The sequence below is a fragment of the Tepidicaulis sp. genome (genome assembly GCF_965222285.1).
Taxonomy (GTDB): Bacteria; Pseudomonadota; Alphaproteobacteria; order Parvibaculales; family Parvibaculaceae; genus Tepidicaulis.
Window position 1 is genome coordinate 784,978 of record NZ_OZ244942.1, and the last position, 54,998, is coordinate 839,975.

The window sequence follows — 54,998 nt, forward strand, 5'->3', positions numbered from 1 at the left end:
GCGGCAGGCGCTCAAGGCTGCGCTGGGCAACAGTGAGACCGAGCGCTTCAAGCTGAGCGCGGATCTCATGCGCGCGGGCGGGATGACGCGGCGCGATGACGGTCAGAAGTCCCGGGAAAGCAGCTTTCAGCGCGAGATGCGTTTGTCCGGCTTGGACCTCTTCATCCTCATGGGTGCTGGAGGCGAGCCAAAGCGGACGCGCGCGGGTTGCCTCCTGCAGTTTTTCCAGCTTCTTTTCATCGAAGGGCAGGGGCTGCGCATCGAATTTCAGATTGCCGGGCTGGGTGACGTTTGCCGCGCCAAGAGCGGTGAAACGTTCTTCGCTTTTTTCGTCCTGCGCCATGATGGCGGCAAAAGCGCCAAGCAGCGTTCCGGCGCTTTGCGGCGCGCGCTGCCAACCTTCGAGCGACTTTTGCGACAGCCGCCCGTTGACGAGCGCGAGCGGAATGTCCCGCCGCGCCGCCTCACGGATGAGGTTGGGCCAGAGCTCCGATTCCACGAACGCGGCAAGATCCGGCTTCCAGTGATCCAGAAAGCGGCGCGCATAGGCCGGTGCATCGAGCGGCACGAATTGATGGATGGCGCGCTCGGACAACCGCTCGGCCAGAAGCTGCGCGGAGGTGAGCGTGCCGGAGGTCACGAGGATCGTCAGGTCCGCGCGGCTTGCCAGAAGAATGTCGATCAGCGGCAGGATGGAAAGAGATTCGCCGACGCTTGCCCCATGCAGCCAAAGCAGCGTGCCCTCGGGACGTTTTGCCGATGCGCGCCCGCGCCGCTCGCCGATGCGCGCGCTGTCTTCCTTGCCGCGTGCTGCCCGGCGGGCCAAGAGGAGCGGGGCAGCGGGACGCAGGGCGGTTGCAGCGGCGCTGTAGAGCCTGAGCGGAAAAGGTGTCGTCATAGGCGGCTATCCGGCGCTGCGCGGGGAAGAGGGGCTGCCGTGAGGCTGGTCTTCGCTCCGGCGGCCGACCAGTCTGTCCGCTTCTTCAGTGACGGCATTCAGCGCTTCTTCCACTTTCTTTCTGGCCTCTTCCAAAGCCTCGCCGCTGGCATCGCCCGGCACATAGATGGGCTCGCCCCACACAAAAGCGCCTTTGGAAAAAGGCAGGTTGATTTGATAGCGGTCCCAATTGTTGAGCACGATGCGCGCCTTGGTGGTAACGGCAATGGGCACGATGGGCCGGCCGGAAAGCCGCGCCAGCGCCACGATCCCTTCGCCGGCCCTCCGTGCAGGACCCGGTGGCAGGTCCGCCGTCATGCCGATGGAGACGTCGTTTTGCAGCGCCCGCACCATGCCGCGCAAGGCGACCGCACCGCCTTTATTCTTATCCTTGGCTTTTTTCTTTGCGCCTTTCGGCACGCCCGCACCGCGAATGGTGGAAAGGCCGAGCCGGTGCATCAGCCGGGCGATGATCTCTCCGTCGCTTGAGCGGGAAACGAGGATCGCAAGCTCGCGCCAATTGTGCCAGAAGGGCGGGGTGAGCATGTTCTGCCCGTGCCAGGTGACGCAGATGAAGCTTTCGTTGTTTTTCCAGAAACGTTCGGGCACGTCCGGGCGGCGGATGATGAAGCGGCTCGAATAGCGCACAAGCCGGATATAAAAGGCGGCGATGAAAGCTGCCGTGCTTTGAAAGGCGCTGCTTTTTACAAGACGCTTCAAGGGAGACATGCTCATTCTCCGGCGGCAGCTTGTTCTGTGTCTTTCCGCGGCGCGTCCGCAGGCATCTCCGTCTCCCCGCCGCCATCCTGCGCGAATTGCGTCTGATAAAGCTCCGCATAAAGCCCGCCCTTGGCAAGCAGCTCGCTATGGGTGCCTTGTTCGAGCACGCGCCCGCCATCGATCACGTAAATCCGGTCTGCATGCATGATGGTGGAAAGCCGGTGCGCGATGACGAGCGTCGTGCGCCCCTTCATCAGCGTGCTCAAGGCTTCCTGCACTTGCTGTTCGGAAGCGGTGTCGAGCGAAGAGGTCGCTTCATCGAGCAGTAGAATGGGCGCGTTTTTCAGCATCGCGCGGGCAATGGCAATGCGCTGGCGCTGGCCGCCAGAAAGTTTCAAGCCGCCTTCGCCGACCACCGTGTCATAACCGTCTTTAAGGGCCAGAATAAAGTCATGGGCGGCGGCGGCGCGGGCGGCGGCTTCGACCGCTTCTTGCGAAGTATCCGGCACGCCGTAAGCGATATTGGCGCGGATCGTATCGTCGAAAAGGAAGGGTTCCTGCGTAACGAGCGCGCTTGCTTCGCGCAGGCTTGAGAGCGTCACATCGCGCACATGCTGCCCGTCGATGAGAACGCGCCCGTGTGAGGCATCGTAAAAGCGCGGCACGAGATTGAGGATCGTGCTTTTGCCCGCGCCCGAGGGGCCGACAAGCGCGACGGTCTTGCCATGGGGCACGTCGATATCGACCGCGTGAAGCGCTTCCGTTCCGTCCCGGTAATGGAAGGAGACGTTCTCGAAGCGGATTTCACCGGAACTGACTTTCAGCGGCACCGCACCCGGCATATCCGCAATTTCGGCTTTTTCATCGAGCACTGGGAAGATGCGCGAAGCGGCGGCCGCGCCTTCCTGCATCACCGTGCCCTGGTTCGCGACGGCCTTGAGCGGCTGATAGGCAAGCAGAAGCGCCGAGCCGAAGCCCATGAACTCGCCGGACGTCATGGCGCCCGTGCCGCCCTGATAACCGGCATAGTAAATCACGGCGGCAAAACCGAGGCCGGAAAAGGCTTCCGTCAGCGGGCTTGCGGCGGCGCGCGCGCGCACCGCTTTCATGCGGTGCTCGAGCACTTTCAGGATCGTTGCCTGCGCCCGGTCCGTCTCATGGCTTTCCTGGCCGTATGCCTTCACCACGCGGATGCCTTTCAAGGCTTCCGAGATCAGCGAGGAAAGCGTCGCCGTTTCATTGAGGTTCTTCGTCGTTGCCTTGCGCGTGCGTTTGCCGATGCGGCGCAGGAAGACGACGATGAGCGGGCCGACGCAGGTTGCCAGAATGGTGAGCAGCCAGTCGAGATAGATCATGTAGGCGAGAAGGCCGACAAGCATGATCAGGTGGCGCGTCATGTTGACGATGGTTTGCGACATGGCGGACTCAAGCCGGGTCACATCGTTCAGAAAGATCGAGATGAAACGGCCCGAATGGGTTTGCTGCACCCAGCCGAGATCGGACCAGACGAGCTTTTGAAAAAGATTGCGCTGCAGGGCGGCAATCATGTTCTGGCTCATCGTCGCCATGAAGATGTTGGAGATGTAGGTCGCAAAGGCGCGCACCACCATGATGAGGGCGGCGGCCCCTGCAATATAAGGCAGCACATCCATCGAGGAACCGAAAGTCATGTCTTCCGTCAGCCCGTCTCCTGCGAAAGGCACGTCGATTTTGAGATCGGTGGAAGGATCGGCAACGAAAAGAAGATCGATGGTCTGCTGCAGAAGAAAAGGCAGGGCGGGGCCGACGGCGCCGACCACGATATTGGCGGCAACGGCGGTCAGAATGTGCCAGCGGTAGGGATAAAGATACTGGGCCGCGACCCGGCGGGCGGCGGCAAGAGCCGAAAGCTCCTTTGCCTCGTTCCCGCCTGTCTTCTTGCCGGCAGCCTGGCCCGCGTTCTCAACCACATTATTACCCAAGTTCGTACCTGCGTCTTTGCCCGTTTGCATCCTCTGCCAGGGCCGAAAAAGGCCCTTTCAAGGTGCGCGCGACCATATCACGGGGCTTTGGGGCCGTCACCCGGCACGGGACTTAAGATCAGGCGCCACAATCACTTTTTGGTGCCGCCGTTTTTCGGTGACGGGCGGCTCAATGGTCGTTTTCCGGATCGAGCAATTTATGCAGATGCACGATGAAATAGCGGGTGCGGGCGCTATCCACGTTTTTCTGGGAAACGTCCTTCCAGGCATTATAGGCGCTGGCATAGTCGGGATAGATGCCCACCACGTCGAGCTTGCTCACATCCTCGAACGTCACCCCTTGCAGGTCCGACAACTCGCCGCCGAAAACGAGATGGAGAAGCTGTTTGTTGTCGCTCATGAAAGAACCTCGCCGGTCATCTGAAGGAGAGCGCTGAATTTACCATGTTTGCGCGGGACTGGCATCCGGCATTCGCCTGAACTTGCGCTCTTGGAGGGATAGGCCCTTCGCCTTAAGGAAGCGTGATATTGTCGGTCCGTGCAATGATCGCCTGATAAAGGGCGGGGCCGGCGGCGATGAAGCTGCGGTGCTTCGTGTCTTCCCGGTTATAGATGAGCGGGGCGCCCTGATGATCGGTGATCTTGCCGCCTGCTTCATGGATCAAGAGATCGGCGGCGGCAATGTCCCAGTCGTTCTTGCGGTTGAGCGCCATGGCCGCATCGGCCTGGCCGCAGGCGACAAGCGCGAGGCGGTAGGCAACGGAATTGCGGTCCACGATCTCCATCTCCGGCCAGGGCTCGCGCCAGGCCGGGTGCTTGAACATCGGCCCGAAGGCGGCCATGCGGCAGCCGTCTATCACGTCGCAGGCGCTCACCTGAATGGGCGCGCCGTTGAGCCGTGCGCCGCCGCCCGACACCGCCTCGAAAAACTCGTCCATGGCCGGGTTGAAGACCGCGCCGAGAATGGGCCGGCCTTCTTCCACCAGCGCGCCGCAAATCGTGAAATGCGGTTTGCCTTTGATGAAGGCGCGGGTGCCGTCGATGGGATCGATGACCCAGACCCGCGACCGCGTCAGGCGGCGCGCATCGTCTTCGGTTTCCTCCGAAAGCCAGCCATAACCCGGCCGTGCCTCTTGCAGCCGCTCGGCAAGCAGCGCATTGACCGCCAAATCGGCCTCGCTGACGGGATCGCCCTTGCTCTTTTCCCAATGTTTGGCATCGGCCTTGTAATAGGTCAGCGCCAAGGCGCCGGCCTCGCGCACGGCTTTGCATAAAAGCGCGTGATCCTTAGCCCGATCGCTCGTTGCCGTTTGTTGATCAGTTCCCGGCAACGGTCATTCCTTCGATGCGCAGGGTCGGCGCGTTCATGCCGTAGCGGAAGGTGAGATCGCTGGCAGGGGTCAGGTTCGCGAACATCTCTTTCAGATTGCCGGCAACGGTGATCTCGCTCACCGGATAGGCAAGCTTGCCCTTCTCGATCCAGAAGCCCGATGCGCCGCGGCTATAATCGCCGGTGACGCCATTGACGCCCATGCCGATCATCTCGGTCACATAAAGCCCGCTTTCGATATCGCCGATAAGCTCTTCGGGCGAAAGCGTGCCTGCTTCCATATAAAGATTGGTCGGGCCGGGCGAGGGCGGCGCGCCCGTGCCGCGGCTTGCATGGCCCGTGCTTTTCAGCCCGAGCTGCTTGGCGGTGGAAATGTCGAGGAGCCAGGTTTTCAAAACCCCGTCTTCGACGATGGCCTGCCGCGTGGTTTGAACGCCTTCCCCGTCGAAAGGCTTGGAGCGCAACCCGCGTTTTTTCAAAGGATCGTCGATAATGCGCACGCCCCCCGCGAAGACGGCTTCGCCCATTTTCTTCTGCAAAAAGCTCGTGCCCCGCGCAACGCTTGCCCCGGAAATCGCCCCGGCGAAATGGCCGAGCAGGCCGTTGCTGACACGCGGATCGTAGACGATGGGCACGGCCTGGGATTTGACCTTGCGCGCGCCGAGCCGGCGCACGGCTTTTTCGCCCGCGCGCTTGCCGATTTCTTCCGCCGCTTCCAGGTCTTCCAGAAACCGGGCAGAGGAAAAATCATAATCCCGTTCCATCGCCGTGCCTTCTCCGGCAAGAACGGAAGCGGAAAGCGAATGTGTGCTGCCCGTATAAGAGCCGGTAAAGCCTGCGCTTGTGGCAAGATAGACGGAGCCGCGCCCGAAGCTTGCCCCGGCGCCGCTCGAATTCGTCACGCCTTTCACGGCAAGCGCGGCCTCTTCCGCGCGCAGCGCCGTCTCCATCAAGGTTTCGGCGGGCACATCGCTCCCGTCGTCGAGCTCAAGATCGGGGAAGCTCGTGGCCAGAAGCTCCTTGCCTGCAAGTCCGCAATAAGGATCGGGCGGGGCGACCTTGGCCATGGCGACGGCGCGCTCGGTCAGCGCGCTCAAGGTCTCGGGCAGAAAATCGGTGGACGAGACGACCGCCTGGCGCTCGCCCACGAAAACCCGCAGGCCGAGATCGCGCCCTTCCGAGCGTTCGATGTCTTCTGCCTTGCCAAGCCGGCAAGAGGCGGAAAGGGAGGTGCTTTCGAAGAGAACGGCCTCGGCGGCATCCGCGCCGGCTGCGCGGGCGGCTTTGACCAGATGGTGAACGATGTCGAGAGGCGGTGTGGACATGAAAGCTCCTGAGAAGGGGGCCGGACGAAATGGCCCCCGTCCTTATATAGGGCGGGGGCCGGGTTTCAAAATCGGGCGCTTGAAACGCCGTTCTGGCGCGCCAGATAGGGCGGGCACTCAGATAAAAGCGTAGTACAGGCAGGCAAGCCCGGCGACGAGCAGCGCCACCCAGGTCAAAAGCGTGCCGACAAGGCGCGGCGGTGAGCTTTCAGAGGTGCGCGAGACGCCGATCGCATGCAGAAGGCGGCCGAGCGTCAACAACACGCCGATCCCGTGAATGACCCAGATCGAGGCGCCGAGCGAGGCGACGACGAGCAGGCCGATCAGGCCGATGGGCGTATATTCCACATTGGTGATATGGGCGCGGCTCGCATTATAAAGCGCGCTGTCTTCGCCCGTACCGGTCGCGATTTTGGACCGCACCCGGTTCGATGAAACGCGGTAGGCCAGAATGAGATTGAGAAGAATGTTGAGCCCAGCATAAAGGCCGAGCATCTGCAATGCATAAGCTGTCATGATGTCCCTCCCGGAGAAATCTCCGTCCCCTTGCGCCCGGCGCTGTCACCGGGCTGATTCGTTTGTGCCACGATAAAGTTTATCATGGCGGGGCTTGGGGCGGAGGGGGCCAAGGAGGGAGTATGAAACGGATCGCGGTGCATGTGGGCGATATTACCCGCCTCGACGTCACGGCCATTGCCAATGCGGCCAACCGCTCGCTTCTGGGCGGCGGCGGGGTGGATGGGGCCATTCACCGGGCCGCGGGGCCAAAGCTTCTGGAAGAATGCCGCGGCCTTGGCGGCTGTGAGACGGGCGGCTGCAAGCTGACGGCGGGCTATGGGCTGCCCGCTTCTTATATTCTTCACTGCGTTGGGCCCGTCTGGCAGGGCGGGGACGCAGGGGAAGCGGCGCTTCTTACAAGCTGTTATGAAAAGGCGCTGGCGATTGCCGATGAGCGGCGCTTCGCTTCGCTCGCCTTTCCCGCCATCTCCACGGGAGTTTACGGCTTTCCAGTGGAAAAAGCCGCGCTCATCGCCGCCCACGCCGTCGCCGGGCATTTGGAGCGGTCGGACTTTCCGGAAAAGGTGCTGCTCGTCTGTTTCGATGAGGCATCGGCCAAGGTTTACCGCGAGGCGGTGGCCGGCCTCTAAGCCCCCGGAAAATCGGGAAAAATTTGCAAATCGGCGAAAAAGTTAACTCCTCGCAAACCTTGCCTGCCTAGGCTGGAGGCATGAGCGATTGGTGGACGAAAAACATGACACGGGCCGGGGCCCGCCGGAATTGGCGCGATGGTGAAATCGACGCCGATCCCTACCTCATGCCCGCTTACACGGCAGGGCCCGCGCAGGATCTGCCGCGCCGCGCCGCCGGCTTCATCCGCTATGCGGCGATCTACCGGGACATGGTGACGGTGAACGATTCATCGCCGCTTTTTGGTGTCTGGACCTGGCGGGAAAGCATCCGCGCCTATAAGGGTGTGTCGATCCGCGTGGCTTACCGGCGCGGGGACACGAAAGAGCCCGTCATCATCGTCGAGCTCATTCATCCAGATGCAGCCAAAAACGTGCTGCTTCATGTGTCTTTCGACGGGGCCGACGCTTCGGCGCGCTGGCGCTCCTGGTCGAAGGAGCTCGGTCTTCCCGCGCTCGTGGAAGACAGAAGCGGGGAAACCCGCCTTGCCGATCCCAAACTTGGCGGCGTCTTTCTCGGCGAACCGCAGCCGCATAAAGGGGCAAGCGCGCTTTCCGCCCGCCGCCCCCTTTCCTTCGGCTATACCGGCCGCGGGCGCTATTGGCCCGACCGTCTGGTGACCGGCGCCCGCCCGCACGCTTACTAAGCCGATTTACTCCTTACGCGACTTTCGTGAAATCCGGCGCGCGTTTTTCGGCGAAGGCGGAGGCCGCTTCGGCGAATTCGGCCGTTTGCAGCTGCGCGCCGAAGATCTTGCTTTCCGCATCCATGCGTGTGGCGATCTCGGCAAGTTCGCCCCGGGCAAGTTTCTTCGTGGCTTTGACCGCGCCCGGCGCTTTGGCGGCAAGGGCGCTGGCGGCGGCGCGGGCGGTTTTCATCAGCTCCGCGTCCGGCACCGTGGCCGCGACGAGGCCGATGCGTTCGGCTTCTGCCGCCCCGACTTTGCGCCCGAGAAGGAACATCTCATTTGCCTTTTGCGTGCCGATGGCGCGCGGCAAGAGGAGGCTGGAGGCGGCTTCCGGCACAAGGCCGAGATTGACGAAAGGCGTCTGGAATGTTGCGGCCTCACCTGCATAAACAAGATCGCAGTGCAAAAGCATGGTCACGCCGACACCGATGGCAAGCCCGTTCACCGCGGCGATGAGCGGTTTTTCACAATAAAGAATGGCTTTGAGATACCGCGCGACAGGCGGCTCGCCCTCGCGCGGCGCGCTGCCCGCGCCGGCAAAATCGGCAATGTCGTTGCCTGCGGTAAAAGCATCGCCCGCGCCGGTCAGCAGAATGACGCGCACATTCTTGTCGTCCTGCGCGGCGTTGATGGCATCGGCGGCTGCGCCATACATCGCCTGCGTCAGCGCGTTTTTCTTTTCCGGCCGGTTGAAGGTCAGGGTCAAAATGCCGTCGCTGAGCTCCTGGCTCAAATGCTCACAGACCTGCGTCATGGGCGTACTCCTTAAGCTGAGGGGGAAGAAAGAGCGGCGGGCAGCGGCGCGCTTTTGCCGCCGCTCCCGCGTTCGATAATGGAAAGAAGAAAGGTTTCGATGAGCCGGGCTTCCTCATCGCTGAGCCCTGCCAGAAGCTCGGCATTGGCTTTTTGAACTTCCGGCCCGCCTTTTTTGACGAGGCGTTTGCCTTCGCCGGTGATGAAAAGCCGCGTAGCGCGCCCGTCTTCGGCATCCGCCATACGCCGCACGAGGCCTGCTTTTTCCAGCCGCTGCGCCAGCGTCGTCACCGCCGAGCGGTTCATGCGCATGGCACCCGCCAGATAACTCATCAGACAGCCGTCGTTTGCCTTGATGATGAAAAGCGCGCTCATCTGCACCGAGCTGATGCCGAGCTTTTCCATCAGCTTGCGGTCCGCTTCCTTGAAAAGCGTGTGATGCGCCAGATGCATCAGATGAAAAAGGCGGGGCGGGCTCAAGCGGCGCTCCATTTAATTCACGTATGAAGTAAATGGTACATAGGTGAATTAAATGGAGGAGTCAATAGAGAGGGGAGCGCCTCATTTGTAAGTGCGGCCTGTCTCCGCGTTCAAATAGATGCGGTCGCGCCCGTCTCGGCAGTAGGTGAAGTAAGTCGGTGGGCTGGTTTTCTTGGTGGATTTAACCCACCCGCCCATATCCAAGAAGTCCTTTTCTGTGCAGGTGCCAGCGCTAATCAGTTTCAGAGCGGCGCCAGCGAAGATCTTTCTATGCGCTTGGAAGTCATCTGATTTGGCGACCAATTTTTCCGCACCCGAGGCCCCGAGCCCTGGATCACTGGGGCGAGTCGACGAAAGGTGCTCTTTAGCCACCCATTCAGCCAGCTTTCCTTCTGTAATGCCGTTGTCTGGCGAACACGTGTCATTTCCCTCTTCGACGAATGAGCTGCGCCCATTGTTGCATGCGCCATCGTAGAATTTTGAAATGCGAACCCATCCATCTTTTTCTTCGTGTACTTGGACTTTTTCGCGAAAAAGAAGTTTGCCCACAATGCCGCATTCTTCAGAAGGGCAGGTTCGGCGGTTCAGTTCGTTCGCGGTCACCCAAAAATCGTCTCCAGCGAACGCTGGTTTGATAGCAGCGGCCATGAGCAAAGCTAAGATCGATATTCTCATCCAATGAAGCCGCTTATGAGGTGTGCTAACAGTGATTGTGGTTCAAATAGTAGACGGGTTACTAATCGTCGAACAAGTGCCACCGCGCCCAGCGCCCGTGGAAATCGGCGCGGCCGATTTCGGTGTCGATACCCTGCGGCCAGAGGCGGAGGCGAAGGGCGGCGGAGCTTGTGTCTTTCGCATCGGCTTCCATGGAAAACCAGGCAAGAGGCGCATCATTACTCGCCTGCTTCGCTACGCCTTCCATAATCTTTTCGATCTCAGCTTTCGTTTTCTGCGGCAGGTATTGCCAGACGATAGTGTGGAAGAGAAGCCGCACGCGGCCGCTCTTACCGGGCGTTGAAAAATGCTCTGCGATCCATGCCGCCGCATCCGCTCTTTCCGCCTCAAGGCCCGCTTCAGCGGTCGCTTGCAACGCGGCTTCTATCCGCGCAAGGCGTGCCGTCTGATCCGGCCAAATGTAGGAGAGCAGGCGTTCGCGCGCCTTAACATCCGAGGCGGGCAGGGGATTGAGATCGCAGCCCCGGCGCGCGCCGATTTTAAGCGGGGCGCCGAGCGGCGGCAGCGGCCCTTCCCAGCGCGAGGTGACGGTGACGGGCAAGGCGCCGTCCCGACGGCGCATGCCTTCCGGCGTTTCAAGCTCGTAAGCATAGCGGTCGAAGGAAAGATTGAGCGCCGCGCTGGCACCGATCTCGTAAATGTCGAGGGGCAGGCGGGTTTTCTCGGCGATATGAAGCGCCCCGCCGAGCAGTGCGCTTGAGCGGGAGACTTCATTCGTCTGCGGCGCGCTTTCAAGCCAGGCCGTGAGGAAAGCGTCTTCCGCTTCTATCGCCGCCTCAAGCGCGGACTTGAGCGCAGCATCGTCTACGCTCATTGGCGGATAGACCTTTTGCAGCACAGCGCTGCCCGCACGCAGCAAGGCATGGAAAGCCCCTGCCGTACGCAGCGCCAGGGCATCGGCGGCAGGATCGCGTCCTTCTTCCGTGCTCCAGCCCAACACCTTCGCGCCAAAGGCGCTCTTGCGGCTCAAAAGCGAAGGAAGCAGGCGGCAGACCCGCCCGGTGAAGGGCGAGCCGAGCGCCTCGCAAGCCGCAGCCTGCTTGGCGAAATGCTCCGGCACGGAAAGGTGCTCTTTGTTTTTGTTGCTATCCAAAGCCGTACTCATGCGGCCTCCCCCGGTTCCCGGCCGATGTAAAGCGAGGCGGGGCGGATGAGACGGCCGATGCGCTGCTGTTCCAGTGCATGGGCCGTCCAGCCGACGATCCGGCCCATGGCAAAAAGAGGCGTGAAAGCGCTGCGCGGCATGGCAAGCCCGTCGAGCAGCATGGCCGTGTAGAATTCCACATTCGTTTCAAGCGGCCTGTCGGGTTTGCGCGCTTTGAGGGCGGCAAGGGCGGCTTTTTCGACGGCCCGGGCAAGCGCCAATTTCTCGCCCAAAGGCTTCAGCTTTTCGAGCGCGGCTTTGAGCACATCGGCGCGCGGGTCGCGCACTTTATAAATGCGGTGGCCGAAGCCCATCAGCCGTTCGCCTTTGCCAAGGGCATCCGCGATCCAGCTTTCCGCCCGCTTCGGCGTGCCGATCGCATCGAGCATATTGAGAACGGGTTCGGGCGCGCCGCCGTGAAGCGGCCCGGTGAGCGCGGCATAAGCGCCGAGCGCGGCCCAGTCGATGCCGGCCTGTGTGGAGGCGATGACGCGGGCAGTGAAGGTCGAGGCATTCATGCCGTGATCCATCACCGTGACAAGATAGGTGGTGAGCGCTTCTTCTCTCGCAGGCGCGGGTGTTTCCCCTGTCAGTATGCGGAGGAAGTCGGCGACATGGCAGGCGCTTGCATCGGGCGCAAGCGGGGCTTTGCCTTCCTGCACGCGCAGAGCGGCGGCAAGAATGACGGGCACCGCGCCGGTGACGGCAAGATGCGGCGCGCTCTTGCCGCTGCCTTTCATCGCGGCAAGGCCGAGGCGCAGCGCTTCAGAGGTGCTTAAGCCTTCAAAGGCGGGAAGGAGCGGGGTCAGGCGCGCGAAAGCCTCCTCCCGCGCGTTACCCAGTGCGGCGCGGACCGCTTCGGCGCTTTCCGCCGGGCGGGCCTGAGCCTCGCCCCAGAAAGTTGCTGCCGCGCTTTCGAATGTGTGGGCGGCGGCGAAATCCTTCAGATGCGCGCCGCAGAGAATGAGCTGGCCCGCCTGGCCGTCGACTCGGCTCAGCGCCGTTTCGGCGGCGGGAATGCCTTCAAGCCCGGTAAGCGGGGAGGCGGATGAGAGGTGCGTGTTCATGAAACCCTCCATGAGTGGCAGTGCGCCGGAACGACCGGCTGCTTGCCATCAAATCTGGGAGGGTTTATTGATATGATCAATCTTGATTAAGCTAATCAATATAAAGATTTCTACGATGAGCGCTGACAGCCCGGAAGACTCGGTCCTTTATCTCTCTGCCCGCGAGGCGGCGGCGGAGCTCGGCGTCTCGCCCGCCACGCTTTATGCCTATGTCAGTCGGGGGATGATCCGCTCCGAGCCTGTGCCCGGCGCGCGGGCGAAGCGCTACCGGGCCGAGGATGTGCGCGCCCTAGCCGAGCGGCGCGCCCCGCCTGGCAAGGCGGAAAAGCGCCCGCGCCATGTCGCCCCTTTCTCCGCCGCCCAGCCCGTGCTCGCCTCCGAAATCTCGCTCATCGCCGAAGGCGGGCTTTATTACCGGGGCGTCGATGCGGGCGAGCTTGCCCGTCATGCGAGCCTTGAAAGCGCAGCGGGTCTGCTCTGGCAGACGGCCGATTACGATGCTTTCGCCAAGGACAACCTGCCGCCGGATGTGCCGGTGCTGAAGCTGCTGGCCGATGAGGCAAAAGACGCCCATCCCATCGACCGCTCGATGGCGGTGCTGGCGCTGGCGGGCGCGGCAGATGAAGGGGCCTATAACCGCACCGACCAGGGCCTTGCCCTTGCCGCCGCCCGCATCACGCGGCTTATGGCGGCGCTCGTCTCCGGCGGGCCGCTTTCATCGCGCCCCATTCACGATCAGTTCGGCGATGCCTGGGGGCTCGATGAAAAAGGCCGCGCGCTCGTGCGCATGGCGCTGGTGCTGCTCGCCGATCATGAGCTCAATGCTTCCACCTTCACGCTGCGCTGCGCGGTTTCCACAGGCGCGAGCCTTTATGACGGCACCATTGCCGCGCTCGCCGCGCTCAAAGGCCCGCTGCATGGCGGGGCTTCGGCGCGCGCCGCGCTGCAATTGCAAAAGCTGATGAAAAGCGGCGAGGTCTTGAGCGAAATCCGCGAGCAGGCGGCGGCGGGCGAGCGCTTTGCCGGTTTCGGCCACACCATCTACCGGGGCTGGGACCCGCGCGCCAAAGTGCTGCTCGAGGCGGTAGAAGAAAAACTCGGCGAAACCTTCTTCACCCGCGAAGTGCCCGCCTATGTGCAAAAGGCCGTGGGCGTTGCGCCCAATATCGATTACGGCCTTGCCATCCTTACCCATCTTTTGAAGCTGCCCGCCCTTGCCGGCATTGGCCTTTTCGCGGTGGGCCGCTCCATCGGCTGGGCCGCCCATGCGCGCGAGCAAATGCGTGAGCGCACCCTCATCCGCCCCCGCGCCCTTTACACCGGCCCTGCGCCGAAAGGGTGAGAATTACGAAGGGCGCGCCACGAGCTGCCAGACAGCGGTGTTTTTCACATCGAGGTCTTCTAGGCGCCGGTCGGTTTTGACTGCATAGGCGATGAGCTTGTCGATGTTTTCTTTGGGAAGGTACGTGCGGCCCGGATCACCGATCAGGACCTGCTTGCCTTCGCGCATCAGCCCGCGCAGCCAGGCCTCGATGCGGCCCGCAAGCGGCTGCTCGTAGCACATGTCGCCGACCAGCACGGTGTCCCAGTCCGCGCAAGGCGTGCCGACGAGATCTGCGCGGGTGGCGGTGAGCGTAACGCCGTTCGCTTTTGCATTGAGCCGGATCGCTTCATAGGCAAAGACGTCGATATCGGCGGCGAGCACTTCCGCCGCGCCCGCCTTCAGCGCGGCGATGGCGCACAGGCCGGAGCCCGAGCCGAAATCGAGCACGCGTTTGCCGCGCACGGTTTCCGGATGATCAAGAATATAGCGCGAGACCGCTTGCCCGCCTGCCCAGGCGAAAGCCCAGAAGGGCGGCGGCAGCCCGCGCTCGGCCAGCTCTTCTTCCGTCAACTCCCACAGCGGCAGGCAGTCGCTTGCCAGATGCAGCGTGACTTCCGGGATCAGCGGCGGGGTGAGCAGTTCCGTCTCGCGCAAAATAAAAGCGGCGGGATCGCCAATCCGTCCCGCCGCTGGTTCTGTGTCTTGTTCGGCCTCAATTGGCACTTGAAAATCCTTCATCGAACGTGCCGGCCACCCGGCGGCGCGCATTATGCACGAGTTTGCCCGGCCCGTCTTCGTCATCGGGGCGCGAGGTCGCCATGCGCAGCACTTCGAGGTAGTTCTTCTTGCTTTCCATCTTATCGCCATAGCCATTGGCGATGAGATAGGCGCGTGTCTTGGGCAGGTTGTAGCAGGGCACCCACATCAAAAGGTGATGCTCGACGTGGTAATTCACCCAGTAAGGCGCAATGAAGGCGCGCGCCAGGGGGCTTGCCAGCGTCGTGCGGGCCTGACGGAAAGGATCGTCATTGTCCGGCACCATGGCGTGCTCGGCAATGTTGCGCACCCGCGTGATCGCCATATGCCAGGTGAGAAGCGGCAAGACCCAGAGCGCGAAATAAAGATACCAATGCCCGCTTGCTGCCAGAATGGCAAAGAGGATGGCCTGGGCAAGCGTGGCGCGGCCGAGCTTGTTCCAGTAATGGAGAGCGCGGTCCTTTGCGCTCATGTCCATGCCCTGTTTGCCGAGGGCGAGCGCATTCATGATCTGCGATTTGCGCTGCTGGTAGCCCGTCTGGCCCGTCAGATCACGGATCATTTTGCGCCGGAAGCTCTTCTTCGTAATGGGGAAGGGCGCGGAGAGAATGAGGTCCGGGTCGTTTTCCTGCTGCGTGTTCATATGGTGCTGCAGGTGATAGCGCCGGTAAGCCATGGTTTCCGCGCCCATGGGGTAAGCACAGAGCCATTGGCTGAGAAACATATTGAGCTTCGGGTTTTCCGTCAGGTTCCCGTGCGCCCCGTCATGCATGAGGATGGCAAGGCCGAGCTGGCGCGCGCCGATCAGCATCACCGCAAGCAGGAAGGTGAGGGGGTTGGGCATCCAGACGAAAAGCGCCATGGAGCCGAAGATCACGCCCCAGGCATGAAGGACGAGCCAGATGCCGCGCAGGTTCGAGCGCTCGCGCACTTCGGCAAGCTGGGAGGGGCTCAAAAGCTCGCTGGTATTGATGCGTGCCGTGCTCATGCTGTCACCCTTTGATCCTTGGCAAGGCCCTGGCCGGTCATCTTGCCCTGATAGCCGACCGCCTGCAGGCAGAATTGTACGATAGCGTCGATAACGTGATCGCCGTTGCCGTCAAGCTCGTGACTTTCAGGCGCGAGCGGGCCGATCAGTGCGGAGGGTACGGCGCCGGCAATGCAGGTGGCTGCAAGGCGCGCATCCGCCACTTCGAAGCTTCCCTCTTCCAGCCCGTCCTGAATGACGCGGGTGAAAATATCGGCATGGGTGCGCCGGAAGCGCCAGCGCTCTTCGGCAATGGCATTGTCCACGGGCTCGGCGAGCAGCGCATAGGCAAGCCTGCGCCCGCGAATGGCCCGGGTGGCGAACGTGCGCACCACTTGTTCAAGGCGCGTCGGGGCCGGGGCGGTTTTGGAGGCGATGGCGTTCAAAATGCTCATCTCGCGGGCCGAAACCTCGCGGAAGACCTGCAGGCAAAGCTCGTCCTTGGCCGAGAAATAGCGGTAGAGCGTGCCCGTGGCGAGGCCCGCCCGTTCGGCGACCGGTGCCATCTGAGCGCTGGCAAAGCCGCCTTCCAGCACGAGTTCGCGGGCGGCATTGATGATCCGCCGCCGGTTTTCCGCAAGCCGCTGAGCGACCGCCTCGGTTCTGCGATAAGCCAAGACTGAACCTCCATTCACCTAAAATCCGGTGAATGGTAGTTCGCTTGAATAAAAATGGCAATAAATGAAACGAGGTTCACTGTTCGGGCATGGAAAACCCCGGCTCAGATGTGAACCGGGGTTCAGGATTATATGCCCATGGGGGCGAAGGCAGCCCGGAAAGGGCGGCGATCAGTCGGCGGCAAGGGCGGGGATAAACCCGGCCCCGTCTTCGCGCTGGGTCGCTTCGGTTTTGCCTTTGGGCGCGGCGTCGCGGTCTTGGGTGTCCGCGGCGGCCTGCCAATAGGGAAGGCCGGCAAAGAACCCGGCGGCGATGGCGGCGCCATGGAGCCATTCTCTGAACATGGCACACCTCTCTTTGATGATTTCTCGGAGCCGCTGGTTAGAGCGGCATGTTGCATTGCAGCATATAGGATGCACCGCAGCATTCCGCAAGGGTGGGCGCCTGCGGCATTTTCACCGGGTGGGCGTCCAGAGGTTAGAGAAGCGGCGGGCCGAGGCTGCCCGCGATAATGGCAATGAAGACGATGATGCCGAGATCGCGGTTGGAGCGGAAAAGCGCCAGGCAGCGCGCGCCATTGTCGATATCGAGCCGGGTGATCTGGCGGAAGAGATGCCAGATGGCAAAGCCGATCACGAGATAAAAGCCCGCGCCGAGCCCGGCCAGAAGCCCCACCCCGATGAAGGACAGCGCGGTGATGCCGTAAAAGAGCCAGAGCCAGGGCTTGGTGCGCGCGCCGAATTTCAGGGCGGTGGATTTCAGCCCGAGCAGCGCATCGTCCTCCCGGTCCTGATGCGCATAGATCGTGTCATAGCCGATGGTCCAGGCAATGGCCCCGGCAAAGAGCACGGCCGGGGCAAGGGCGAGGGAGCCCGTCACCGCCGCCCAGCCCATCAGCGCCCCCCAGTTCATGGCAAGCCCCAGCACGATCTGCGGCCAATAGGTGATGCGCTTCATGAAGGGATAGACGGCAATGATGCCGAGCGAGGCGATGCCGAGGCCGATGGTGAAGGGATTGAACTGGATGAGCACCAGAAAGCCGGTCAGCGAGAGAAGCACCGCGAAAGTGACGGCGGCTTTCGGGCTCACCGCGCCGGACGGGATGGGCCGCGAGCGCGTGCGTGCCACCGAGCCGTCAATGTCCCGGTCGACAAAGTCGTTATAGGTACAGCCCGCCCCGCGCATGACGATGGCGCCGAGCGCAAAGAGAAAAAGAAACCAGGGATCGGGAAAGGTGCCGAGCGGGCGCCCGTCCTGCAAGGTGCCCGTCGCCTGCGTCGCCAGCGCCGCCGACCACCAGCAAGGCCACATCAAAAGCCAGGAGCCGATCGGCCGGTCCGCCCGCATCAGCCGCAAATAGGGCCGGGTAGCGCGCGGCGCCCAGCGGTCCACCCAGTTTGCGGGCATGGCATCGGCGACGGCCTGATCGGCGTTTCGGGAAGGCTCGGCATTCTGCGTCATGGCGTGGGCAGGTTCCTGTCGTTGCAATGCGCCCCGATCTATAGCATGCCAGAGAAAAGAAACGAGTGTTGCGGGCCCGCCTGGAGGTCCTTTGGGCGCGGAAGGATGGTGATGGAAAAAAGCGAAGGCGTCGAGCGCGCGGCGGAGCGCTGCGCCACCGGCAAGACCCGGCTTTATGTGACGGCGGATCTGGCCGCGGGCGCGCCCGTGGAGCTCAGCCGCGATCAGGCCCATTACCTTTTAAATGTGCTGCGCCTGAAAGAAGGCGCGCCCATTCTCGCTTTTAACGGGCGGGACGGGGAGTGGCTCTGCGCGCTTTCGGACGTGCGCAAGAAGGCGGCAAACCTTTTGCCCGAGCGCATGACCCGCGCCCAGGAAAGCCTGCCCGATATCTGGCTGCTTTTCGCGCCGGTAAAAAAAGCCCGGCTCGATTACATGGTCCAAAAGGCCGCCGAAATGGGCGCCGGCGTCATTCAGCCCGTCATGACCCGCTTCACGAATGTGGCCCGGGTGAAAGAAGAACGCATCGAGGCCAATTTGATCGAGGCGGCCGAGCAATGCGGTCTGCTTGCCGTGCCCGAATTCCGCGAGCCCCAATCGCTTGAAAAACTGCTGGACGGCTGGAGCGGGCAGGCCCCGGCGCGGCGCATTCTTTTTTGCGATGAAAGCGCGCCTCCCGGCAGCGCGCTTGCCCAGCTTGAAGGCGAGCGCGGCAAGGGGCCTTTCGCGCTTCTCATCGGCCCGGAAGGCGGTTTTGCGCCGGAAGAGCGCGAGCGGCTTCTGGGGCGGGAGGATACCTGCGCCCTCTCGCTCGGGCCGCGAATCATGCGGGCGGACACCGCCGCTGTCGCCGCTCTTGCCGCGGTGCAACTTGTCCTTGGCGACTGGCGCGGCGATGATGGCTAGGGGCCGGCAGCACGCAGCGCTCACCGCAGGGTTCACAATTCCCCGAGGCCGGGCGATTTAACCTTGTTTCGTGTAGGGGCTGGCCTTACATGAGCGCAACTGGCCGGAAGGGGCAGAAAGACCCCGCGGCGCTTCACGGTGGAAGGGCGTTCAGATGAGCATTTTGGTGGCAGGGCCCGAGCCCATTACAAGCCGTGATGATTTGGTGAATTACCTCGCCTCCGGCGAGAAACCGAAAAGCGATTGGCGCATCGGCACCGAACACGAGAAATTCTCCTTCCGCCTGAAAGATCATACTGCCGTCCCTTATGGCGGCCCGGACGGCATCCGCGCCATGCTGGAAGGTCTGCAGCGTTTCGGCTGGCAGCCGGTCATGGAAGGCGAGACGCTGATCGGTCTCGTTTGCGAGGAAGGCTCGGGCGCCAATATCTCGCTCGAGCCCGGCGGCCAGTTCGAGCTTTCCGGCGCGCCGATGGAAGTGCTGCATCAGACGTGCGGCGAAGTGCACGATCATCTCGCCCAGGTGAAGGAAGTGGGCGACGAGCTCGGCATCGGCTTTCTGGGGCTCGGCTTCACGCCCGACTGGTCCCGCGCCGACATTCCCCAAATGCCCAAGGGCCGCTACGGCATCATGACGCGCTATATGCAGAAGACCGGCAAGATGGGTCTCGACATGATGTACCGCTCCTGCACGGTGCAGGTGAACCTCGATTTTTCCTCCGAAGCCGACATGGTCAAAAAGCTGCGCGTCTCGCTGGCGCTGCAGCCCATCGTCACCGCGATTTTCGCCAATTCTCCGTTCACGGAAGGAAAACCCAACGGCTTCCTTTCCATGCGCTCGGAGGTCTGGAAAGACACGGACGGCGACCGAACCGGCATGCTGCCTTTCGTTTTCGAAGACGGGTTCGGCTATGAGCGCTATGTCGATTACGCGCTCGATGTGCCGATGTATTTCGTTTACCGGGACGGCACCTATCACGATGTGACGGGACTTTCCTTCCGCGATTTTCTGGACGGCAAGCTGAAAGGTTTTGAAGGAGAAGTGCCGACCATCGGCGATTGGTCGAACCATCTCACGACGCTTTTCCCCGAAGCGCGGATCAAGAAGTATATGGAAATGCGCGGCGCCGATGCCGGACCCTGGAGCCGCATCTGCGCGCTGCCCGCGATCTGGGTGGGCGTGCTTTACGATGGCGGCGTGCTCGATGCCGCCTGGGATATGGTGAAGGATTGGACCGCCGAAGAACGCCAGCGCCTGCGCGATGAGGTGCCGAAACTCGGCCTCAAAACCCCGTTCCGCGGCGGCACGGTGCAGGACCTCGCCCGCCGGATGCTCGATCTGGCCCAGGAAGGCCTGAAGCGGCGCGGGGCAGGGGACGGCACCGGCGCGGATGAGCGCATCTTCCTGTCATCGATCGAAGAGATCGTCGAGAAGGGCAAGACCCCCGCCGAAGAATTGCTCGATCTTTATCACGGCCGCTGGAACGGCACCGTCGCCCCCATCTATGATGAGTTCGCATTTTAAGTGGGCTCGTGAAGCTTCTTTTTCTTTTCGTCATACCCCGCCTTATGCAGGGCATCCACGGGTGCTTGCCACGAAGGCCACGGCTAAGTTTGCGTGGATGGCCCGGTCAAGCCGGGCCATGACGATATAGAGGCAAGTGGAAGACAGCTTGCCCCACCATCTTGCTGCCGACATCCATCCCGACAAGGAAGATTGGCAGCCGGGCTGGGTGCTGATTGGTGAAGAAACCATGTGCAGGGGGAAACTCTGCTGCTCCGTTGCGAGAATGTTGCCGGGTAGTGGCCTTAACGCCCCTGCATCTTGAGCGCTGCGACAACCATTTCATGGATCGATGGTTCGTCCGGTGACCGGTTTTCTTTCAACCTTTCCGCATTGGAAAGATCGAACCAGCCGCAAGCGTCCACCTTGCCCTCTTCGAGTTTTGGGCAGGTCAAGTCGCCTTCAACTTCGGTAATGAAAACGAGCTCGCGCACGCGGATAACGCCGCCCGGCGTTTCTTCGTCCCATTCGTGTTGATAGGCGAGCGCTCCGATACGAGTGACATGCCAGCCCGTTTCCTCAAGGACTTCACGCCGCAGGCACTCTTCGAGTGTTTCGCCAGGCTCTACATGGCCGCCCAGAATATCCCACCGGCCCGGAAAGAGTTTGCGCGTTAGAGAGCGGCGTTGGCAGAAGATTTGTCCCTTGTCGTTGAAGACGAGTGCACCCGCGCACAGGCTCAAGCCTTCAGCTTCCGCTTCGCGTTGAAGCGCGGAGAGATCGATCATCCCGCCGCTGTGCCGCCGACGGTCAGGCCATTGAGGCGCAGGGTCGGCTGGCCGACGCCGACGGGCACGCCCTGACCTGCCTTGCCGCAGGTGCCGATACCGGGATCGAGTTTCATGTCGTTGCCGATCATGGAGACTTTCGTCAGGCAGTCCGGCCCGTTGCCGATGAGCGTTGCCCCTTTTACCGGGGCGCCGATCTTGCCGTTCTCGATCATATAGGCCTCGGTGCAGGAGAAGACGAACTTGCCGCTCGTGATATCGACCTGCCCGCCACCGAAGGAAACGGCATAAAGGCCTTTCTTCACGGAGCTGATAATTTCGCCCGGGTCTTTGTCGCCGCCCAGCATGTAAGTGTTGGTCATGCGCGGCATGGGCTGGTGAGCATAAGATTCGCGCCGTCCGTTCCCCGTCGCCGCCATGCCCATGAGGCGGGCATTCATGCGGTCCTGCATATAGCCTTTCAGGATGCCGTCTTCGATGAGCACGGTCTTGGAAGTGGGGGTGCCTTCATCGTCGATGGTAAGCGAGCCGCGCCGGTCCGAGATCGTGCCGTCATCGACGACCGTGACGCCGGGGGCGGCAACGCGCTCACCCAGCAGCCCGGCAAAGGCGGAGGTCTTTTTGCGGTTGAAATCGCCCTCAAGCCCGTGGCCGATCGCTTCATGCAGGAGAATGCCCGGCCAGCCCGCGCCCAGCACCACGTCCATTTCACCGGCAGGGGCGGGCACGCTCTCAAGGTTGACGAGCGCCTGGCGCAGCGCTTCATCGACATTCGCCTGCCAGCTTTCGGGCGCAAGATAAGCGGCATAGCCGGTGCGTCCGCCCACGCCGTAGGAGCCTGATTCCTGGCGGTCCCCGTCACCCACGACGACGGAGACATTCATGCGCACGAGCGGGCGCACATCGCGGATCGAGGTGCCGTCGGCGCGGATGATTTCCACCACCTGCCATTCACCAGCCAGCGAGCAGGAAACCTGGCGCACGCGTTTGTCCTTGGCGCGGGCATAGGCATCTACTTCCTGGAGGAGTTTCACTTTCTCCTCGAAGCTCTGTTCGCCGAGCGGGTTGCCGTCGCCGTAGAGTTTGACGTTGGTGGCTTTCGGTCCCTCGGCGAGCGTGCCGGCATAGCCGCGTTTCACCGCCTGCACCGCGTCGGCGGCGCGGGCGAGCGCGTCTTCGGAAAAATCGGCGGAATGGGCATAGCCCGTCGCCTCGCCTGCCACGGCGCGCAGGCCGAAGCCCTGATTGGTGTCGAAATTGGCGGTCTTGAGCCGGCCGTCATCGAAGCCCAGCGCCTCGGAGACTTTATATTCAAGGTAAAGCTCGCCGTCGTCGCTGTCCGCCAGCGCCTTGCCGACCGTGCTTTCCACTTTCGCGCGGTCGAGGCCGGTCTTCTGGAAGAAAAATTCACTGTCGGTCATGGGGCGTCTCTTTACGTGTGAGGGGGCGTTGGGCCTTAAGGGCGCTTGAGCGAATATTGGGGGATATCAGGCTTTCAGCCATTCTTCCACCGGCACCAGACGGCCGGGCAGGCCCGAAAGGTCGCAGGGCACGATGAGCGGGGCGCAGCTGTAAAGCGGGTACTGCTTTACCTTGAGCGAACGCAGATCGACGAGATAGACCCCGTTGATCCGTCCGAACCAATCGTCCCATTCACCGAATCCCCAATTCTCCCAGCCGCGCGGCGGCGCATTGGTGATGTCGTCGACGGCGCCGGGATGGGCGCTGCAAAAGCCGACCACGCAGCGGCCGGGATGTTTGGGATCGAGATATGGGGCAGCTTCGCTGACCAAATCCGGCGCCGCCGCCCCTTCATGGGCAAGATGCACCCCTGCCGAGATGTGGCGGCCATAATGAAAATGAATCAGCGCTTCGTCCCGCATGCCTGCCGCTCCGCTTGGCTCTTATCTGTTACGGATGAGTCTAGAACGGATTGGGGATAAAAAAACCCCCGTTATTTTAGGGGTTTAGAGGGACCGGGTGGGCGCGCAGGGTGAGCGTGCCGGTTCACGCCGGGCAGAATTGTGGCAAAAGGTCGCGGCGGGCGGTGCCCGTGTCCTCTGCCTCTTTCAGCGGACTATACTCCCCTCCGACTCAAGGGGTGCTATAAGCACGGGGGAGATGAGGCGCGCGGGCAGCCTGTCCGGGCGATATTTTCTGTCTCATGGCTTGCGGCGCGCCTCGGTTTGTGATTTTTGACGCATAAATGCGCCGTATCCGGCGGCAGGTCCCTTTGGCAATGGCCGGGCGGACCCGGCCGGGGCAAACGGCGCACCCGCGCGGGAACCGGCGGCAGACCGGCAACCCGCGGCAGACGGGTGAGACGGGAATCGACTGTCCGCCCCCGTTCGCGGGGTGGGGCAAACAAGGAATGGGCATGAGGATGCGGGTACTTACTCTTCTCGGGGCACTTGTGGCAGGCGCGCTGGCACTGGTGGATATGGGGTCCATGGCGGCATTCGCGGATCAGCCGCATGAATGGCAGATGGGCTTTCAGCAGGCGGCAACGCCGATCATGGAGCAGCTGACCTGGTTCGATAACATGCTGCTTTATATCATCACCGCCATTTCGCTCTTCGTTCTGGCGCTCCTCCTGATCGTGATGGTGCGCTTCAACGCCAAGTCGAACCCGGAACCCTCCACGACGACGCATAACACGCTGATCGAAGTGGCCTGGACGATCATTCCGGTGCTGATCCTCGTGACGATCGCCATTCCGTCCTTCCGCCTCCTTTACAATCAGGTCGTGGTGCCGGAAGCCGATGTGACGATCAAAGCGACGGGCTATCAGTGGTACTGGGGGTACGAGTACCCGGACCATGGCGGCATGATCTATGACGCGCTGATGGTCGAAGACGGCGATCTGAAGGAAGGCCAGCCGCGCCTTCTGGAAACCGACACCGAAGTCGTCGTGCCGGTGAACAAGGTCATCCGCCTGCAGGTAACGGCAGCCGACGTGATCCATGCCTGGGCCATTCCCGCTTTCGGCGTGAAGATCGACGCGGTGCCCGGCCGTCTTAATGAGACCTGGTTCAAGGCAACCAAGACCGGCACCTATTACGGCCAGTGCTCGGAGCTTTGCGGCATCCGCCACGCTTTCATGCCCATAAAGGTGCGTGTGGTGACGGAAGAAGAATTCGCGTCCTGGACCGAATGGGCGCAGCAGGAATATGCAGGCGTGGACACGAACGTGTCCGTGGCGTCCGCAGAACAATCGTCGGACGCGCGGCGCTAAGCCCGGGCCCGGATAACATCAGTATTTGAGAGAGAAACGGAAGGGATCGAGAGATGGCAGGTGAAGCAGCTGCGCACGCTGGTCACGAAGATCATCCGACGGGGTGGCGGCGTTACGTCTATTCCACGAACCATAAAGACATCGGCACGATGTACCTGCTCTTCGCCATCATGGCGGGGATCGTGGGCGGCGCGCTGTCGATCGGCATTCGCCTGGAACTCCATGAGCCGGGCATGCAGATCTTCTCCAACCCGCATACCTTCAACGTCTTCACGACGGCCCATGGCCTTGTGATGATCTTCTTCATGGTCATGCCGGCCATGATCGGCGGCTTCGGCAACTGGTTCGTGCCGCTGATGATCGGCGCGCCGGACATGGCCTTCCCGCGCATGAACAACATTTCGTTCTGGTTGCTCCCGGCTTCCTTCGCGCTGTTGCTCATTTCGCTCTTCGTCGAAGGCCCTCCCGGCAATAACGGCGTGGGCGGCGGCTGGACCATCTATGCGCCGCTTTCGACGAGCGGTCAGCCTGGCCCGGCCATGGATTACGCGATCCTGTCGCTGCACATTGCAGGCGCCTCCTCGATCCTGGGTGCGATCAACTTCATCACCACGATCCTGAACATGCGCGCGCCGGGCATGACGCTGCACAAGATGCCGCTCTTTGCCTGGGCCGTGCTGGTCACTGCCTTCCTGCTGCTGCTTTCGCTGCCGGTTCTGGCAGGCGGCATCACGATGCTTCTGACCGACCGTAACTTCGGCACGACGTTCTTCGATCCGGCAGGCGGCGGGGACCCGATCCTCTTCCAGCACCTGTTCTGGTTCTTCGGCCACCCGGAAGTTTATATTCTCATCCTTCCAGGCTTCGGCATCGTCAGCCACATCGTCTCGACCTTCTCGCGCAAGCCGATCTTCGGCTATCTCGGGATGGCCTATGCGATGGTCGCCATCGGCGTGCTCGGCTTCATCGTCTGGGCGCACCACATGTACACGGTCGGCCTCGACGTGAACACGCAGGCCTATTTCGTGGCGGCGACCATGGTGATCGCGGTGCCCACGGGCATTAAGATCTTCTCCTGGATCGCAACCATGTGGGGCGGTTCCATCACGTTCCGCGCGCCGATGCTCTTTGCCATCGCCTTCATCTTCCTGTTCACCGTCGGTGGTGTGACGGGCGTGGTGCTGGCGAATGCGGGTGTCGACCGGGCCTATCACGACACCTATTACGTGGTGGCGCATTTCCACTATGTGCTGTCGCTGGGTGCCGTCTTCGCGATCTTCGGCGGCTGGTACTACTGGTTCCCGAAAATCACCGGCTACATGTACAACGAGTTCTTCGCCAAGCTGCAGTTCTGGATGATGTTCATCGGTGTGAACCTCGTGTTCTTCCCGATGCACTTCCTGGGCCGTGCCGGCATGCCGCGCCGCTATGCGGATTATCCGGATGCCTTTGCCGGCTGGAACGAAGTGGCTTCCTGGGGGTCCTACCTCTCTGCTTTCTCCGTCCTGGTCTTCCTGGTCGGTATGGCCGTTTCCTTGGCCCGTAAGCAGAAAGCCGGGGACAATCCCTGGGGCGAAGGCGCAACGACGCTGGAGTGGACACTTTCCTCTCCGCCGCCGTTCCACCAGTTCAGCGAGCTTCCGCGGGTTAAATAACCCGCGGGGCTTGCCCCGAACCGGACAAGTATTTTCAAAGTAGCGGGATATATGTCGGATCTTACTGCCACGAATGAACGTCTTGAGGCCGAAGCCCGCCATAATGGCGGCTCGGCCCGGGACTATTTCGAGCTCCTGAAACCGCGGGTGATGTCGCTCGTGATTTTCACGGGGCTCGTCGGCATCGTCGTGGCGCCGGGCTCGATCCATCCCGTCATCGCTTTCACCGCGCTGCTGTGCATTGCGGTGGGGGCGGGCGCTTCGGGCGCCTTGAATATGTGGTACGACGCCGATATCGATGCGGAAATGTCCCGCACGAGCTCGCGCCCGATCCCGGAGGGACGGATCGAGCCGGGCGAGGCGCTGGGCTTCGGGGCGACGCTTTCCGTCGGCTCCGTTCTTGCCATGGGCGTCATGGTCAATTGGACCGCCGCCGCGCTTCTGGCGCTGACCATCGGCTTTTATCTGTTCGTCTATACGATGTGGCTGAAGCGCTCGACGCCACAGAACATCGTCATCGGCGGGGCCGCGGGGGCATTCCCGCCCATGATCGGCTGGGCCGCGGTGACGGGCTCCGTCTCGCTGGAATCGATCACGCTCTTCCTCATCATTTTCATGTGGACGCCGCCCCATTTCTGGGCGCTCGCGCTTTACCGGGCAGGCGACTATGAAAAAGTTTCCGTTCCCATGCTCCCGGTCGTGGCGGGCAAGCGGGAAACGCGCAAACAGATCCTGATTTATTCGGTGCTTCTGGTCGCAACAACCCTGGCGCCTGTCGCGCTCGGCTTTGCCGGGCTCGTCTATGGCGCGGTCACGCTTGCCGCCGGCATCTTCTTCCTCGTGCTTGCTGCCCGCATCTGGGTGGAAGGGGACGGGGAGAAGGCCGACGGGCGGGCCAAGGCACTGTTCGGCTTTTCCATCCTTTATCTGTTCCTGCTTTTTGCAACCTTGCTCGTGGAACATGCGGCCGGCTTGACGTTCGCCGTTCCGGGCCTGGGGGCATAAGGGGGAAGCGATGGAAGGTGAAGAAAAGAAAAGCGAGGGTGAGACGAACCCGAGCGAGCGCCCGGATGCTTCCGGCTGGACGCCGGAGCTTTATGCCCGGCGCAAGGCGCGGGCAAAGGCAATGGCCTGGGTGCTTGTGGCGATGATCGCGCTTTTCTTCCTGGTGACGGTTGTCAAACTCGGCGGGAACATCGCCGAGCGGTCGATATGAACGGTGCGCAAGCTATGACGGCAGCGGCATATGAAAACAGAACCGGCGGCTTGAAGATCGCGCTCCTTTGCGTGGGCGTGGCGGTCGGTATGGTCGGCCTTTCTTATGCCGCCGTGCCGCTCTATCAGATCTTCTGCCAGGTGACGGGCTATGGCGGCACCACGAACCGGGCGGATGCCGCTTCTGCCTCCGTGCTCGACCGTGAGATCACGATCCGCTTCGACGGCAATACGTCGAAAGACATGCCCTGGGATTTCAAACCGGCAAGCCAGCCGGTGACGCTGAAGATCGGCGAGACGGGGCTTGCCTTTTACGAAGCGCATAACAATTCTGACAAGCCCATTGTCGGCACGGCGACCTTCAACGTGACGCCGCAGCAGGCAGGCTACTACTTCAACAAGATCGAATGCTTCTGCTTTACCGAGCAGCGGCTGGAGCCGGGTCAGCGGGTGGATATGCCTGTGACCTTCTTCATCGATCCGGAAATCGCGGACGATCCGCAGCTCGACAGCATTAAGACAATTACGCTGTCCTATACGTTTTTTCCGAAGAAAGAGGCTTCTTCGGAGTAAACTGGTTGGAACTTGAGAGAAAGAGCGGGCTAGCCCCGCGAGAACGGAGTGAGGGGAAATGGCAGACGCCCACGCCAAACATCATGACTATCACTTGGTCAATCCAAGCCCGTGGCCCTTCGTGGGCTCGCTTGCCGCTTTCGTGCTCGCGATCGGCGCCATCAATTACATGCATGGCGGCGCTCCCTGGGTGATGCTTATCGGCTTTGCCGGTGTGTTCTACACCATGATCGGCTGGTGGCGCGATGTGGTGAGGGAAGCGGAAAGCGGCGATCACACCCCCGTCGTGCAGCTTCATCACCGCTATGGCATGATCATGTTCATCGCTTCGGAAGTGATGTTCTTCGTTGCCTGGTTCTGGGCTTTCTTCGACGCCAGCCTGTTCTCCAATGAGGCCGTGCAGTTCGCGCGCGTCGAGGCAACGGGCGGGCAGTGGCCGCCGGTCGGTATCGAAACCTTCGATCCCTGGCACCTGCCGCTGATCAACACGCTGATCCTGCTGACCTCCGGCACCACCGTGACCTGGGCGCACCACGCGCTGCAGCATGGCGACCGCAAGGGCCTGAAAATGGGCCTCGTGCTGACCGTCGTGCTCGGCATGCTCTTCACTGCCCTGCAGGCATATGAATACAGCCACGCCGCTTTCGGCTTCTCCGGCTCGATCTATGGCGCCACCTTCTTCATGGCGACCGGCTTCCACGGTTTCCACGTGATCATCGGCACGATCTTCCTGGCCGTGTGCCTGGGACGCGCCGTTGCCGGCCAGTTCACGCCGCAGCAGCATTTCGGTTTCGAAGCCGCTGCATGGTACTGGCACTTCGTGGACGTTGTGTGGCTCTTCCTCTTCGCCTCCATCTATGTGTGGGCGGCAGGGACACCCGCCGCACACTAAGCGCCGGGGGATTTAAGATGCGGGGGGCGGCGCCATCTGGCAGCCGCCCTTTGCTTTTCCGGCGAGAGACCGGGGCCGGAAAAACGGAAAAGAGCTTGAAAGGATAGACCGATGGATGAGCGCTATTTTCCCCCGCAAAGCTCGCTTGGGCTGGCACTGCGGGGCAAGTGCCCGCGCTGCGGCCACGGCAAGCTCTACAAGAGCTATCTGAAGCTCGCCGATAAATGCGATTATTGCGGGCTCGATCTTGCGAAGATGGATAGCGGCGACGGCCCGGCGGTGTTCATCATCCTGATTGCCGGGTTTCTGATCGTCGGCGGGGCGCTCTTTGTCGAAGTGAGCTATCAGCCGCCTTACTGGGTGCATGGCGTGCTCTGGGGCACGCTCGGCATTCTCATTCCGCTCTTGCTGCTGCAGCCCTTCAAAACTTGGCTCATTGCCCAGCAATATAAGCACAAGGCCCAGGAAGGCCGGCTCGAGCGGTAAGGGGAAGGCATGTATTTCAGACCTCTTTTATGGCCGACCGTCGCTTCCCTCATCGCGCTGGGCATTCTCCTTGCGCTCGGGCAATGGCAGCTCGAGCGGCGCGACTGGAAGCTCGATCTCATTGCCCGCATGGAAGCGCGCCTTTCCGCGCCCACTATTTCCATCGGCGATATCGAGGCGGCCCGCGCGCTCGATCTGGCAGCCCATGAGTTCCGCCATGTCGAAGTGACTGGCACGTTCCTGCATGACAAAGAGATGCACTGGTTCACGCAGGCCCCCGATATTGGCCCCGGTTATGACGTGATCACGCCGCTGCGCCTGGCCGACGGCTCTTATGTGCTGGTCGATAGAGGCTTCGTGCCCGAACGGCTGAAAGAGCAAGACGAGCGGCGCGAGGGATTGGTTGACGGCCGGGTGACGCTTTCAGGCGTCGTGCGCGCGTCCCATCAGGCAGGCGCGCTCGATGCGGAGGATAACCCTGAAGCCAATACCTGGTTCACGCGGGATGTAGAGAAAATGGCCGCTCATGCCGAAGTCGCGCCCGTTGCCCCCTTCCTTCTCATTCAGGACCGGGGCGAGGTGCCGGGCGGCTGGCCGCGGCCCGGGGCCTCCGTCGTGAAGCTCAAGAACGATCACCTGCAATATGCCCTGACCTGGTTCGGCCTTGCAGGCTGTCTGATTGCCGTTTACTTCGCTTATCACGTCTCGCAGGGCCGCTTAAGCTTTGGGAAACGGCGCTAAGGGTGCTTTACCCCCCTTTGCCTTGGGATTAGGGTACGCCCCTTCACTTGAGCCGGGAGACAGAAGGCGTGAAATACGTCAGCACACGGGGCGCGGCCCCGGAACTTGGATTTGAAGAGGCGCTTCTGACCGGGCTTGCCCGGGACGGCGGCCTTTATGTGCCGGCTGAATGGCCCGGCTTCAGCGAGGCGGAAATCCGTGCGCTTTCCGGCGCAAGCTATGAAGAAACCGCCTTTGCGGTGATGAAGCCTTTTATCGGCGATGCGGTGCCGGATGAAGATCTGAAGGGCATGATCGAGGCGGCCTATGCCAGCTTCGGCCATAAATCCGTCGCCCCGCTGTCCCAGATCGGCCCCAATGACTGGCTGATGGAGCTTTATCACGGGCCGACCCTTGCCTTTAAAGATGTGGCGATGCAGATCCTCGCCCGGCTTTTCGATTATGCGCTGGCCCGGCGCGGCGAGCGTATCACGATCGTCGGCGCAACCTCGGGGGACACGGGCTCGGCGGCGATCGAGGCCTTCAAAGGCCGGGAGACGACGGATATTTTTATCCTCCATCCCAAGGGCCGTGTTTCGGACGTGCAGCGCCGCCAGATGACGACGGTGCTCGACGCCAATGTCCATAATATTGCCATCGAAGGCAGTTTCGACGATTGCCAGGCGCTGGTAAAAGCGCTCTTCAACGATCACGGCTTCCGCGACGAGATCCGCCTTGCCGGTGTGAACTCGATCAATTGGGGCCGGGTGATGGCGCAGATCGTTTATTATTTCACCTCCGCGGTTGCGCTCGGCGCGCCTTCGCGCACTGTCTCCTTTTCCGTGCCGACGGGTAATTTCGGGGATATTTTTGCAGGCTATGTTGCCAAGCAAATGGGCCTGCCCATCGAGCAGCTCATCATCGCGACGAACCGCAACGATATTTTGAGCCGCGTGATGACGAGCGGGCGCTATGAAGTGGGCGAGGTGATGCCCACCATGAGCCCTTCCATGGACATTCAGGTCTCGAGCAATTTCGAGCGGCTGCTTTTCGACATGTATGAGCGGGACGGGGCGAAGGTTGCCGGCCTGATGAATTCGCTTGCCCAGTCGGGCGGCTTCTCGGTCGATGAAGAACGCCTTGCCCTGACGCGCCGGCTTTTCGGCGCGGCGCGTGCAAGCGAGGAAGAGACGGCGGCGGCCATCGAGCGTATCTTTAAAGAAACGGGGCGTCTCATCGATCCGCATACCGCCGTCGGCGTGAAAGCTGCCGAAGAAAAGCGCCAGGGAAAAGACGTGCCGATGGTCACGCTCTCGACCGCGCATCCGGCGAAGTTCCCCGCGCCGGTCGAAAAAGTGACGGGTCAGCATCCCGCCTTGCCCGCGCGCATGGATGGGCTCTTCGAGCGCGAAGAGCGCTGCGCGACGCTCGCCAATGACGTAAAAGCGCTGAGCGCCTATATCCGTGAAAGGGCGCGGGTGGTTGCCGCATGAGCATGCACCCCAAGGTTACGCGGCTGGATAGTGGGCTGACCATCCTTTCCGATGAGATGAGCCATGTGGACAGCGTCTCTGTCGGTGTTTGGGTCGATGCGGGCGCGCGCCACGAAACGCCCGCCCGGCACGGCATTTCCCATATGCTCGAGCACATGGCGTTCAAAGGCACTGCCTCGCGCTCGGCTCAGCGCATTGCCGAAGAAATCGAGAATGTGGGCGGGCATATCAATGCCGCAACTTCTCATGAAACGACCGCTTATTACGCCCGCGTCCTGAAAGAAGACACGCCTCTGGCGCTCGACATTCTGGCGGACATTCTCCAGCGCTCGGCCTTCGAGGGCGAAGAGCTGGAGCGCGAGCGCGGGGTTATCCTGCAGGAGATCGGGCAGGCCGCCGACACGCCGGACGATATCGTCTTCGACCATTTGATGAGCGTGTCTTATCCCGGCCAGGCGCTGGGCCGGCCCATTCTCGGCACGCCGGAAACGGTGGGCGGTTTTTCCTCCGGCGATCTGCGCGCCTACATGGCCGACCGCTATCATGCCCCCTCCATGGTCGTCGCGGCAGCAGGTGCCGTCGATCATGAGGCGCTGGTAAGCGAGGTAGCGGAGAAGTTTTCTGCGCTGCCCGCCGCGCGGCCGAACGAACATGAGCGCGCGCGTTTTGAAGGGCGTGAGCTGCGCGATGAAAAACCGCTCGAACAGGCGCATGTGACCCTTGCCTTTGAAGGTGTGCCTTACGGGGACCCGGATTATTACACCGCGCAGGTTTTTGCGAGCGTGCTGGGCGGGGGCATGTCCTCCCGGCTTTTCCAGGAAGTGCGCGAGAAGCGCGGGCTTTGCTATTCGGTTTTTTCCTTCAACTGGTCTTTTGCCGATACCGGCCTTTTCGGCGTTTATGCGGGCACGGCGCCGGAAGATCTCGGCGAGCTGATGCCCGTCATGGCGGAAGAAATTCAGCGCCTTGGGGAAGATGCGAGCGAGGAGGAAACCGCCCGCGCCCGTGCGCAGCTCAAAGCCGGACTCCTGATGGGGCTCGAATCGTCCAGCGCCCGGGCCGAGCAAATGGCCCGCCAGATGATGGTTTTCGGCCGTTTATTGCCTACCGAACACGTGATCGGCGAAGTGGAGCGGGTGGATGCCGGGGCGCTGAAAGCCTATGCAAAACGCTTGCTTGCGGGGCCCGCGCCCGCCCTTGCCGCTGTCGGCCCCCTTGGCGGGCTTGAAAAGCAGGACCGGATCGCGGCAAGATTCGGCTAACGGCGCGCCCGGCCTTTACCGGGCCGGAACAAAAAACGGCAAGGCATGGTCTTCCTGAAATCTATGACGCGCCCGGAGGTGGCGCCGCTTGTGAGGGGCAGGGGCGTTTATCTGCGCGGGCCGATGATGAGCGATTACGGCGAATGGGCGGAGCTGCGCACCCGCTCGCGCGCCTTCCTGACGCCTTGGGAGCCGACCTGGCCGGCGGACGATCTGACCCGCGCCGCCTTCCGCCGCCGCCTGCGCCGCTATATGCGCGATGTGCGCGAGGATGCGGCCTATCCGTTTTTCATTTTCCGCGCCGAAGACGATGCGCTCGTTGGCGGCTGCACGATTTCCAATGTACAACGGGGCGTGCAGCAATCCTGCGCGCTGGGCTATTGGGCGGGCGAGCCTTATGCGGGCAATGGCTATGTCACCGCGGCGGTCAAAGCCCTGATGCCCTTCGTCTTCGACGAATTGCGCCTGCACCGGGTGCAGGCGGCCTGTCTGATCAATAATGAGCGCTCCAAGGCGGTGCTCAAAAAATGCGGCTTTAAGGAAGAGGGAATTGCGCGTGAATATCTCAAGATCAATGGCCAGTGGCATGACCATGCCGTCTTTGCGCTGTTGAGCGGCGACCCGCGCTGATGGTTTTTTCCGTGTTCCGTATCCCCTCGTTTTTGATTTTCTGCTGCGCGCTTTTCGCCGGCGCCTTGCCGCTCTCCGAAGCCAAGGCGCTCGACGCCATTGCCGTTGAAGAAGGCGCAGCGGTGACAGACCTGACCGATTTTACCGAACGTTATGAAGCGGCGGGCCGGCGCCTTTCCATTGAAACGCCGGGCGGCAAACCGCTCATTCTTTCGGCGGGGGAGGAAACGGCAGGCGGCGAATGGTGGCTGCTTGCGCTGCGCAACCGCTCGGACAAGACGGTGGAACGCGTGCTCGTCAACCGGCACGGGCTGTTGGCGGGCAGCGGGCTTGTCTGGCCTTCACCGGCCGCGGGCCGTATCGACCGCACGGCCTTTGTCGGCGGCGGGCCTTTCGAGCTTGAAACGAGGCTCCATAGCCAGCGCGTTGCGCTTACCATTCCCCCGCAAACGACACTGACGCTCGCGCTTCATGCGCAAGAGGATACGCCCGCCGATCTGCAGCTCTGGCGGCCTGAGGCGCTTTTTCTATTCGATCAGCGCCTGGCATTGCTCAATGGCGTCTTTCTCGGTATCGGCGGGGTGCTCTTTGTTTATCTGGCCGCGCTTTATCTTCTCACCGGCGCGCCGCAAACGGCCCGCGCTGCAACGCTCATGGCGGCTGGCGTTTTCACGCTCGCGGTAAGCTTCGGCTATCTCGGTTCGGTGCTGGGTTTTTCCCCTGCCTTTGAAGGGCGTATCCGGTTTTTCTCGCACGGGCTTCTGCTTTTGACCGGGCTTTATTTCGGCCTCAATCAGCTCGCCCTCAAACACCACGCCCCCCGCCTTGAAAAGGCGGTGCGCTATGGCTGCTACGGTCTTGGCGCGGCGCTTCTTCTCGCGCTCATCTGGCCGGAAGCGGGCGGCACGCTTATCCGCCTTGGGCTTGCCATAGCGCTTCTCGGCGGCAGCCTTGCCGCCTTCCGCCTGGCCGAGCACGGCGTGCGTGCCGCCCAGCTCTGGCTGCCGGGACTTTTCTTTTTCGATCTGGCTGCGCTGCTTGCCGGGGCGGCGGCGCTGACAAGTGCTTTGAACGGGCTGATGATGGAGCCCGTCATTGCCGGGCTTTTTATCATTGGGGCGGCGCTCACTTCCTTTGCCATCGCCTATCAGGTGCAAACCCAGCGGCGGCGCACGGACCCGGTCATTCTGCAGGCCGAGCAGCGCCATGCTTTCGCGCTTGCCGGCGCGCGCACCAGCGTTTGGGATTGGGACATTCTGGAAGACAGGCTTTATGTCTCCCCGCTTTTGGAAGCCGAGCTCGGCCTTGAAGCGGGCACGCTTTGCGGCTCCGAGCTGATCTGGCGCGAGCGCATGCATGGGGAGGATAGGGAAACCTACCGCAACATGCTCAATACCTATATTGCGCAAGGCGATGCGTTCTTCCGCATGGAATTCCGCCTGCGCAACGAGGCGGACGATTATGGCTGGTTCGCGCTGCAGGCAACCTGCATTGCAGGGGACGAAGGCTATGCCGTGCGCTGCACCGGCACGGTGGAAGACGTCACCATTCAGCATATGAGTGAGGACCGGCTGCTTTATGATGCCGTCCATGACAATCTGACGGGCCTGCCGAACCGGGTACTCTTCCTCGACCGTCTGGCGCGCGCCGTGCGCCGTACGGATGTGCTGGACCGCCCGCGCGCCGCGCTCATCGTGATTGATCTCGACCGCTTTCGCTCTGTGAACAATGCCTTCGGCCATGGCGCGGGCGATATGATGCTCATCACGCTTGCCCGCCGTTTGGAAGCGCTGGTGGGACCGGAAGACACTGTGGCGCGCACGGAAGGCGATGAGTTTTCCATTCTCCTCGTCGGCGATACGGAGCCCGAGGACGCCTATCAGCGGGCCGAGGCCATTTTGGATGTGCTGGGCCAGCCCATCGAGATGCAGGGGCGGGAAGTCTTTCCGGCGGCGAGCGCCGGCATCGCTATTTGTGAAGACCGGCATGAGCGCCCGGAAGATGTGTTCAAGGAAGCCGAGCTCGCGCTTTTCCATGCCAAGCGTTCGGGCAAGGCAAATATCGAGCTATTCACCCCGGAGCTGCGCGAGGAGCTGCGCGACCAGGTGCCGCTCGAACATGATTTGCGCCGGGCGCTGGAGCGCAAGGAACTCGAAGCCTTCTACCAGCCTATCATGTCGCTCGCCGATGGGCGGGTGGCCGGGTTCGAGGCGCTACTCCGCTGGCATCATCCGGCCTATGGCATGCTGACGCCGGACGATTTCATTCCGCTGGCCGAGGAAACGGGCCTCATTGTCGATATCGGCCGCTTCGTGCTCGGTCAGGCGGCGCAGGATCTTGTCGGCTGGCAGAAACTCTTCCCGCTGCAGCGACCGCTTTTCGTCTCCGTCAATGTGTCGAGCCGCCAATTGCTACGTCACGATCTCATTCAGGATCTGGAAGAATTTTTGTCCAAGACGAATATTGCGCCGGAAAGCCTGAAGCTGGAAGTGACGGAAAGTCTGGTGATGGAAAACCCGGAACTTGCCGCGCGCATGCTGCACCGGGTGAAGAAAAAAGGTGCGGGCCTTTCGCTCGACGATTTCGGCACCGGCTATTCAAGCCTCTCTTATCTGCAGCGCTTTCCCTTCGACACGCTGAAAATCGACCGCAGCTTCGTTTCGGAAAGCCTTCATAATGATGAGACCATGGTCATCGTCAAAGCCATGGTGAGCCTTGCCAAGGGCTTGGGGCTCGACGTGGTGGCCGAAGGCGTGGAGACGGACGAGCAGGCGGCCAACATGATGGCGCTGCGCTGCGACTTCGCGCAAGGTTTCCGCTATGGCAAGGCAATGACGGGGGAAGAGGCGGTGAAATTCATCGCCCATCACTGGCAGCATTAAGCCGGCCGCCAAAATCAGGCGTGGCCGGCGTCACCGGACAGTAAGGAGAGATCGACGCCGATCGTGGCAAGCGCGCGCTCGTATTTCGTGTCGACTTCCGGTCCGTAAAGCAGCTCTTCGTTCATGTCGCAGATGAGCCAGCCGTTTTCCTGAATTTCCATTTCAAGCTGGCCTGGACCCCAGCCGGCATAGCCGAGCGCCACGATGGAACGGGAAGGGCCGGTGCCGCGCACGATAGCGCGCAGAATATCGACCGTCGCCGTCATCGCCACTTCGGGTGAAACGGTGAGGCTGCTATCCTTGGAAAGATAGTCCTGACTATGAAGTACGAAACCGCGACCCGGCTCCACTGGGCCGCCGAAGAGAATGGGGCGTTCTTCCGCCTCCAGCATGGGCGCCATATCTCTGTTTTTGGGTGTGGCAAGGACGGGGTCGATGCCTACTTGAGCGAGCAGGCCGTTGAACGTTATGCCGGGCGCGGACTTGTTAACGATAAGCCCCATGGCACCTTCTTCGCTGTGCGAACAAATATAGATCAGCGCGCGTTCGAAACGCGGGTCCCCCATGGTGGGCATGGCAATAAGGAACTGGCCCTGCAGATACCCTTCCACAGTCGGACCTGTCTTGCCCTTGGGAACACTCTCAACCATGATGAGATGGTAGCGGGTTCGGGGGCGCGGACTCAAGGAGAATGCGCTCACGTGCTTTTGTTGGAGTGTTAGTTCCACACCGGAATTTTTATGCTGTTATGGCCGTATGAGTGATATTCGCAAAAATCCGTTTTTTCACCCGGTCACCGGCGGCCTGACGCTGGTAGCGGCGCTGGCCCTGCTCGGGGTGGGCGCGTTTGTGAATGCGCCTGAACCCGTCGCTGCAGCGCAGACCCCGACGCAAAGCGCGGCAAGTGATTGGGTCGATCATGATTATGCGAAAGTGAGGCTCGTCTCGGCGCAAACGGAACTTGGCGATGGCTCGCTTTTGCTGGGCGTCGAGATCGCGCTCGACAAAGGCTGGAAAACCTATTGGCGTTATCCGGGCGATTCCGGCCTGCCGCCGCGTTTCGACTGGTCGGGCTCTGAGAACCTGAAATCCGCCGAGCCGCTTTGGCCCGCGCCGGAAAAGTTTACGCAGCCCGATACGACCTATGGCTATAAGAAACACGTCATTCTGCCCGTGCGGGTGGAAGCGGCGGAGAAGGGCGAGCCGCTGAAACTGTCGCTCGCCTTCTCTTACGGATTTTGCGACGAGATTTGCGTGCCTGCCGATGCCGCCTTCGACATGACGTTGATGCCCGGTGAGGCAGAACGCAGCGTCGAGGCGGCGGAGATCGAAACCTTTGAGGCGCGCGTGCCCGAGGCACTTTCCGCGCGCGGCAGCCGCGCCACGGCCCGGCTTGAAAATGAAAACAAGCTGGAACTTCTTCTGGAGGGCGGTAACGGTGCACCGCCCGTGCTCATCGTCGACGGGCCGCAGGGCGTTTATTTTGCCGAAGCCGAACTTGAGCATATCGGCGAGCCTTCGCGCTATACGGTCGAGCTTGACGCGGGACGCGACATTACCGGCGAAATGCTGAACCTTACTTTCCTTGCAGGCGGCAAAGCCTGGGAAGAGCGTGTCGAGATTCGCTAAGGGTTTCTCGCCTTTGTTTTCGGTCTTCTCCTTGGCCTAAGCGGCGATAAAGGGTTAAATGGCGCATCGGAATTTCCGGGCACCGGCCCGATAAAAGTTCATATGCCCGAACCTACCTGAAAGGAGGCCCCTCTATGACGATCGCAGTAGGAGAGAAGCTGCCCGACGTAACGCTGATGCAGCTCACCGATAAAGGCCCTGCGCCGGTTAAAACCTCGGAGCTTTTCGGCGGCAAGAAAGTCGTCGTCTTCGCGCTTCCCGGCGCTTTCACGCCGACCTGTTCCAACCAGCACCTGCCGGGCTTCATCGAAAAAGCCGCCGATATCAAAGCGAAGGGTGTCGATACAATCGCCTGCCTTTCCGTCAATGACGCTTTCGTCATGGGTGCCTGGGGCAAGCAGCAGGGCGCGGGCGATGCGGTTTTGATGCTGGGCGACGGCAATGGCGATTTCGCCGCCAAGACCGGCCTCGATTTCGATGGCTCGGGTTTCGGTATGGGCCGACGCTCGCAGCGCTATTCCATGATCGTGGAAGACGGTGTGGTCAAGCAGCTGAATGTGGAGCCTAATCCGGGCGAGGCGAAAGTGTCGGGCGCCGACACGATCCTCTCTCAGCTTTAAGATACGGCTTTCGAGAAAAGCAAAAGGCCGCCTTCCGGGGCGGCCTTTTTTTGTTTGGGACTAACGATAGGCTTCGATGCCGGAGCGGGCCAGCGCATCGGCGCGCTCGTTTTCCGGATGCCCGTCATGGCCCTTCACCCAGTGCCATTCGATCTCATGTGTGGCAAGGGCCGCATCGAGCCGCTTCCACAGGTCTTCGTTTTTCACCGGCTTCTTGGCGGCGTTCTTCCAGCCATTGCGTTTCCAGTTATGAATCCATTTCGTGATGCCGTCGCGCACGTAAGTGGAATCTGTATAAAGCGCGACTTTCGAGGAACGCTTCAAGGCTTCCAGCGCGCGGATCGCGGCCATCAACTCCATGCGGTTATTCGTCGTCTCCGCCTCGCCGCCGGAGAGTTCTTTTTCCACGCCGTTATAGATCATCAGCGCGCCCCAGCCGCCGGGCCCCGGATTGCCCGAGCAGGCGCCGTCCGTATAAATCTCGACTGTACTCATTCATCTATTCCGTAAGCGGCGGCGGATTTGACGTCCCGGTGAAAACGCAGCCGCTTCCAATAATCGCGCGGGTCCTTCGGCTTGACGAGTGCGCCGGGCGGCTGGTTCAGCCAGTCGTAAAGCCGCGTGAGAAGAAAGCGCAGCGTGCTGCCGCGGGCGAGGATCGGCAGGGCTTTGAGCTCGGCCTCCGTCAAGGGGCGCACTTGCTGATAGGCCTGAAACAATGCCCGCGCCTTTGTCGCATTGAACGCGCCGTCTTTTTCGAAGCACCAGGCATTCAGGCAGATGGCAAGGTCATAGGCAAAAGCGTCGGTGCAGGCGAAGTAGAAATCGATAAGGCCCGACAGTTCGTCATGAATGAAGAAAACATTGTCGGGAAAAGCATCGGCATGAATGACGCCGCGCGGCAGATCCTGTGGCCAGATTTTTTCCAGCGCACCCAGCTCGGCTTCAATGTCGCGGGAAAGACCCTTTTGCACTTCGTCCGCGCGTCCCTTACAGGAAAGATAAAGCGGGCGCCACTGATCGACGCCGAGATTGTTGGCGCGGGTCAGGGGAAAGTCCTCACCTGCCAGATGAAAGCGGGCCATGGCAGCGCCAAGCTCCCGGCAATGTTTGGCCTGAGGCCGGTGGACGGACATGCCTTCGAGAAACGAAATGATAGCGGCGGGCCGCCGGGCAAGCTCGCCCAGAAATTCGCCGTCGCGGCGCTTGATCGGCACCGGGCATTTCAGTCCTTTGGCGGCCAGATGGTTCATGAGGCCGAGAAAGAAGGGCAGGTCTTCGGCATGGACGCGCTTTTCATAAAGCGTGAGGATGAAACTGCCACCATCGGTATGCAGCATGAAGTTGGAGTTCTCCACGCCCTCAGCAATACCTTTGCAGGAGAGGAGGCCGCCGATTTCATATTCCGTGAGGAACGCTTCGAGCGCTTCGTCGCTGACTTCCGTATAAACCGCCATGCCCCTGCCTATCCCATCAATGCGCGGGGCAGTTTAAAGCTCACATTCTCTTCCGTCACGGAGAGCGTTTCGACGGTGACGTTATAATGCGCGCGGAAAGCGTCGATCACTTCCTCAACGAGGATTTCCGGCGCCGAGGCACCGGCCGTGATGCCGACCCGGCGCGCGCCGGCAAGGCGGGGCCAGTCGATATCGCCCGCCCGCTGTACCAGCATGGAGCGCGTGCAGCCGGCCCGTTCGGCAACTTCCACAAGGCGCATGGAGTTCGACGAATTAGGCGCGCCGATGACGAGGAGCGCATCCGCCCCGCCGCCGTCTTGTGCGGTCATGGCCTTGACCGCGGCCTGCCGGTTTGTCGTCGCATAGCAGATGTCTTCCTTATGCGGCGCGGCGATCCCTGGAAAGCGGCGCTGCAGCACGGCGACAATGGAGGCGGTATCATCGACGGAAAGCGTCGTCTGCGTGATGAAGGCGAGCTTGTCCGGGTTCTTGGGCTCGAAAGCCTCTGCATCCGCCACCGTTTCGATCAGCGCCACGGCGCCGTCCGGGAGCTGGCCCATCGTGCCGATCACTTCCGGATGGCCGGCATGGCCGATCAGCACGATCTCGCGCCCCGCCTCGAAATGGCGCTCGGCTTCCACATGCACTTTGGAGACGAGCGGGCAGGTGGCATCGAGATAGAAGAGATTGCGTGCCTCAGCCGTGGCCGGCACCGATTTCGGCACGCCGTGCGCGGAAAAGATCACGCGGGCATCGTCCGGAATTTCATCGAGCTCTTCGACGAAGATCGCGCCCTTGCGCTCCAGGTCTTCCACCACATAGCGGTTATGCACGATTTCGTGGCGCACATAGACGGGTGGTCCGTATTTCACCAGCGCCTGCTCGACGATTTGGATCGCCCGGTCGACGCCCGCGCAGAAGCCGCGCGGATTGGCGAGCAGCAGCGTGATTGGCGGGAGGTCTTTGGGGGCCTGATCCATCGTCTAAGCTCAAGGTCGCATGAAAAGGGTTTCGAGTGGCGCCAGCGTGAAAAGCTTTCCCCGCGGGGCGCCGCACCTTGTGGGGCCGCTGGCCCTTCGGTAAAGTGCACGGGCTTGGCCGCGCCGGCCGCCAACAGGCGAATCTGAGGGTAATAGAGGGCCGAGGCCTGATAAAGTCAAGGAACGAGCACGCGCCCGGCCGGGCAGGTGCCGCCAGCAAGAGAGAGCGGAAATGGGAAAGAGCGGTCTAGCGCCGATCCGGAAGCGTGAGAACACCCCGAAGGGCCGTCTGGCCGCATTTGCCGCGATGGGCGCTCTTGCCGCCGCTCTGGCAGGCTGCGCCTCCGAGGCGGAGCGGGAAAAGCTCGCCAGTCTTCCTTGCCCGAGCGTGGGCATTCTGGCCGATACCGAAACCCTTACCGTTTATGAGGGTAATGGCCGCGATATTACCGATGTGGTGGTGAGTGCGGAGATCGAAGAGGCGGTGACGGCCTGCGAATACGATCTCGATGACGGCATTATCTATGTGGATATCGCCTTCCGCGGCACGGCGGATTTGGGTCCTGCGGCGACCTCGCGCCAGGTGAAGGTGCCGGTCTTCATTGCGCTGACCGAGACCTCTTCGCGGGTACTGCGCAAGGAAGTGCGCGAGCTGACCCTTTCTTTCGGCGGGGCGAGCCGAAAGGTCGGTTTCGTCCATTCCATCGAAGAGACGAAAGTGCCCTATGTGCCGCCTTTCGACGGCTCGGCTTATGAAATGCTGGTGGGCTTCCAGCTGACGAAAGACCAGCTCGAGGCAAACCGGACCGAGGGCCGGTAAAAGCCCCGGAAAGCCGCTTTTTAGCGCCGCTGACGCCGATTCGGGCCGCCGGATGACCTGGGGGAGCCCTCGCATTTCCCGCGGAATCTCAGGGGCTTTTGCAAGGCGCGCAGGCCCTGCCCGGAAGCAATTGACTCCTGCCGCTTGCCGCCTATCATCCCGGCACATACAGAAGATCTCTGCGGGAGAGACCGGCCCTGCCCGAAAGGCAGCCCGGCGCCGAAGGAGCAACCGCCCCGGAAACTCTCAGGCAAAAGGACCGCAGAAGGATGGCACTCTGGAAAGCAGGCCGCGCCTTTTAAGCTGCGCGTGGGCCTCACCGAAGGAGTAAGCCCGGCGCGCCGCGTGAGCCGGGTCAAATCTCTCAGGTAGATGGGACAGAGGGGGCACTGCTTTAAGCCGCAAGGTTTGGGGCGGTCCCGCTCAATTACCGTGAAAGGTGCGTCCCATGGGTGAGAGTTCAGCCGCGGCAACTCCTGAAGATTTGAAGACAACGCCGCTGCATGGCCTGCACCTGGAGCTAGGCGCGCGCATGGTGCCCTTCGCGGGCTATGACATGCCCGTGCAATATCCCAAAGGCGTGCTCGGCGAACATGTGCACACGCGCGAGGCGGCGGGTCTTTTCGATGTTTCCCATATGGGCCAGGCGCGCCTGAAAGGCCCGGACCATGAAACCGTGGCCGCCGCCCTTGAAGCGCTGGCGCCGGGCAATTTCAAAGGCCTTGGAGCGGGCCGCCAGGTCTATTCCCTGCTTTTGACGGATAAAGGAACGATCGTGGACGATTTCATGGTCGCCCGCCCCGCGGCGCCCGAAGAGGAGGGCTCACTCCTTCTCGTCGTCAATGCCGCCTGCAAGGAAAAGGACTACGCCTATATCGCCGCCCGCCTGCCGGAAAACGTGACGCTGGAGCCGCTGGAAGATCTGGCGCTCCTCGCGCTGCAGGGCCCGCGCGCAGGCGACGTGCTGGCCCGCCATGCGCGGCAAGCCGCCGAGATGATTTTCATGGATGCGCGGCGCGGCACTTTTGACGGGATTGCCTGCCATCTGACCCGCGCAGGCTATACGGGCGAGGACGGGTTCGAGATTTCCGTCGCCGCGGATAAGGCCGAGGCGGTGGCCCGCGCGCTGCTTGCTCATGAAGAAGTCGAGCCCATCGGCCTTGGCGCGCGCGATTCGCTGCGCCTTGAAGCCGGGCTCTGCCTTTATGGCCATGATATCGACGAAACGACGACGCCTGTGGAGGCGGCACTGAATTGGGCGATCCCGAAGCGCCGGCGTGAGGAAGGCGGCTTTCCGGGGACCGAAACCATTTTGGATCAGCTTAAAAACGGTGCGCCTTCAAAGCGGGTCGGCATTCTGCCTGATGGCAAGGCGCCGGCGCGCGAGGGCACGGAAATTTTCTCTACCTCGGGTGAGAAACTCGGCGTTGTAACGAGCGGGGGCTTCGGCCCCAGCGTCGGCAGGCCCATTGCCATGGGCTATGTGCAAACGGGCGCAAGTGATGTGAGTACCGAAGTCGTGCTGATGGTGAGAGGGAAAGAGCGGCCCGCGCATGTCGCGCCGCTTCCCTTCGTTGCTCAGCGCTATTACCGCGGAAAAAAGTAAACAGAAACGGCCTCACAGAGGCAGGACTAACAAGGGACTGAGGGCAATGAGCGATATTCGCTTTACGAAAGATCACGAATGGGTGCTGGTCGATGGGGACACGGCCACGATCGGCATTTCCGATTACGCGCAGGAACAGCTTGGCGATGTCGTCTTCGTCGAGCTGCCCGATATCGGCAAGACGCTGGAGCAGGGCGATGAGGCGGCGGTGGTCGAATCCGTCAAGGCGGCGAGCGAGGTTTACGCGCCCGTTTCCGGCGAAGTGATCGAGGTGAACGAAGAACTGGAAGCTGCCCCCGGCCGCGTCAATGAAGATGCGATGGGCGAGGGCTGGTTCGTCAAACTCAAGCTGACCGACGAAGACGAGCTTGACGATCTGATGGACGAAGCTGCTTACGCGAAATACATCAAAGAGCTGGACTGATCACATGCGTTATCTCCCCCTGACGAAGGACGACCGGGCGCAAATGCTCGCGGCCATCGGCGCGAAAAGCGTCGATGAGCTCTTCAAGGATGTGCCCGAGGCCGCGCGCCTGGACGGGCTGATCGATCTGCCGCGCCGTCAGGGCGAGATGGAAGTCGAGCGCCAGCTCGCCGCCATGGCGGGTAAAAATATTGCGGCAAGCCAGGTCCCGTTCTTCGTCGGCGCCGGAGCTTACAAGCACCATATCCCGGCAACGGTGGATCATCTTATTCAGCGCTCGGAGTTTTTGACCTCCTATACGCCTTATCAGCCCGAGATCACGCAAGGCACGCTGCAATATCTCTTCGAGTTTCAAACCCAGGTCGCCCTGCTGACCGGCATGGAAGTGGCCAATGCCTCCATGTATGACGGCTCGACGGCCTGCGGCGAGGCGGTGCTGATGGCGCACCGCGTCACCAAGCGCAAGAAAGCCGTGCTCTCCGGCAATCTGCATCCGCATTATCAGGACGTGGTGGCGAACCTTTCCGATTTCGGCAGCTATAAGCTCGTCACCGAGCCGCCCTGCCCGAAAGGGACCGAAGGCCTTGCCGGCGAGATCGACGAGGAAACCTCCTGCGTGGTGGTGCAGAACCCGGATGTCTTCGGCCATGTGCGGGATTTGAGCGCGCTTGCCGAGGCGGCCCATGCCAAAGGCGCGCTGATGATCGTCGTCGTGCCGGAAATCGTCTCGCTCGGCCTTATTACGCCGCCCGGTGAAATGGGCGCGGATATCGTGGTGGGCGAGGGCCAGTCACTCGGCAACGGGCTGAATTTCGGCGGGCCTTATGTCGGGCTTTTTGCGGCGAAGCAGAAATTCGTGCGCCAGATGCCTGGCCGTCTATGCGGGGAAACGGTGGATGCGGAAGGCAAGCGTGGCTTTGTGCTGACCCTCTCCACCCGCGAGCAGCATATCCGCCGTGAAAAAGCGACGAGCAATATCTGCACGAATTCGGGTCTTTGCTGTCTGGCTTTCACGATCCATCTCTCGCTCCTCGGTGAGGAAGGTTATACGCGCCTTGCGCGGATCAACCATGCAAATGCGGTGAAACTGGCAGACGCGCTTGGCGCGGTGCCGGGCGTGAAAGTGCTGAACGAAACATTCTTCAACGAATTCACCATCGAAACGCCGAAACCGGGCGCCGAGGTGATTGATGCGCTGGTGGAAAAAGGCGTGCTCGGCGGCGTGCCGCTTTCCCGCTTGATGCCCGGCAATGATGCGGTGAAAAATCTGATCGCCGTTGCCTCGACCGAAGTCAATAGCGATCAGGACCGCGCCGCCTATGCGCGCGCGCTGAAGGAGGTGCTGGCATGAGCAGCATGAACGCAAAAGGCCGGCCTACCGGCACGGGCGCTGAAACGGGCTTCACGCCCCATGAAACCTTCACCGGTAATCGCGGCCTCGTGCAGGAAGAGCCGTTGATTTTCGAACTCGACAGTCCCGGCGCTTCCGGCGTCGATCTGGACGAGCCGGAAGAGTTTGCGCCGCGTCTTGGCACGGTGGCGCGGCAGGGGCGGATCGGCCTGCCGGGCCTCTCCGAGCCGGAAGTGATGCGCCACTATGTGCGTCTTTCGCAGAAGAACTACGCCATCGATAGCGGGCTTTATCCGCTCGGCTCCTGCACCATGAAGCACAACCCGCGCCTCAATGAGAAGATGGCGCGCCTGCCGGGCTTCGGCGATGTGCACCCCCTGCAGCCGCAGCAGACGGTACAGGGCGCCTTGGAACTGATCGACACGCTTGCCCATTGGCTGAAAGAGCTGACCGGCATGCCCGCCGTTGCCATGTCGCCCAAAGCGGGTGCGCATGGCGAGCTTTGCGGGATGATGGCGATTGATGCGGCGCTGCGCGCGCGCGGCGAGGAAGGCACGCGCAAACGCGTGCTGGTGCCGGAATCGGCCCATGGCACGAACCCGGCAACGGCGGCGCAGATCGGCTTTACCGTCGATTCCATTCCCGCCACCGAAGACGGGCATGTGGATGTGGCGGCCTTCAAGGCAAAGCTCGGCCCAGATGTCGCCGCCATCATGCTGACGAACCCCAATACATGCGGCCTTTTCGAGCGCGATATCATCGAGATCGCCGATGCGGTGCATGAGGCGGGCGGCTATTTCTATTGCGACGGCGCGAATTTCAACGCCATTGCAGGGCGCGTGCGTCCTGGCGATCTCGGCGTCGATGCCATGCATATCAATCTCCACAAAACCTTCTCGACGCCCCATGGCGGGGGCGGGCCGGGGGCCGGACCCGTGGTCCTCTCCGAGGCGCTTGCGCCTTTCGCGCCGCTGCCCTGGATCGTGCATGAAAAGGGCGCTTACCGCGCCATCGAGCATGAGAGCGAAGGCACCGGCCAGCCTTTTGGCCGTATGACCGCGTTCCACGGCCAGATGGGCATGTTCGTGCGGGCGCTCTCTTATATGCTTTCCCACGGCGCGGACGGCATCCGCCAGGCATCGGAAGATGCGGTTCTCTCGGCCAATTACATCCTGGCATCGCTGAAAGATGTGATGAGCGCGCCTTATGAAGGCCCGTGCATGCATGAGGCGCTTTTCGATGACAGCTTCCTGAAGGGCACGGGTGTCGAGACGCTGGATTTTGCCAAAGCGATGATCGATGAGGGCTACCACCCCATGACCATGTATTTCCCGCTAGTCGTGCATGGGGCGATGCTGATCGAGCCGACGGAATCGGAATCGAAAGACAGTCTCGATCTCTTCATCGCAACGCTGCGCGATCTTGCCGAAAGCGCCAAGCGCGGCGAGACGGAACGCTTTTCCGGCGCGCCTTACCTTGCACCGCGCCGCCGCCTCGATGAAACGCAGGCCGCCCGCAAGCCCATCCTGCGCTGGCAGCATGGGCGCAACGAACCGGCCTCGAAAGCGGCGGAGTGATGGAGAAGGCTGAGTTCATCCGCACCGTGTGCGAAAACCCGGTGAACCGCGCCATTCTCGAACGATTGCCCGATTTGAAAGCGCCCGATGCCTGGCTGGTGTCGGGCGCTTTGTTTCAGACCTGCTGGAACGTCAAAACCGGCCGGCCTGTCGCTCATGGCATCAAGGATTACGACATCTTTTATTTTGGTGGTGCCGACCTTTCCTGGGAAGCGGAAGATGAGGTGATCCGCCGTGCCAAGGCGCTTTTTGCCGATCTCGATGCCGAGATCGAGGTGAAGAACCAGGCGCGGGTGCATCTTTGGTATGAAGAGCGCTTCGGCCTGCCTTATGCGCCGCTCAAAAGCGCCTGCGAGGGGATCGACCGGTTTCTGGCGCCTGCCTGCAAGGTCGGATTGAAGCCGGATGGAGAAGGCGGCTATGAGCTTTATGCGCCGGATGGGCTCGCCGACATTGCGCAGATGCTGATCCGCCCGAATGTGACGGCGAATTTCGGCGCGCGCGAATATGAGCGTAAGGCCGCGCGCTGGAAAGCGGTCTGGCCGGAGCTGACAGTAGTCCCGCCCGCCTGAAGCGGTTTGCGTTTTTATGGGCGCCCGGTCGCGATAGAGTAAGCTCGCTATTGGGCAATGAGGGGATTATGAAAAAGAAAATAATTTTGGGCGCGCTGGCGCTTGTTATCGTGGCGGCCGGCATCGGCTTTCTAATCTATAAGCGTGAACTCGATCGGCTTTCTTTTGCCAGCTCGCTTTTTACCGGCGCCGAGCAATATGAAAATTTTGGCCGCATGGCAGATATGTTTCCGGTCGCCACCATGCATGCGGCCGAAACGCCTTTCGAGTTCGCGGACGGCGCACCCATCGAGCTGCCGGAAAGCTTTATGTTTGGCGGAAAGAGCGTCGATACGGAGACGTTTCTCGCTGAGACCGATACAAGCGCGCTGCTCGTCCTTAAAGACGGCAAGGTGCGTTTCGAGCGCTATATGCTGACCGGCGGGCGGAACGTGAACTGGATGTCCATGTCCGTCGCCAAGAGCTTCGTGTCCGCTGCCATCGGCATTGCCGTGGAGGAAGGGCATATCAAGAGCATCGAGGAGCCGGTGACGGCCTATGCGCCCTCGCTTGCAGGCTCCGCTTATGACGGGGTGCGGATCAAGGACATCCTGCAAATGTCCTCCGGCGCGCGCTGGAACGAGGATTACGGCGACCCGGACTCCGATATCAACCGCTTCGGGCGCATTCTGGCGCTGGGCGGCTCGCTTAATGCCTTTGCCGCCACGCTGGAAGGCGAACGGGAACCTGGCACCTATAATCACTACAATTCCACCGATACGCAGGTTTTGGGTCTTCTTCTAACGAAGGCGACGGGGCGAAGCGTCACGGGTTACATGGAAGAAAAGCTTTGGAAGCCGCTCGGCGCCGAATCGGATGCGTATTGGCTGATCGACGATGAAGGCATGGAAATGGTCTTTGGCGGGCTCAACGCCACGGCCCGCGATTATGCCAAGCTCGGCGAGCTTTACCGGCAGGGCGGTGTCTGGCAGGGCAAGCAGCTTGTTCCGGCGGACTGGGTGCGTGCCTCGACAACGCCCGATGCCCCGCATCTCATGCCCGGCAACAATCCGGCCTCCGCCTTTCCGCTCGGCTATGGCTATCAATGGTGGATCATCGAAAGCACGGAGCGCGAGTTCTCCGCCATCGGTGTCTATAACCAGTTCATCTATGTGAACCCGGCCCGGGATCTCGTCATCGTCAAGCTCTCGGCGAATAGCGACTATGCCACGTCCGACGATCCCTCCGCTTTCCGGGAGCTGGAGACCATCGAATTCTTCCGGGAAATCGGCAACCGCTTGAACTGAGCAAGACTTCGTATTTGGAGCAAAGAAAAACCCCGCGGGGCCGGAGCCTCGCGGGGTTTTATTTGCTTGAAGCTGTAAGGCTTAGTGAAGCTTGTCTTTAACCTCGGAAATCGCCTTGTCGAGCTGACGGGCGGCGCCGCCGCTGGCCAGTTTCGAGCCGATGACTTCCTGTGCGGCGCTGACGGCAATTTCAGCGGCCAGGGACTGTACTTCCTTGACGGCCTGCGCTTCGGCCTGGGAGATCTTGTCTTCCGCCATTTTCGTGCGCCGGGCGACCTGTTCCTGCAGCTTGCTGCGGGTTTCTTCCGCCAGGCGTTTGGCTTCGGCTTCCGCCTGTTCGATGATCGCTTCGGCTTCTGCCTCCGCGTCGCGCTGCTTGCGCTGATAGGAGGCCAGCAGCTGCTGGGCTTCCTCACGCAGGCGGCGGGCTTCCTCAAGCTCGCGCTTGATGTTCTCCGCACGCTCATCGAGCTTCTCGCCGATCAGCTTATGCACTTTCGCGCGGCCGATGATGACGAGGAAGATGACAAGGCCGACGGCAACCCAGAAAGAGGAATCAACGAGAAGAGCCTGCATCTGTTGTCTCCCTTATCCGAGTTTGGCGTCGACGGCTTTTTCAACCGCCGCCGTGTCCGCATCTTCGCTGAGAAGCTGCGTAACGATGGAAGAAGCCACATCGGTCGCCACGCCGCGCACATGCGCAAGAGCGGCTTCCTTGGTGGCGGCAATCCGCGTTTCCGCATCCGCGATCTTCTTGTTCAACTCGTTTTCGAGTTTCTCGCGGTGGGAGTCCGTCTCGGCGGAGAGGCGGTCGCGCGTTTCCTGGGCGATGGCGTGTGCCTTCGCCCGGGCTTCGGCAAGCGCGGTCTCATAGGACTGGATGGCTTCCTCGGTCTGGGCCTTGAACTGGCCGGCCTGATCGAGGTCGTCTGCAATCCGGTCCCGCCGTTCCTCGATCACATTCGCGATCCGCGGCAGCGCCACTTTCGACATCAGATAGTAGAGGATGCCGAAAGTGATGACGAGCCAGACGAGCTGCGCTTCAAACGTTTCCGTATTGAAGGGCGGAAACCCGCCTTCATGACCCGCTTCGGGAATCTGGACTTCGCTTTGCAGGCCGAGATTGTCTTGACCGATAACAATCTCGTTTTGCGCGTTCTCGGGCATTAAACCCTCCTGATCATATGCCGGCCACCGAAGCGGCCGGCCACGTCACACCTAAATGGAACTTAGGCGAACAGCAGGATCAGCGCGACGAGCAGCGAGAAGATGCCAAGTGCTTCCGTCACGGCGAAGCCGAAGATCAGGCGGCCGAACTGACCGTCTGCAGCAGACGGGTTGCGCAGGGCACCCGCCAGGTAGTTACCGAAAATGTGGCCGAGGCCGATGCCTGCACCGCCCATGCCGAGGCACGCGATACCGGCGCCGATGAATTTAGCTGCTTCCGCTTCCATAGCCTTATGCTCCTTCTGCCTTAAAGTTCCTGACAGCGGTAAATCGTTCGGTCCCCATGACCAACCGAAACTTGTTTCCATAGGGCGCGCCCCGGAGGGCGCGGGATAACTCGTTCAAGGGCGCTTAGTGGCCCGGATGCAGGGCATCGCCCAGATACATGCAGGTCAGAACCGCAAACACATAGGCTTGCAGGGCGCAGACCAGGAATTCCAGCGCCGTGATGGCGACGATCATGGCAAGCGGCAGAACCGCGCCGAAGATGCCCGCAACGCCCGCGCTGCTCAGCGCGATCACGAAGCCGGCGAAAACCTTGAGCGTGATGTGACCGGCCAGCATGTTCGCGAAAAGACGAACCGAGAGGCTGAGCGGACGGGAAAGATAAGAGATCACCTCGATCGCCACGACGAGCGGCAGGATCACGGCGGGCACGCCGGAAGGCACGAAAAGCCGCAGGAAGCCGAGGCCGTGCTTGGCGAAGCCAATAATCGTCACGCCTACGAAAACCAGCGCGGCAAGCGCGAAGGTCACGATGATGTGGCTGGTGACGGTGAAAGAGTAGGGCAGCATGCTCAGGAAGTTGGCGAGCAGGATGAACATGAACAGCGAGAAGATGAAGGGGAAGTAGCGCTGCCCGTCATTGCCGGCATTGTCCCGCACCATATTGGCGACGAATTCGTAGGACATTTCGGCAATGGACTGCATCCGCCCGGGGATCATGTTGCGCCCGCGCACCGCAAAAACCGTCAGGAAGGTGACGGCGAAAACCGTCAGCACCATCCAGAGGCTGGAATTCGTGAAAGAGGCGTCGATACCGCCAATGTTCAAAGGAACCAGGGTGGTGATTTCGAATTGATGCAACGGATCGACTGGAAAACCGCCGTCCTGTCCATTTTGTGCTGCCACAGCTTCCGCCTTACATCTTCGCGGGCGGCGAGCCGCCCTGATCATTTCCCTTATCCGCGCCCGCATTCGTGCTCAGCGCATTCGCCGCGCGGATAATATTGACGACACCTGCCGCCGTTCCCAGCCCGAGAAAGATGATCAGGAAAAGCGGCATTGTTTCGAACCACTTATCCAGAAACCACCCAATTCCCCCGCCGACAATTACGCCCGCGATAAACTCCGTCGACATGCGGAGCGCCGGACCCATATCGGAAGGGCGGCCAGAAGACGCCCGGTTTCCTTGGCTTTTGCTGCTCCCTTGCGCATGCTTCAATCGTTCCCCTAAGGACCGGAGCTGATCTAGGTCGCTCTGATCCTTGGATCCCGATCGAGTTTTGCCGTCTTTATCCGTCAAAACTCGTGCTCCTTCGCGCGGGAAATCCCGCAGGAAACTGCGGGAAAGCTGCCTCAAGCCGCGCGCACCCTACTTCGGCCCCCATAGGCTGTCAAGAACCTCTGAGCCAGTGTCAACTTATTGAAATAATTGAAAAATTTGACCCTGGAGCAAGGTGCGGCAATTGGCCCCGGCAAGGGGGTGATTCCTCTTTGCCCGGGGCCTTGCAAGCGGCGGGTGAAATTGCGGGAAGATTCCCTGAAAAAGCCTTGGTTAGCTTGCTTCGCGCAGCTGCTCGGCCGCTTCCAGGTCCACCGAAACCAGGGTCGAAACCCCCCGTTCCTGCATGGTCACCCCGAAAAGCCGGTGCATCCGGGCCATGGTCAGCGCGTGGTGGGTGATGATCAGGAAGCGGGTATCCGTCGTGCGGGCCATTTCTTCCATCAGATCGCAGAAACGCTCCACATTGGCATCATCGAGCGGCGCATCCACCTCGTCCAGCACACAGATGGGTGAGGGATTGGTGAGGAACACTGCGAAAATCAGCGAGGTTGCCGTCAAGGTCTGCTCACCGCCCGAAAGGAGCGACATGTTCTGCAGGCGCTTGCCGGGCGGGCGGGCCATGATTTCAAGGCCGGCTTCCAAGGGATCGTCCGATTCGGTGAGTTTGAGATGCGCTTCCCCGCCGCCGAAAAGATGCGTGAAGAGCTTGGAGAAATTCGCATTCACCTGCTCGAAGGCGGCCAGCATGCGCTCCCGGCCTTCCCGGTTGAGGCTCGCAATGCCCTGGCGGAGCTTGGCGATCGCCGCTTCCAGATCCTCGCGCTCGGTCTGCATGGCGGTGAGCTGTTCTTCGATCTCGCGCGCTTCTTCATCGGCGCGCAGATTGACGCCGCCCAGATTCTCGCGCTCGCGCTTCAGCCGCTCCAGCTTCTGCTCGATAGCATCGACGGCAGGCAGTTCTTCGCCTTCCTTGAGCTCGGCTTTGGCCAATGCTTCTTCGGCGGCGCAGTTCAGCTCTTCGCGGATACGCGCTTCGGCCTCGGCCTTGCGCTCGCGCGCGCCGTCCACCAGCCCGTCGATACGGGCGCGTTCCTCGCGCACTTGCGAAAGGGCGGACTGAGTTTCGCGGGCAAGCTTGTCGCATTCGGCAAGATGGCGTTCGGCCTCTGCCAGCGCGTCGGCTGCTTCCCGCCGTTCCGTCTCGGCCTGCGAGATAAAGCTCAGAAGTGACTTGCGCTTTTCCTCGATGGCGCCGGGCACATCTTTCAGCTCGTCAAGCTCGGCTTCGGCTTCTTCCTTGCGCTGACCCAGGGTCTCGATCTGCTTGCGGGCATTCACTGAGCGCAGTTCCCAGGCGCTGCGCTCCTGGCCGATGGCGGAGAGGCGGCGGGCGCGGGCCTGCGCTTCCCGGTTGATGCTTTCAAGGGCGGCGCGGGCTTCGGAAAGCTCGATGCGCAGCGCGCCCACTTCCTCGCGCTTGGCCACGACTTTTTCTTTCAGCTCACCGTCGGGGCGCAGCCCTTCGAGGGAAGCCGTGCTTTCTTCATGGGTGCGGCGCGCTTCGGTGAGATCGCCGGAAAGGCGCTCTTCAGCTTCCGCCAAAGCGGCAAGGCGCGAGAGCTGTGCGGAAGCCTGGCGCTCGGCGGCGGTCAGCTCCGCCCGAAGCTGGCTTTCATGGGACTGGGCATCGCGCAGCGCGCGGCGCAGTTCCTGTTCCTTCGCCTGCGCTTCCTGGGCTGCGAGGCGTGCGGCTTCGAACGTGTCGCGGGCCGCGCGGGCCAGCGCCTTTTGCTCGGCAATCTCTTCTTCAAGATCGGCAAGGCGGTTGCGCTGTTCGAGCCGCTTGGCAGCAGCGGTCGGCGCATCGGCTGCGGCGGTGAACCCGTCCCAGCGCCAAAGATCGCCCTCTTTCGTCACCAGCCGCTGGCCGGGTTTGAGCTGCTTTTGCAGTTCGCTGCCCTGGCCCGCTTCCACAAGGCCGATATGCGAGAGGCGCCGGCCAAAGGCTGCCGGGCCGCGCACGAACTGAGAAAGCGGGGCGGCGCCATGGGGAAGGGGGGCAGGCGCTTCCAATGCCGGCAATTCGTCCCAATGAATGGGCGCGGCTGTGTCCGTCGGCACGGAAAGATCATCGCCAAGGGCTGCGCCGAGCGCCGTTTCATAGCCCGGTTCCACCGTCACCGCGTCAATGAGCGGCGGCCAAAGATCGCCTTCACCGATGGCAAGCATATCGCCAAGCGCCTTGGCTTCGGCGAGCATGCGCTCGAGCTGTTTCTCTGCCGCGTTCATCGGCTCGCGCGCCTGGGCTTCGCTGGCGCGCGCGGTTTGCAGCGTTTTTTCCGCTTCTTCGGCAGCTTCCGATGCTTCGAGAACTTTGCCGACGGCGGTTTCAACCTCTTCGGTCTGCTGGGCGATGGCGACCTGCTTGGCCTCTGCATCGGCCAGCGTCTCGCGCTCATTCGCAATGGTTTGAAGCTGCTGGATAAGCTTTTCGATGCGCGCGGCGCTTTGCTCGATCGTGCGCTCAAGGCTCTGACGCTGGGCGCTGAGCGCGGCGGCTTCGTTCGCCAGCGTATCAAGCTCACTCTCGCGCGCTCTCAAGGCTTCTTCGGCGCCTGCAACGCGGGTGCCCGCTTCTTCCTGGGCCGAGCCTTGCGCTTCGTTTTCGCTGTTAAGGGCGGCTTCTTCCTCGGCGAGCTTGGCAATGGCTTCATCGGTGTCGGCGATGAGGCCGCTCTCGCGCTCAAGATCGGAGGAAATTTGCGCCAGCCGCGCGGTCAGCCGCTCGGCCTGCTCGCGGGCGCGTTTTTCTTCCGCATCGAGATTTTCCCGCTCCACCGTCAGCCGGTGCAGCTTGGCGGCGGCAACGGCTTCTGCCTCGCGCAGCGCCGGAATTTTTTCGGACGCCTCGGCCTGCGCCGTAGAGGCGACGGCGGCGGCTTCCGTATATTCGGCAACCCGCGTGTCGGTATCAGCAAGGCGTTTTTCTTCGGCTTCCAGAAGCTCCTTGGCGTGGCTCCAGCGCAGGTGGAAGAACACCGCTTCTGCTTGCCGGATGAGGCCGGAAAGATTGCGGTAGCGCGTTGCCTGGCGCGCCTGGCGCTTCAGGCTCGAAAGCTGGCTTTCAAGCTGGCCCACCACATCGTCGAGCCGTGTCAGGTTCGTTTCGGCGCCTTTCAGCCGGAGCTCGGCTTCATGGCGGCGGGTGTGAAGGCCGGTAATGCCGGCAGCTTCTTCCAGAATGCGGCGCCGGTTGATCGGCTTGGAATTGATGAGCTGCGTGATCTGGCCCTGCTTGACGAGAGCGGGCGAGTGCGAGCCGGTGGAGGCATCGGCAAAAAGCAGCTGCACGTCTTTCGCGCGCACTTCCTTGCCGTTGATGCGGTAGGTCGACCCTTTGTCTTTTTCGATGCGGCGGCCGACTTCCAGGCTTTCGCTGTCATTATAAGCGGAGGGCGCGGAGCGGTCCTGATTGTCCATATAGATCGTGACTTCCGCATGATTGCGGGCCGGGCGCATATTCGTACCGGCAAAGATCACGTCTTCCATGCCCGAGCCGCGCATGGATTTGAAAGAGTTCTCGCCCATGGCCCAGCGCAGGCCTTCCAGCAGGTTCGACTTGCCGCAGCCATTCGGCCCGACAATGCCGGTGAGGCCCGGTTCGATCAGAAGATCGGTCGGCTCCACGAAGGATTTGAAACCTGAAAGACGTAGGCGCGTGAACTTCACGAGATAACACCGCTTTCTGTTGACTGACGATACCGGCCTGCCCGCGCGGAGCAGGCCGGCGTTAAATCACGATTCGGACAGGTGCTTGAGGATAATTTTTTCAAAATCCTCGAAGGGCATGGCCCCTTCCACTTTTTCCCCGTTCACGAAAAACGTTGGCGTGGAGGCGATTTTCAGCTCTTCATAGGCCCGTTTCTGAACCTGGCGGATATGGTCGAGCAATTCGGGATCGGCGAGGCACTGCTCGAAGCTTTCATCCGAAAAGCCGCCCTGCTTGGCGATGGCTTTCAGCTTGTCCACCGGGTTTTCCTGAAAGGCCCATTCGTTCTGCTTGGCGAAGAGAATTTCCAGGAACTTGAAATAGCGCTCGTCCCCCGCGCAGCGTGAAATCATGACCGCTGCCGTAGCGATGGGGTCGAGCGGGAAAGCGCGGGCAACGAAACGGACTTTGCCCGTCT

57 protein-coding genes and 2 riboswitches (2 of these 59 only partly in view) are annotated in these 54,998 nt (G+C 61.7%); of the genes, 26 read left to right on the forward strand and 31 right to left on the reverse strand.

Features of this window, described 5'->3' with window-relative positions:
* The 7 genes from ACOQOT_RS03675 to ACOQOT_RS03705 form a co-directional block, all read right to left on the reverse strand.
* On the reverse strand, positions 1–898 hold the 5' portion of the coding sequence (locus ACOQOT_RS03675; RefSeq protein WP_420561025.1) for a 3-deoxy-D-manno-octulosonic acid transferase. The gene continues 404 nt to the left of window position 1, outside the view; the window shows 898 of its 1,302 coding nt (coding positions 1–898); it begins with the start codon at positions 896–898; its stop codon lies off the left edge, out of view.
* 6 nt (positions 899–904) lie between these two features.
* Positions 905–1,666 carry a lysophospholipid acyltransferase family protein gene (locus ACOQOT_RS03680; RefSeq protein WP_420561026.1) on the reverse strand — a complete coding sequence of 254 codons (762 nt, stop codon included), beginning with the start codon at positions 1,664–1,666 and terminating at the stop codon, positions 905–907.
* Between the two features lie 2 nt (positions 1,667–1,668).
* Positions 1,669–3,606, reverse strand: coding sequence for an ABC transporter ATP-binding protein (locus ACOQOT_RS03685; RefSeq protein ID WP_420561027.1), 1,938 nt, complete (start codon positions 3,604–3,606; stop codon positions 1,669–1,671).
* 181 nt (positions 3,607–3,787) lie between these two features.
* Positions 3,788–4,018 (reverse strand): DUF4170 domain-containing protein, encoded by a 231-nt coding sequence (locus ACOQOT_RS03690; RefSeq protein WP_420561028.1) that lies wholly within the window; start codon positions 4,016–4,018, stop codon positions 3,788–3,790.
* A 112-nt stretch (positions 4,019–4,130) separates the two neighbouring features.
* On the reverse strand, positions 4,131–4,949 hold the full coding sequence (locus ACOQOT_RS03695; RefSeq protein WP_420561029.1) for a 3'(2'),5'-bisphosphate nucleotidase CysQ: 819 nt from the start codon (positions 4,947–4,949) through the stop codon (positions 4,131–4,133).
* Positions 4,936–6,273 (reverse strand): TldD/PmbA family protein, encoded by a 1,338-nt coding sequence (locus tag ACOQOT_RS03700; protein WP_420561030.1) that lies wholly within the window; start codon positions 6,271–6,273, stop codon positions 4,936–4,938. Before ACOQOT_RS03700 ends, ACOQOT_RS03695 begins: the two co-directional genes overlap by 14 nt.
* Before the next feature lie 117 nt (positions 6,274–6,390).
* Positions 6,391–6,789 (reverse strand): MAPEG family protein, encoded by a 399-nt coding sequence (locus ACOQOT_RS03705; RefSeq protein WP_420561031.1) that lies wholly within the window; start codon positions 6,787–6,789, stop codon positions 6,391–6,393.
* 122 nt (positions 6,790–6,911) lie between these two features.
* Between ACOQOT_RS03705 and ACOQOT_RS03710 the strand changes: the two genes are divergently transcribed.
* The gene (locus ACOQOT_RS03710) at positions 6,912–7,421 is read left to right on the forward strand and encodes an O-acetyl-ADP-ribose deacetylase (protein WP_420561032.1); all 510 of its coding nucleotides are present in this window, start codon (positions 6,912–6,914) and stop codon (positions 7,419–7,421) included.
* An 80-nt stretch (positions 7,422–7,501) separates the two neighbouring features.
* Positions 7,502–8,107, forward strand: coding sequence for a DUF6101 family protein (locus ACOQOT_RS03715; RefSeq protein WP_420561033.1), 606 nt, complete (start codon positions 7,502–7,504; stop codon positions 8,105–8,107).
* A 13-nt stretch (positions 8,108–8,120) separates the two neighbouring features.
* Here the strand turns inward: ACOQOT_RS03715 and ACOQOT_RS03720 are convergent, their stop codons facing one another.
* The 5 genes from ACOQOT_RS03720 to ACOQOT_RS03740 all read right to left on the reverse strand — a co-directional run bounded on the left by ACOQOT_RS03720 (position 8,121) and on the right by ACOQOT_RS03740 (position 12,328).
* Positions 8,121–8,903: an enoyl-CoA hydratase-related protein gene (locus ACOQOT_RS03720; RefSeq protein WP_420561034.1), complete on the reverse strand. Its 783-nt coding sequence runs from the start codon at positions 8,901–8,903 to the stop codon at positions 8,121–8,123.
* 11 nt (positions 8,904–8,914) lie between these two features.
* Positions 8,915–9,382 carry a MarR family winged helix-turn-helix transcriptional regulator gene (locus ACOQOT_RS03725; RefSeq protein ID WP_420561035.1) on the reverse strand — a complete coding sequence of 156 codons (468 nt, stop codon included), beginning with the start codon at positions 9,380–9,382 and terminating at the stop codon, positions 8,915–8,917.
* An 81-nt stretch (positions 9,383–9,463) separates the two neighbouring features.
* The gene (locus tag ACOQOT_RS03730) at positions 9,464–10,057 is read right to left on the reverse strand and encodes an SH3 domain-containing protein (RefSeq protein ID WP_420561036.1); all 594 of its coding nucleotides are present in this window, start codon (positions 10,055–10,057) and stop codon (positions 9,464–9,466) included.
* Between the two features lie 61 nt (positions 10,058–10,118).
* On the reverse strand, positions 10,119–11,222 hold the full coding sequence (locus tag ACOQOT_RS03735) for a DUF2332 domain-containing protein (protein WP_420561037.1): 1,104 nt from the start codon (positions 11,220–11,222) through the stop codon (positions 10,119–10,121).
* Positions 11,219–12,328 (reverse strand): citrate synthase, encoded by a 1,110-nt coding sequence (locus tag ACOQOT_RS03740; protein ID WP_420561038.1) that lies wholly within the window; start codon positions 12,326–12,328, stop codon positions 11,219–11,221. The genes ACOQOT_RS03735 and ACOQOT_RS03740 overlap by 4 nt, the downstream gene beginning before the upstream one ends.
* A gap of 115 nt (positions 12,329–12,443) precedes the next feature.
* On the opposite strand from ACOQOT_RS03740, the gene ACOQOT_RS03745 reads away from it, so the two are divergent.
* A complete protein-coding gene (locus ACOQOT_RS03745) occupies positions 12,444–13,670 on the forward strand; it encodes a citrate/2-methylcitrate synthase (protein WP_420561039.1) in 1,227 nt (408 codons plus the stop codon).
* A gap of 3 nt (positions 13,671–13,673) precedes the next feature.
* On the opposite strand, the gene ACOQOT_RS03750 is transcribed toward ACOQOT_RS03745, so the two are convergent.
* The 5 genes from ACOQOT_RS03750 to ubiA form a co-directional block, all read right to left on the reverse strand.
* Positions 13,674–14,390, reverse strand: coding sequence for a class I SAM-dependent methyltransferase (locus tag ACOQOT_RS03750; RefSeq protein ID WP_420561040.1), 717 nt, complete (start codon positions 14,388–14,390; stop codon positions 13,674–13,676).
* Positions 14,365–15,396: a fatty acid desaturase family protein gene (locus ACOQOT_RS03755; RefSeq protein WP_420561041.1), complete on the reverse strand. Its 1,032-nt coding sequence runs from the start codon at positions 15,394–15,396 to the stop codon at positions 14,365–14,367. The genes ACOQOT_RS03750 and ACOQOT_RS03755 overlap by 26 nt, the downstream gene beginning before the upstream one ends.
* Positions 15,393–16,052 (reverse strand): TetR/AcrR family transcriptional regulator, encoded by a 660-nt coding sequence (locus ACOQOT_RS03760; RefSeq protein ID WP_045445235.1) that lies wholly within the window; start codon positions 16,050–16,052, stop codon positions 15,393–15,395. The genes ACOQOT_RS03755 and ACOQOT_RS03760 overlap by 4 nt, the downstream gene beginning before the upstream one ends.
* A gap of 171 nt (positions 16,053–16,223) precedes the next feature.
* A complete protein-coding gene (locus ACOQOT_RS03765) occupies positions 16,224–16,397 on the reverse strand; it encodes a hypothetical protein (protein ID WP_420561042.1) in 174 nt (57 codons plus the stop codon).
* 133 nt (positions 16,398–16,530) lie between these two features.
* The gene (gene ubiA, locus ACOQOT_RS03770) at positions 16,531–17,514 is read right to left on the reverse strand and encodes a 4-hydroxybenzoate octaprenyltransferase (RefSeq protein WP_420561043.1); all 984 of its coding nucleotides are present in this window, start codon (positions 17,512–17,514) and stop codon (positions 16,531–16,533) included.
* Positions 17,515–17,625: 111 nt separating this feature from the next.
* Between ubiA and ACOQOT_RS03775 the strand changes: the two genes are divergently transcribed.
* The gene (locus ACOQOT_RS03775; RefSeq protein WP_420561044.1) at positions 17,626–18,420 is read left to right on the forward strand and encodes a 16S rRNA (uracil(1498)-N(3))-methyltransferase; all 795 of its coding nucleotides are present in this window, start codon (positions 17,626–17,628) and stop codon (positions 18,418–18,420) included.
* A 154-nt stretch (positions 18,421–18,574) separates the two neighbouring features.
* Positions 18,575–19,945, forward strand: coding sequence for a glutamate--cysteine ligase (locus ACOQOT_RS03780; protein WP_420561045.1), 1,371 nt, complete (start codon positions 18,575–18,577; stop codon positions 19,943–19,945).
* A gap of 284 nt (positions 19,946–20,229) precedes the next feature.
* Here ACOQOT_RS03780 and ACOQOT_RS03785 read toward each other — a convergent pair whose 3' ends face one another.
* The 3 genes from ACOQOT_RS03785 to ACOQOT_RS03795 all read right to left on the reverse strand — a co-directional run bounded on the left by ACOQOT_RS03785 (position 20,230) and on the right by ACOQOT_RS03795 (position 22,595).
* Positions 20,230–20,712: an NUDIX hydrolase gene (locus tag ACOQOT_RS03785; RefSeq protein WP_420561046.1), complete on the reverse strand. Its 483-nt coding sequence runs from the start codon at positions 20,710–20,712 to the stop codon at positions 20,230–20,232.
* Positions 20,709–22,133 carry a metalloprotease TldD gene (gene tldD, locus ACOQOT_RS03790; RefSeq protein WP_420561047.1) on the reverse strand — a complete coding sequence of 475 codons (1,425 nt, stop codon included), beginning with the start codon at positions 22,131–22,133 and terminating at the stop codon, positions 20,709–20,711. Before tldD ends, ACOQOT_RS03785 begins: the two co-directional genes overlap by 4 nt.
* Before the next feature lie 66 nt (positions 22,134–22,199).
* On the reverse strand, positions 22,200–22,595 hold the full coding sequence (locus ACOQOT_RS03795) for a hypothetical protein (protein ID WP_045445241.1): 396 nt from the start codon (positions 22,593–22,595) through the stop codon (positions 22,200–22,202).
* 494 nt (positions 22,596–23,089) lie between these two features.
* Between ACOQOT_RS03795 and coxB the strand changes: the two genes are divergently transcribed.
* The 12 genes from coxB to ACOQOT_RS03855 all read left to right on the forward strand — a co-directional run bounded on the left by coxB (position 23,090) and on the right by ACOQOT_RS03855 (position 35,755).
* The gene (gene coxB / locus ACOQOT_RS03800; protein WP_420561048.1) at positions 23,090–23,947 is read left to right on the forward strand and encodes a cytochrome c oxidase subunit II; all 858 of its coding nucleotides are present in this window, start codon (positions 23,090–23,092) and stop codon (positions 23,945–23,947) included.
* 53 nt (positions 23,948–24,000) lie between these two features.
* Complete coding sequence (gene ctaD, locus ACOQOT_RS03805) at positions 24,001–25,602, forward strand: cytochrome c oxidase subunit I (RefSeq protein ID WP_420561049.1); 1,602 nt, start codon at positions 24,001–24,003, stop codon at positions 25,600–25,602.
* Positions 25,603–25,653: 51 nt separating this feature from the next.
* A complete protein-coding gene (locus ACOQOT_RS03810; RefSeq protein ID WP_420561050.1) occupies positions 25,654–26,607 on the forward strand; it encodes a heme o synthase in 954 nt (317 codons plus the stop codon).
* Positions 26,608–26,617: 10 nt separating this feature from the next.
* Positions 26,618–26,818, forward strand: a complete 201-nt coding sequence (locus ACOQOT_RS03815; protein ID WP_045445248.1) for a hypothetical protein — start codon at positions 26,618–26,620, stop codon at positions 26,816–26,818.
* Positions 26,815–27,390: a cytochrome c oxidase assembly protein gene (locus ACOQOT_RS03820; RefSeq protein ID WP_420561051.1), complete on the forward strand. Its 576-nt coding sequence runs from the start codon at positions 26,815–26,817 to the stop codon at positions 27,388–27,390. The genes ACOQOT_RS03815 and ACOQOT_RS03820 overlap by 4 nt, the downstream gene beginning before the upstream one ends.
* Positions 27,391–27,448: 58 nt before the next feature.
* Entirely contained in the window at positions 27,449–28,282 is an 834-nt protein-coding gene (locus tag ACOQOT_RS03825) for a cytochrome c oxidase subunit 3 (protein ID WP_420561052.1), read from the forward strand.
* Positions 28,283–28,393: 111 nt separating this feature from the next.
* The gene (locus ACOQOT_RS03830) at positions 28,394–28,768 is read left to right on the forward strand and encodes a DUF983 domain-containing protein (protein WP_420561053.1); all 375 of its coding nucleotides are present in this window, start codon (positions 28,394–28,396) and stop codon (positions 28,766–28,768) included.
* Positions 28,769–28,777: 9 nt separating this feature from the next.
* Positions 28,778–29,509 (forward strand): SURF1 family protein, encoded by a 732-nt coding sequence (locus ACOQOT_RS03835; RefSeq protein ID WP_420561054.1) that lies wholly within the window; start codon positions 28,778–28,780, stop codon positions 29,507–29,509.
* A gap of 68 nt (positions 29,510–29,577) precedes the next feature.
* Entirely contained in the window at positions 29,578–30,981 is a 1,404-nt protein-coding gene (gene thrC, locus ACOQOT_RS03840; protein ID WP_420561055.1) for a threonine synthase, read from the forward strand.
* A gap of 2 nt (positions 30,982–30,983) precedes the next feature.
* Positions 30,984–32,243: a M16 family metallopeptidase gene (locus tag ACOQOT_RS03845; RefSeq protein ID WP_420561903.1), complete on the forward strand. Its 1,260-nt coding sequence runs from the start codon at positions 30,984–30,986 to the stop codon at positions 32,241–32,243.
* A gap of 45 nt (positions 32,244–32,288) precedes the next feature.
* Complete coding sequence (locus ACOQOT_RS03850) at positions 32,289–32,873, forward strand: GNAT family N-acetyltransferase (protein WP_420561056.1); 585 nt, start codon at positions 32,289–32,291, stop codon at positions 32,871–32,873.
* Positions 32,873–35,755 (forward strand): putative bifunctional diguanylate cyclase/phosphodiesterase, encoded by a 2,883-nt coding sequence (locus ACOQOT_RS03855; RefSeq protein ID WP_420561057.1) that lies wholly within the window; start codon positions 32,873–32,875, stop codon positions 35,753–35,755. The genes ACOQOT_RS03850 and ACOQOT_RS03855 overlap by 1 nt, the downstream gene beginning before the upstream one ends.
* Positions 35,756–35,769: 14 nt before the next feature.
* Here the strand turns inward: ACOQOT_RS03855 and ACOQOT_RS03860 are convergent, their stop codons facing one another.
* On the reverse strand, positions 35,770–36,405 hold the full coding sequence (locus ACOQOT_RS03860; protein WP_420561058.1) for a YqgE/AlgH family protein: 636 nt from the start codon (positions 36,403–36,405) through the stop codon (positions 35,770–35,772).
* A 106-nt stretch (positions 36,406–36,511) separates the two neighbouring features.
* On the opposite strand from ACOQOT_RS03860, the gene ACOQOT_RS03865 reads away from it, so the two are divergent.
* Positions 36,512–37,384, forward strand: coding sequence for a protein-disulfide reductase DsbD domain-containing protein (locus tag ACOQOT_RS03865; RefSeq protein WP_420561059.1), 873 nt, complete (start codon positions 36,512–36,514; stop codon positions 37,382–37,384).
* A 134-nt stretch (positions 37,385–37,518) separates the two neighbouring features.
* Positions 37,519–38,004 carry a peroxiredoxin gene (locus ACOQOT_RS03870; protein WP_420561060.1) on the forward strand — a complete coding sequence of 162 codons (486 nt, stop codon included), beginning with the start codon at positions 37,519–37,521 and terminating at the stop codon, positions 38,002–38,004.
* Positions 38,005–38,064: 60 nt separating this feature from the next.
* Here ACOQOT_RS03870 and rnhA read toward each other — a convergent pair whose 3' ends face one another.
* The 3 genes from rnhA to ispH are packed head-to-tail and all read right to left on the reverse strand — an operon-like array spanning position 38,065 to position 40,441.
* The gene (rnhA, locus tag ACOQOT_RS03875; RefSeq protein WP_420561061.1) at positions 38,065–38,499 is read right to left on the reverse strand and encodes a ribonuclease HI; all 435 of its coding nucleotides are present in this window, start codon (positions 38,497–38,499) and stop codon (positions 38,065–38,067) included.
* Positions 38,496–39,461 carry a homoserine kinase gene (gene thrB, locus ACOQOT_RS03880; RefSeq protein WP_420561062.1) on the reverse strand — a complete coding sequence of 322 codons (966 nt, stop codon included), beginning with the start codon at positions 39,459–39,461 and terminating at the stop codon, positions 38,496–38,498. Before thrB ends, rnhA begins: the two co-directional genes overlap by 4 nt.
* Before the next feature lie 8 nt (positions 39,462–39,469).
* On the reverse strand, positions 39,470–40,441 hold the full coding sequence (gene ispH, locus ACOQOT_RS03885) for a 4-hydroxy-3-methylbut-2-enyl diphosphate reductase (RefSeq protein WP_420561063.1): 972 nt from the start codon (positions 40,439–40,441) through the stop codon (positions 39,470–39,472).
* A gap of 232 nt (positions 40,442–40,673) precedes the next feature.
* Between ispH and ACOQOT_RS03890 the strand changes: the two genes are divergently transcribed.
* The 7 genes from ACOQOT_RS03890 to ACOQOT_RS03920 all read left to right on the forward strand — a co-directional run bounded on the left by ACOQOT_RS03890 (position 40,674) and on the right by ACOQOT_RS03920 (position 48,077).
* Complete coding sequence (locus ACOQOT_RS03890; RefSeq protein WP_420561064.1) at positions 40,674–41,261, forward strand: hypothetical protein; 588 nt, start codon at positions 40,674–40,676, stop codon at positions 41,259–41,261.
* A gap of 172 nt (positions 41,262–41,433) precedes the next feature.
* Positions 41,434–41,533, forward strand: a riboswitch (glycine riboswitch).
* Between the two features lies 1 nt (position 41,534).
* A riboswitch (glycine riboswitch) is annotated at positions 41,535–41,646 on the forward strand.
* Between the two features lie 63 nt (positions 41,647–41,709).
* Positions 41,710–42,867, forward strand: a complete 1,158-nt coding sequence (gcvT, locus tag ACOQOT_RS03895) for a glycine cleavage system aminomethyltransferase GcvT (protein ID WP_420561065.1) — start codon at positions 41,710–41,712, stop codon at positions 42,865–42,867.
* A 46-nt stretch (positions 42,868–42,913) separates the two neighbouring features.
* Complete coding sequence (gene gcvH, locus ACOQOT_RS03900) at positions 42,914–43,291, forward strand: glycine cleavage system protein GcvH (protein WP_420561066.1); 378 nt, start codon at positions 42,914–42,916, stop codon at positions 43,289–43,291.
* 4 nt (positions 43,292–43,295) lie between these two features.
* Entirely contained in the window at positions 43,296–44,642 is a 1,347-nt protein-coding gene (gcvPA, locus tag ACOQOT_RS03905) for an aminomethyl-transferring glycine dehydrogenase subunit GcvPA (RefSeq protein ID WP_420561067.1), read from the forward strand.
* A 5-nt stretch (positions 44,643–44,647) separates the two neighbouring features.
* Positions 44,648–46,219 carry an aminomethyl-transferring glycine dehydrogenase subunit GcvPB gene (gene gcvPB, locus ACOQOT_RS03910; RefSeq protein WP_420561904.1) on the forward strand — a complete coding sequence of 524 codons (1,572 nt, stop codon included), beginning with the start codon at positions 44,648–44,650 and terminating at the stop codon, positions 46,217–46,219.
* Positions 46,219–46,791 (forward strand): nucleotidyltransferase family protein, encoded by a 573-nt coding sequence (locus ACOQOT_RS03915; RefSeq protein ID WP_420561905.1) that lies wholly within the window; start codon positions 46,219–46,221, stop codon positions 46,789–46,791. The genes gcvPB and ACOQOT_RS03915 overlap by 1 nt, the downstream gene beginning before the upstream one ends.
* A 68-nt stretch (positions 46,792–46,859) precedes the next feature.
* The gene (locus ACOQOT_RS03920; protein WP_420561068.1) at positions 46,860–48,077 is read left to right on the forward strand and encodes a serine hydrolase domain-containing protein; all 1,218 of its coding nucleotides are present in this window, start codon (positions 46,860–46,862) and stop codon (positions 48,075–48,077) included.
* A gap of 81 nt (positions 48,078–48,158) precedes the next feature.
* Here the strand turns inward: ACOQOT_RS03920 and ACOQOT_RS03925 are convergent, their stop codons facing one another.
* The 7 genes from ACOQOT_RS03925 to ACOQOT_RS03955 all read right to left on the reverse strand — a co-directional run.
* Positions 48,159–48,653 (reverse strand): ATP F0F1 synthase subunit B, encoded by a 495-nt coding sequence (locus ACOQOT_RS03925; RefSeq protein ID WP_420561069.1) that lies wholly within the window; start codon positions 48,651–48,653, stop codon positions 48,159–48,161.
* A gap of 12 nt (positions 48,654–48,665) precedes the next feature.
* Positions 48,666–49,244 (reverse strand): F0F1 ATP synthase subunit B, encoded by a 579-nt coding sequence (locus ACOQOT_RS03930; protein WP_420561070.1) that lies wholly within the window; start codon positions 49,242–49,244, stop codon positions 48,666–48,668.
* A gap of 62 nt (positions 49,245–49,306) precedes the next feature.
* Entirely contained in the window at positions 49,307–49,531 is a 225-nt protein-coding gene (locus ACOQOT_RS03935) for a F0F1 ATP synthase subunit C (protein WP_045445300.1), read from the reverse strand.
* Between the two features lie 124 nt (positions 49,532–49,655).
* Entirely contained in the window at positions 49,656–50,435 is a 780-nt protein-coding gene (locus ACOQOT_RS03940; protein WP_420561071.1) for a F0F1 ATP synthase subunit A, read from the reverse strand.
* Between the two features lie 10 nt (positions 50,436–50,445).
* Entirely contained in the window at positions 50,446–50,664 is a 219-nt protein-coding gene (locus ACOQOT_RS03945; RefSeq protein ID WP_420561072.1) for an AtpZ/AtpI family protein, read from the reverse strand.
* A 417-nt stretch (positions 50,665–51,081) separates the two neighbouring features.
* Positions 51,082–54,540, reverse strand: a complete 3,459-nt coding sequence (smc, locus tag ACOQOT_RS03950; RefSeq protein WP_420561073.1) for a chromosome segregation protein SMC — start codon at positions 54,538–54,540, stop codon at positions 51,082–51,084.
* A 66-nt stretch (positions 54,541–54,606) separates the two neighbouring features.
* Positions 54,607–54,998, reverse strand: the 3' portion of a protein-coding gene (locus ACOQOT_RS03955) for a DsbA family protein (protein ID WP_420561074.1). Its footprint extends 286 nt past the window's final position; the window shows 392 of its 678 coding nt (coding positions 287–678); its start codon lies beyond the right edge, outside the window; its stop codon occupies positions 54,607–54,609.

Coding starts and splice junctions, on each gene's coding strand:
- ACOQOT_RS03680 (WP_420561026.1), bottom strand. CDS start 1,666: ATGTCTCCCTTGAAGCGTCTTGTAAAAAGCAGCGCCTTTCAAAGCACG.
- ACOQOT_RS03690 (WP_420561028.1), bottom strand. CDS start 4,018: ATGAGCGACAACAAACAGCTTCTCCATCTCGTTTTCGGCGGCGAGTTG.
- ACOQOT_RS03700 (WP_420561030.1), bottom strand. CDS start 6,273: ATGTCCACACCGCCTCTCGACATCGTTCACCATCTGGTCAAAGCCGCC.
- ACOQOT_RS03705 (WP_420561031.1), bottom strand. CDS start 6,789: ATGACAGCTTATGCATTGCAGATGCTCGGCCTTTATGCTGGGCTCAAC.
- ACOQOT_RS03710 (WP_420561032.1), top strand. CDS start 6,912: ATGAAACGGATCGCGGTGCATGTGGGCGATATTACCCGCCTCGACGTC.
- ACOQOT_RS03715 (WP_420561033.1), top strand. CDS start 7,502: ATGAGCGATTGGTGGACGAAAAACATGACACGGGCCGGGGCCCGCCGG.
- ACOQOT_RS03720 (WP_420561034.1), bottom strand. CDS start 8,903: ATGACGCAGGTCTGTGAGCATTTGAGCCAGGAGCTCAGCGACGGCATT.
- ACOQOT_RS03730 (WP_420561036.1), bottom strand. CDS start 10,057: ATGAGAATATCGATCTTAGCTTTGCTCATGGCCGCTGCTATCAAACCA.
- ACOQOT_RS03735 (WP_420561037.1), bottom strand. CDS start 11,222: ATGAGTACGGCTTTGGATAGCAACAAAAACAAAGAGCACCTTTCCGTG.
- ACOQOT_RS03740 (WP_420561038.1), bottom strand. CDS start 12,328: ATGAACACGCACCTCTCATCCGCCTCCCCGCTTACCGGGCTTGAAGGC.
- ACOQOT_RS03745 (WP_420561039.1), top strand. CDS start 12,444: ATGAGCGCTGACAGCCCGGAAGACTCGGTCCTTTATCTCTCTGCCCGC.
- ACOQOT_RS03750 (WP_420561040.1), bottom strand. CDS start 14,390: ATGAAGGATTTTCAAGTGCCAATTGAGGCCGAACAAGACACAGAACCA.
- ACOQOT_RS03755 (WP_420561041.1), bottom strand. CDS start 15,396: ATGAGCACGGCACGCATCAATACCAGCGAGCTTTTGAGCCCCTCCCAG.
- ACOQOT_RS03765 (WP_420561042.1), bottom strand. CDS start 16,397: ATGTTCAGAGAATGGCTCCATGGCGCCGCCATCGCCGCCGGGTTCTTT.
- ubiA (WP_420561043.1), bottom strand. CDS start 17,514: ATGACGCAGAATGCCGAGCCTTCCCGAAACGCCGATCAGGCCGTCGCC.
- ACOQOT_RS03775 (WP_420561044.1), top strand. CDS start 17,626: ATGGAAAAAAGCGAAGGCGTCGAGCGCGCGGCGGAGCGCTGCGCCACC.
- ACOQOT_RS03780 (WP_420561045.1), top strand. CDS start 18,575: ATGAGCATTTTGGTGGCAGGGCCCGAGCCCATTACAAGCCGTGATGAT.
- ACOQOT_RS03785 (WP_420561046.1), bottom strand. CDS start 20,712: ATGATCGATCTCTCCGCGCTTCAACGCGAAGCGGAAGCTGAAGGCTTG.
- tldD (WP_420561047.1), bottom strand. CDS start 22,133: ATGACCGACAGTGAATTTTTCTTCCAGAAGACCGGCCTCGACCGCGCG.
- ACOQOT_RS03795 (WP_045445241.1), bottom strand. CDS start 22,595: ATGCGGGACGAAGCGCTGATTCATTTTCATTATGGCCGCCACATCTCG.
- coxB (WP_420561048.1), top strand. CDS start 23,090: ATGAGGATGCGGGTACTTACTCTTCTCGGGGCACTTGTGGCAGGCGCG.
- ctaD (WP_420561049.1), top strand. CDS start 24,001: ATGGCAGGTGAAGCAGCTGCGCACGCTGGTCACGAAGATCATCCGACG.
- ACOQOT_RS03810 (WP_420561050.1), top strand. CDS start 25,654: ATGTCGGATCTTACTGCCACGAATGAACGTCTTGAGGCCGAAGCCCGC.
- ACOQOT_RS03815 (WP_045445248.1), top strand. CDS start 26,618: ATGGAAGGTGAAGAAAAGAAAAGCGAGGGTGAGACGAACCCGAGCGAG.
- ACOQOT_RS03820 (WP_420561051.1), top strand. CDS start 26,815: ATGAACGGTGCGCAAGCTATGACGGCAGCGGCATATGAAAACAGAACC.
- ACOQOT_RS03825 (WP_420561052.1), top strand. CDS start 27,449: ATGGCAGACGCCCACGCCAAACATCATGACTATCACTTGGTCAATCCA.
- ACOQOT_RS03830 (WP_420561053.1), top strand. CDS start 28,394: ATGGATGAGCGCTATTTTCCCCCGCAAAGCTCGCTTGGGCTGGCACTG.
- ACOQOT_RS03835 (WP_420561054.1), top strand. CDS start 28,778: ATGTATTTCAGACCTCTTTTATGGCCGACCGTCGCTTCCCTCATCGCG.
- ACOQOT_RS03845 (WP_420561903.1), top strand. CDS start 30,984: ATGCACCCCAAGGTTACGCGGCTGGATAGTGGGCTGACCATCCTTTCC.
- ACOQOT_RS03850 (WP_420561056.1), top strand. CDS start 32,289: ATGGTCTTCCTGAAATCTATGACGCGCCCGGAGGTGGCGCCGCTTGTG.
- ACOQOT_RS03855 (WP_420561057.1), top strand. CDS start 32,873: ATGGTTTTTTCCGTGTTCCGTATCCCCTCGTTTTTGATTTTCTGCTGC.
- ACOQOT_RS03860 (WP_420561058.1), bottom strand. CDS start 36,405: ATGGTTGAGAGTGTTCCCAAGGGCAAGACAGGTCCGACTGTGGAAGGG.
- ACOQOT_RS03865 (WP_420561059.1), top strand. CDS start 36,512: ATGAGTGATATTCGCAAAAATCCGTTTTTTCACCCGGTCACCGGCGGC.
- ACOQOT_RS03870 (WP_420561060.1), top strand. CDS start 37,519: ATGACGATCGCAGTAGGAGAGAAGCTGCCCGACGTAACGCTGATGCAG.
- rnhA (WP_420561061.1), bottom strand. CDS start 38,499: ATGAGTACAGTCGAGATTTATACGGACGGCGCCTGCTCGGGCAATCCG.
- thrB (WP_420561062.1), bottom strand. CDS start 39,461: ATGGCGGTTTATACGGAAGTCAGCGACGAAGCGCTCGAAGCGTTCCTC.
- ispH (WP_420561063.1), bottom strand. CDS start 40,441: ATGGATCAGGCCCCCAAAGACCTCCCGCCAATCACGCTGCTGCTCGCC.
- ACOQOT_RS03890 (WP_420561064.1), top strand. CDS start 40,674: ATGGGAAAGAGCGGTCTAGCGCCGATCCGGAAGCGTGAGAACACCCCG.
- gcvT (WP_420561065.1), top strand. CDS start 41,710: ATGGGTGAGAGTTCAGCCGCGGCAACTCCTGAAGATTTGAAGACAACG.
- gcvH (WP_420561066.1), top strand. CDS start 42,914: ATGAGCGATATTCGCTTTACGAAAGATCACGAATGGGTGCTGGTCGAT.
- gcvPA (WP_420561067.1), top strand. CDS start 43,296: ATGCGTTATCTCCCCCTGACGAAGGACGACCGGGCGCAAATGCTCGCG.
- gcvPB (WP_420561904.1), top strand. CDS start 44,648: ATGAACGCAAAAGGCCGGCCTACCGGCACGGGCGCTGAAACGGGCTTC.
- ACOQOT_RS03915 (WP_420561905.1), top strand. CDS start 46,219: ATGGAGAAGGCTGAGTTCATCCGCACCGTGTGCGAAAACCCGGTGAAC.
- ACOQOT_RS03920 (WP_420561068.1), top strand. CDS start 46,860: ATGAAAAAGAAAATAATTTTGGGCGCGCTGGCGCTTGTTATCGTGGCG.
- ACOQOT_RS03925 (WP_420561069.1), bottom strand. CDS start 48,653: ATGCAGGCTCTTCTCGTTGATTCCTCTTTCTGGGTTGCCGTCGGCCTT.
- ACOQOT_RS03930 (WP_420561070.1), bottom strand. CDS start 49,244: ATGCCCGAGAACGCGCAAAACGAGATTGTTATCGGTCAAGACAATCTC.
- ACOQOT_RS03935 (WP_045445300.1), bottom strand. CDS start 49,531: ATGGAAGCGGAAGCAGCTAAATTCATCGGCGCCGGTATCGCGTGCCTC.
- ACOQOT_RS03945 (WP_420561072.1), bottom strand. CDS start 50,664: ATGTCGACGGAGTTTATCGCGGGCGTAATTGTCGGCGGGGGAATTGGG.